This window comes from Sphingobacterium sp. GQ94, assembly GCF_059758715.1.
Genome location: NZ_JCAXEC010000003.1, coordinates 288357 through 346027, shown reverse-complemented (window position 1 = coordinate 346027; position 57671 = coordinate 288357). Strand labels below are relative to the sequence as shown.

56 protein-coding genes and 1 tRNA gene (2 of these 57 cut by a window edge) are annotated in these 57671 nt (G+C 36.5%); 30 read left to right on the top strand and 27 right to left on the bottom strand.

Translation table 11 applies throughout. From position 1 onward, the window contains the following. The 7 genes in view from AC6CHH_RS04955 to AC6CHH_RS04925 are tightly spaced (at most 58 nt apart) and all read left to right on the top strand, a layout consistent with a single transcriptional unit that may run on beyond the window. Positions 1-329, top strand: partial view of a transketolase gene (locus tag AC6CHH_RS04955; RefSeq protein ID WP_498280341.1) — the final stretch only. The gene continues 520 nt to the left of window position 1, outside the view; the window shows 329 of its 849 coding nt (coding positions 521-849); the start codon falls outside the window, past its left edge; it ends in the stop codon at positions 327-329. Positions 330-339: 10 nt separating this feature from the next. After that, the gene (locus AC6CHH_RS04950) at positions 340-1293 is read left to right on the top strand and encodes a transketolase family protein (RefSeq protein ID WP_498280339.1); all 954 of its coding nucleotides are present in this window, start codon (positions 340-342) and stop codon (positions 1291-1293) included. Positions 1294-1299: 6 nt separating this feature from the next. Continuing rightward, positions 1300-1845: an RNA polymerase sigma factor gene (locus AC6CHH_RS04945; RefSeq protein WP_498280337.1), complete on the top strand. Its 546-nt coding sequence runs from the start codon at positions 1300-1302 to the stop codon at positions 1843-1845. Between the two features lie 34 nt (positions 1846-1879). Continuing rightward, positions 1880-2791 (top strand): hypothetical protein, encoded by a 912-nt coding sequence (locus AC6CHH_RS04940; protein WP_498280335.1) that lies wholly within the window; start codon positions 1880-1882, stop codon positions 2789-2791. After that, positions 2791-3222: a hypothetical protein gene (locus tag AC6CHH_RS04935; protein WP_498280333.1), complete on the top strand. Its 432-nt coding sequence runs from the start codon at positions 2791-2793 to the stop codon at positions 3220-3222. Before AC6CHH_RS04940 ends, AC6CHH_RS04935 begins: the two co-directional genes overlap by 1 nt. Before the next feature lie 58 nt (positions 3223-3280). Beyond that, complete coding sequence (locus AC6CHH_RS04930) at positions 3281-4468, top strand: aspartate aminotransferase family protein (RefSeq protein ID WP_498280331.1); 1188 nt, start codon at positions 3281-3283, stop codon at positions 4466-4468. 45 nt (positions 4469-4513) lie between these two features. Beyond that, complete coding sequence (locus AC6CHH_RS04925) at positions 4514-5266, top strand: SGNH/GDSL hydrolase family protein (protein WP_498280329.1); 753 nt, start codon at positions 4514-4516, stop codon at positions 5264-5266. A 63-nt stretch (positions 5267-5329) separates the two neighbouring features. Here AC6CHH_RS04925 and AC6CHH_RS04920 read toward each other — a convergent pair whose 3' ends face one another. The 4 genes from AC6CHH_RS04920 to thrA all read right to left on the bottom strand — a co-directional run bounded on the left by AC6CHH_RS04920 (position 5330) and on the right by thrA (position 11434). Continuing rightward, positions 5330-6514: a class I SAM-dependent rRNA methyltransferase gene (locus tag AC6CHH_RS04920; RefSeq protein WP_498280327.1), complete on the bottom strand. Its 1185-nt coding sequence runs from the start codon at positions 6512-6514 to the stop codon at positions 5330-5332. Between the two features lie 128 nt (positions 6515-6642). Continuing rightward, positions 6643-7950 (bottom strand): threonine synthase, encoded by a 1308-nt coding sequence (thrC, locus tag AC6CHH_RS04915; protein ID WP_498280325.1) that lies wholly within the window; start codon positions 7948-7950, stop codon positions 6643-6645. A 14-nt stretch (positions 7951-7964) separates the two neighbouring features. Next, the gene (locus tag AC6CHH_RS04910) at positions 7965-8918 is read right to left on the bottom strand and encodes a homoserine kinase (protein WP_498280400.1); all 954 of its coding nucleotides are present in this window, start codon (positions 8916-8918) and stop codon (positions 7965-7967) included. Positions 8919-8983: 65 nt separating this feature from the next. After that, complete coding sequence (gene thrA / locus AC6CHH_RS04905; protein ID WP_498280322.1) at positions 8984-11434, bottom strand: bifunctional aspartate kinase/homoserine dehydrogenase I; 2451 nt, start codon at positions 11432-11434, stop codon at positions 8984-8986. A gap of 462 nt (positions 11435-11896) precedes the next feature. Here thrA and AC6CHH_RS04900 point away from each other — a divergent pair, with 462 nt between their 5' ends. Then, the gene (locus AC6CHH_RS04900) at positions 11897-12475 is read left to right on the top strand and encodes a C40 family peptidase (protein ID WP_498280319.1); all 579 of its coding nucleotides are present in this window, start codon (positions 11897-11899) and stop codon (positions 12473-12475) included. A 107-nt stretch (positions 12476-12582) separates the two neighbouring features. Further along, positions 12583-13098, top strand: coding sequence for a phosphoribosyltransferase family protein (locus tag AC6CHH_RS04895; RefSeq protein WP_498280316.1), 516 nt, complete (start codon positions 12583-12585; stop codon positions 13096-13098). Between the two features lie 43 nt (positions 13099-13141). Here the strand turns inward: AC6CHH_RS04895 and AC6CHH_RS04890 are convergent, their stop codons facing one another. The 5 genes from AC6CHH_RS04890 to AC6CHH_RS04870 form a co-directional block, all read right to left on the bottom strand. Then, on the bottom strand, positions 13142-14437 hold the full coding sequence (locus AC6CHH_RS04890) for a lytic transglycosylase domain-containing protein (RefSeq protein WP_498280314.1): 1296 nt from the start codon (positions 14435-14437) through the stop codon (positions 13142-13144). Between the two features lie 146 nt (positions 14438-14583). Then, positions 14584-14802: a Sec-independent protein translocase subunit TatA/TatB gene (locus AC6CHH_RS04885; RefSeq protein ID WP_498280312.1), complete on the bottom strand. Its 219-nt coding sequence runs from the start codon at positions 14800-14802 to the stop codon at positions 14584-14586. 86 nt (positions 14803-14888) lie between these two features. Beyond that, positions 14889-16166, bottom strand: a complete 1278-nt coding sequence (locus AC6CHH_RS04880; RefSeq protein ID WP_498280310.1) for a murein hydrolase activator EnvC family protein — start codon at positions 16164-16166, stop codon at positions 14889-14891. A gap of 109 nt (positions 16167-16275) precedes the next feature. Beyond that, positions 16276-17058: a lipoprotein insertase outer membrane protein LolB1 gene (gene lolB1, locus AC6CHH_RS04875; protein WP_498280308.1), complete on the bottom strand. Its 783-nt coding sequence runs from the start codon at positions 17056-17058 to the stop codon at positions 16276-16278. Continuing rightward, complete coding sequence (locus tag AC6CHH_RS04870; RefSeq protein ID WP_498280306.1) at positions 17036-18730, bottom strand: tetratricopeptide repeat protein; 1695 nt, start codon at positions 18728-18730, stop codon at positions 17036-17038. The genes lolB1 and AC6CHH_RS04870 overlap by 23 nt, the downstream gene beginning before the upstream one ends. Before the next feature lie 501 nt (positions 18731-19231). On the opposite strand from AC6CHH_RS04870, the gene rplM reads away from it, so the two are divergent. The 11 genes from rplM (at position 19232) to AC6CHH_RS04815 (ending at position 28443) form a co-directional block, all read left to right on the top strand. Further along, positions 19232-19675 (top strand): 50S ribosomal protein L13, encoded by a 444-nt coding sequence (rplM, locus tag AC6CHH_RS04865; RefSeq protein ID WP_498280304.1) that lies wholly within the window; start codon positions 19232-19234, stop codon positions 19673-19675. Positions 19676-19686: 11 nt separating this feature from the next. Then, complete coding sequence (rpsI, locus tag AC6CHH_RS04860) at positions 19687-20073, top strand: 30S ribosomal protein S9 (protein WP_498280302.1); 387 nt, start codon at positions 19687-19689, stop codon at positions 20071-20073. A gap of 20 nt (positions 20074-20093) precedes the next feature. Beyond that, positions 20094-20900, top strand: coding sequence for a 30S ribosomal protein S2 (gene rpsB, locus AC6CHH_RS04855; protein ID WP_498280300.1), 807 nt, complete (start codon positions 20094-20096; stop codon positions 20898-20900). A 170-nt stretch (positions 20901-21070) separates the two neighbouring features. Beyond that, on the top strand, positions 21071-21907 hold the full coding sequence (gene tsf / locus AC6CHH_RS04850; RefSeq protein WP_498280298.1) for a translation elongation factor Ts: 837 nt from the start codon (positions 21071-21073) through the stop codon (positions 21905-21907). A gap of 213 nt (positions 21908-22120) precedes the next feature. Continuing rightward, on the top strand, positions 22121-23134 hold the full coding sequence (locus tag AC6CHH_RS04845; protein ID WP_498280296.1) for an AI-2E family transporter: 1014 nt from the start codon (positions 22121-22123) through the stop codon (positions 23132-23134). A gap of 149 nt (positions 23135-23283) precedes the next feature. Beyond that, on the top strand, positions 23284-24027 hold the full coding sequence (locus AC6CHH_RS04840) for an SDR family NAD(P)-dependent oxidoreductase (RefSeq protein ID WP_498280294.1): 744 nt from the start codon (positions 23284-23286) through the stop codon (positions 24025-24027). A gap of 83 nt (positions 24028-24110) precedes the next feature. Beyond that, entirely contained in the window at positions 24111-24986 is an 876-nt protein-coding gene (locus AC6CHH_RS04835) for a methylated-DNA--[protein]-cysteine S-methyltransferase (protein WP_498280292.1), read from the top strand. 31 nt (positions 24987-25017) lie between these two features. Beyond that, a complete protein-coding gene (locus tag AC6CHH_RS04830) occupies positions 25018-25626 on the top strand; it encodes an alpha-ketoglutarate-dependent dioxygenase AlkB family protein (protein ID WP_498280290.1) in 609 nt (202 codons plus the stop codon). 141 nt (positions 25627-25767) lie between these two features. Next, on the top strand, positions 25768-27378 hold the full coding sequence (locus AC6CHH_RS04825) for an ABC-F family ATP-binding cassette domain-containing protein (RefSeq protein ID WP_498280288.1): 1611 nt from the start codon (positions 25768-25770) through the stop codon (positions 27376-27378). 118 nt (positions 27379-27496) lie between these two features. After that, positions 27497-27718 carry a hypothetical protein gene (locus AC6CHH_RS04820; RefSeq protein ID WP_498280286.1) on the top strand — a complete coding sequence of 74 codons (222 nt, stop codon included), beginning with the start codon at positions 27497-27499 and terminating at the stop codon, positions 27716-27718. A 191-nt stretch (positions 27719-27909) separates the two neighbouring features. Beyond that, complete coding sequence (locus AC6CHH_RS04815; protein WP_498280284.1) at positions 27910-28443, top strand: hypothetical protein; 534 nt, start codon at positions 27910-27912, stop codon at positions 28441-28443. Positions 28444-28510: 67 nt separating this feature from the next. Here AC6CHH_RS04815 and AC6CHH_RS04810 read toward each other — a convergent pair whose 3' ends face one another. From AC6CHH_RS04810 to AC6CHH_RS04795, 4 genes are read right to left on the bottom strand one after another with little or no spacing between them, the layout of a single operon-like run. Next, entirely contained in the window at positions 28511-29593 is a 1083-nt protein-coding gene (locus AC6CHH_RS04810) for a dipeptidase (RefSeq protein ID WP_498280282.1), read from the bottom strand. A gap of 4 nt (positions 29594-29597) precedes the next feature. Beyond that, positions 29598-30704: a D-TA family PLP-dependent enzyme gene (locus tag AC6CHH_RS04805; RefSeq protein WP_498280280.1), complete on the bottom strand. Its 1107-nt coding sequence runs from the start codon at positions 30702-30704 to the stop codon at positions 29598-29600. Positions 30705-30707: 3 nt separating this feature from the next. After that, positions 30708-31181, bottom strand: a complete 474-nt coding sequence (locus AC6CHH_RS04800; RefSeq protein ID WP_498280278.1) for a RidA family protein — start codon at positions 31179-31181, stop codon at positions 30708-30710. Between the two features lie 26 nt (positions 31182-31207). After that, on the bottom strand, positions 31208-32536 hold the full coding sequence (locus tag AC6CHH_RS04795; protein ID WP_498280276.1) for a gluconate:H+ symporter: 1329 nt from the start codon (positions 32534-32536) through the stop codon (positions 31208-31210). Positions 32537-32900: 364 nt separating this feature from the next. Between AC6CHH_RS04795 and AC6CHH_RS04790 the strand changes: the two genes are divergently transcribed. The 4 genes from AC6CHH_RS04790 (at position 32901) to AC6CHH_RS04775 (ending at position 37061) form a co-directional block, all read left to right on the top strand. Continuing rightward, on the top strand, positions 32901-33743 hold the full coding sequence (locus tag AC6CHH_RS04790) for a helix-turn-helix domain-containing protein (RefSeq protein WP_498280274.1): 843 nt from the start codon (positions 32901-32903) through the stop codon (positions 33741-33743). 152 nt (positions 33744-33895) lie between these two features. Next, on the top strand, positions 33896-35140 hold the full coding sequence (locus tag AC6CHH_RS04785; RefSeq protein WP_498280272.1) for an OmpA family protein: 1245 nt from the start codon (positions 33896-33898) through the stop codon (positions 35138-35140). 23 nt (positions 35141-35163) lie between these two features. Continuing rightward, on the top strand, positions 35164-35955 hold the full coding sequence (locus AC6CHH_RS04780) for a hypothetical protein (RefSeq protein WP_498280270.1): 792 nt from the start codon (positions 35164-35166) through the stop codon (positions 35953-35955). 944 nt (positions 35956-36899) lie between these two features. Continuing rightward, a complete protein-coding gene (locus tag AC6CHH_RS04775; RefSeq protein WP_498280268.1) occupies positions 36900-37061 on the top strand; it encodes a hypothetical protein in 162 nt (53 codons plus the stop codon). A 371-nt stretch (positions 37062-37432) separates the two neighbouring features. On the opposite strand, the gene AC6CHH_RS04770 is transcribed toward AC6CHH_RS04775, so the two are convergent. After that, positions 37433-37506: transfer RNA gene (locus AC6CHH_RS04770), tRNA-Met, on the bottom strand. A 321-nt stretch (positions 37507-37827) separates the two neighbouring features. Between AC6CHH_RS04770 and AC6CHH_RS04765 the strand changes: the two genes are divergently transcribed. From AC6CHH_RS04765 to AC6CHH_RS04750, 4 genes are all read left to right on the top strand, one after another. Then, positions 37828-38205, top strand: a complete 378-nt coding sequence (locus AC6CHH_RS04765; protein WP_498280266.1) for an START-like domain-containing protein — start codon at positions 37828-37830, stop codon at positions 38203-38205. 201 nt (positions 38206-38406) lie between these two features. Then, positions 38407-39867 (top strand): LptF/LptG family permease, encoded by a 1461-nt coding sequence (locus tag AC6CHH_RS04760; protein ID WP_498280264.1) that lies wholly within the window; start codon positions 38407-38409, stop codon positions 39865-39867. 249 nt (positions 39868-40116) lie between these two features. Then, positions 40117-41328: a bifunctional 3,4-dihydroxy-2-butanone-4-phosphate synthase/GTP cyclohydrolase II gene (locus AC6CHH_RS04755; RefSeq protein ID WP_498280262.1), complete on the top strand. Its 1212-nt coding sequence runs from the start codon at positions 40117-40119 to the stop codon at positions 41326-41328. 110 nt (positions 41329-41438) lie between these two features. Next, a complete protein-coding gene (locus tag AC6CHH_RS04750) occupies positions 41439-42869 on the top strand; it encodes an NAD-dependent succinate-semialdehyde dehydrogenase (RefSeq protein WP_498280260.1) in 1431 nt (476 codons plus the stop codon). A gap of 39 nt (positions 42870-42908) precedes the next feature. Here AC6CHH_RS04750 and AC6CHH_RS04745 read toward each other — a convergent pair whose 3' ends face one another. From AC6CHH_RS04745 to AC6CHH_RS04720, 6 genes are all read right to left on the bottom strand, one after another. Then, a complete protein-coding gene (locus AC6CHH_RS04745; RefSeq protein ID WP_498280258.1) occupies positions 42909-43415 on the bottom strand; it encodes a hypothetical protein in 507 nt (168 codons plus the stop codon). A 10-nt stretch (positions 43416-43425) separates the two neighbouring features. Beyond that, entirely contained in the window at positions 43426-43977 is a 552-nt protein-coding gene (hemJ, locus tag AC6CHH_RS04740) for a protoporphyrinogen oxidase HemJ (protein WP_498280256.1), read from the bottom strand. A 138-nt stretch (positions 43978-44115) separates the two neighbouring features. Then, positions 44116-45141, bottom strand: a complete 1026-nt coding sequence (gene hemE / locus AC6CHH_RS04735) for a uroporphyrinogen decarboxylase (protein WP_498280398.1) — start codon at positions 45139-45141, stop codon at positions 44116-44118. An 11-nt stretch (positions 45142-45152) separates the two neighbouring features. Then, positions 45153-45668: a hypothetical protein gene (locus AC6CHH_RS04730; protein ID WP_498280254.1), complete on the bottom strand. Its 516-nt coding sequence runs from the start codon at positions 45666-45668 to the stop codon at positions 45153-45155. Between the two features lie 6 nt (positions 45669-45674). Next, complete coding sequence (locus tag AC6CHH_RS04725) at positions 45675-46382, bottom strand: response regulator transcription factor (protein WP_498280252.1); 708 nt, start codon at positions 46380-46382, stop codon at positions 45675-45677. Beyond that, on the bottom strand, positions 46372-47247 hold the full coding sequence (locus AC6CHH_RS04720; RefSeq protein ID WP_498280396.1) for a sensor histidine kinase: 876 nt from the start codon (positions 47245-47247) through the stop codon (positions 46372-46374). Before AC6CHH_RS04720 ends, AC6CHH_RS04725 begins: the two co-directional genes overlap by 11 nt. A 120-nt stretch (positions 47248-47367) precedes the next feature. On the opposite strand from AC6CHH_RS04720, the gene AC6CHH_RS04715 reads away from it, so the two are divergent. Beyond that, entirely contained in the window at positions 47368-48069 is a 702-nt protein-coding gene (locus tag AC6CHH_RS04715) for a YjjG family noncanonical pyrimidine nucleotidase (RefSeq protein ID WP_498280250.1), read from the top strand. Positions 48070-48074: 5 nt separating this feature from the next. Here AC6CHH_RS04715 and AC6CHH_RS04710 read toward each other — a convergent pair whose 3' ends face one another. From AC6CHH_RS04710 to AC6CHH_RS04695, 4 genes are all read right to left on the bottom strand, one after another. Further along, the gene (locus tag AC6CHH_RS04710) at positions 48075-49187 is read right to left on the bottom strand and encodes an SGNH/GDSL hydrolase family protein (RefSeq protein WP_498280248.1); all 1113 of its coding nucleotides are present in this window, start codon (positions 49185-49187) and stop codon (positions 48075-48077) included. Beyond that, positions 49187-50002: a 3-keto-disaccharide hydrolase gene (locus AC6CHH_RS04705; protein ID WP_498280246.1), complete on the bottom strand. Its 816-nt coding sequence runs from the start codon at positions 50000-50002 to the stop codon at positions 49187-49189. The genes AC6CHH_RS04710 and AC6CHH_RS04705 overlap by 1 nt, the downstream gene beginning before the upstream one ends. A 59-nt stretch (positions 50003-50061) precedes the next feature. Further along, positions 50062-52545: a TonB-dependent receptor gene (locus tag AC6CHH_RS04700; RefSeq protein ID WP_498280244.1), complete on the bottom strand. Its 2484-nt coding sequence runs from the start codon at positions 52543-52545 to the stop codon at positions 50062-50064. An 88-nt stretch (positions 52546-52633) separates the two neighbouring features. Then, positions 52634-52915, bottom strand: a complete 282-nt coding sequence (locus AC6CHH_RS04695; RefSeq protein ID WP_498280242.1) for an ATP-dependent Clp protease adaptor ClpS — start codon at positions 52913-52915, stop codon at positions 52634-52636. 68 nt (positions 52916-52983) lie between these two features. Here AC6CHH_RS04695 and AC6CHH_RS04690 point away from each other — a divergent pair, with 68 nt between their 5' ends. Next, positions 52984-54030, top strand: a complete 1047-nt coding sequence (locus AC6CHH_RS04690; protein WP_498280240.1) for a 3-oxoacyl-ACP synthase III family protein — start codon at positions 52984-52986, stop codon at positions 54028-54030. 18 nt (positions 54031-54048) lie between these two features. Here the strand turns inward: AC6CHH_RS04690 and AC6CHH_RS04685 are convergent, their stop codons facing one another. The 3 genes from AC6CHH_RS04685 to atpA all read right to left on the bottom strand — a co-directional run. Next, the gene (locus tag AC6CHH_RS04685; RefSeq protein WP_498280238.1) at positions 54049-54708 is read right to left on the bottom strand and encodes a sterol desaturase family protein; all 660 of its coding nucleotides are present in this window, start codon (positions 54706-54708) and stop codon (positions 54049-54051) included. Between the two features lie 586 nt (positions 54709-55294). Next, entirely contained in the window at positions 55295-56176 is an 882-nt protein-coding gene (gene atpG, locus AC6CHH_RS04680; RefSeq protein ID WP_498280236.1) for an ATP synthase F1 subunit gamma, read from the bottom strand. An 85-nt stretch (positions 56177-56261) separates the two neighbouring features. Beyond that, positions 56262-57671, bottom strand: the 3' portion of a protein-coding gene (gene atpA, locus AC6CHH_RS04675) for a F0F1 ATP synthase subunit alpha (protein ID WP_498280234.1). It continues 165 nt past the right edge of the window; only the last 1410 of its 1575 coding nucleotides appear in the window; its start codon lies beyond the right edge, outside the window; its stop codon occupies positions 56262-56264.

The following is a 57671-nucleotide window of genomic DNA, read 5'->3' as shown; positions in this document are numbered from 1 at the left end:
TTGCTGCAGTTGATTATAATAAAGCACAAATTGACGGTTCCACGGACCAAGTTCTTTCTTTAGGTAATCTACGTGCTAAATGGGAAGCATTCGGATGGGACGTTTTGGAAGTTGAAAAAGGAAACGATATGGCTTCAGTAGTTGCAGGATTAGATCATGCAAAAACGCGTACTGGAAAAGGAAAACCTGTCATTATATTATTGCATACAGAAATGGGAAATGGAGTTGATTTCATGATGGGTTCTCATAAATGGCACGGGGTTGCGCCAAACGACGAGCAATTGACATCAGCATTGAACCAGCTTTCTCAAACCTTTGGTGACTATTAACAGTGAATAAATGAAAAAATATACTTATACAGAATCTAAAGATACTCGTTCAGGATTTGGCGCTGGTTTACTAGAAGCTGGTCAACTCAACGAAAACGTCGTAGCTCTTTGTGCAGACTTAATAGGTTCATTAAAAATGAACGACTTTATAAAAGCTTTCCCAGAGCGTTTTTTTCAAATCGGTATTGCGGAAGCCAATATGATGGGTATTGCTGCAGGACTAACTATTGGCGGAAAAATACCTTTCACTGGTACATTTGCGAATTTTTCTACAGGTCGTGTTTATGATCAGATTCGCCAATCTATTGCTTATTCAGATAAAAATGTTAAAATATGCGCTTCACATGCTGGTTTAACCTTAGGAGAAGACGGCGCAACGCACCAAATCTTAGAAGACATAGGTTTGATGAAAATGTTGCCTGGGATGACCGTGATTAACACCTGTGATTACAACCAGACAAAGGCGGCAACGCTAGCGTTAGTGAATCATCAGGGTCCTGCATATCTCCGTTTTGGCCGGCCTGTTGTTCCAAATTTCACTCCTTCAGATCAAGTGTTCGAAATTGGAAAAGCAGTTTTATTAAACGAAGGAGCCGATGTGACGATTATAGCGACAGGACATTTGGTTTGGGAAGCAATTCAAGCAGGAGAAGAGTTAGAAAAATTAGGAATTAATGCGGAAATCATTAACATTCACACCATAAAACCAATAGACGCTGATGCTATTTTAAAATCAGTTGCTAAAACGGGATGTGTTGTTACAGCAGAAGAACATAATCGTTTAGGAGGATTAGGTGATAGTGTAGCACAAATATTAGCGCAAAAATTACCAACTCCTCAAGAATATGTCGCAGTAGATGACAGTTTCGGAGAGTCAGGAACTCCTGCACAATTAATGGAGAAATATGGCTTAAACGCGGCAAATATTGTAAGCGCTGTACGGAAAGTAATAGCTAGAAAATAATTTAATATGGAAGATTCCCTGATAATAGCAAAATTTGCAGAGGAAAGCACCCGCGAGGAGGCCTTCCGATTATTGCTAAATAAATATCAGCAAAAAATCTATTGGCATGTCAGACGCATGGTTATCAATCATGATGATGCGGATGATGTTGTTCAAGATATTTTCATCAAAGTATGGCGCAATCTTGAGAAATTCAGGGAAGATTCACAATTGTACACTTGGCTATACAGAATAGCAACTAATGAATGTATTACATTCTTAAATAAGAAGAAACAAAAGCAGAATGTCTCATTAGATGATGAGAATTCTGCTTACCTTTCTGAATCATTGGCCGATGGAGCATATTTCAATGGAGATAAAGCGCAAATGAAATTGCAACAGGCACTACTCACTCTTCCCGACAAACAGAGACTCGTATTCAATATGAAATATTTTGAAGACATGAAATACGATGAAATATCAAATGTTTTAGGAACAAGCGTAGGTGCATTAAAGGCTTCATATCACTTAGCGGTTAAAAAAATAGAGAACTTTTTTGCGACACACGATTAAACCTTTTGTTAAAAAATCCATCTATTAGGGTACTATGAAAGACAACTACACATATTACGGAGACTCAGGAAGCGAAAAACTACCTAACTCACTACGTGTCAACCCTTTCACTGTGCCTAACAATTACTTTAATGATCTAAACAAATATTCCTTATTTCAAATAAAACTTGAAAAATTAAAAGGGAAAGACCAAGCAGGCTTTTTAATACCTTCGGGATATTTCGATGCGTTGAAATCACAAGTTATATTGAACGCTAAGGTTGATCAAACTAAAGCAAAAGACAACTTTTCAATTCCTAGCAACTACTTTGAAAACCTGTCCAATACTATCCTAGCACAGGTGAAGATTGATCACATGCAAAGTAAGGATTTTGAGGTCCCGCAAGGGTATTTCGAAAACTTAAGTTCGTCTATTTTGGACCGAATTGATCAGGAATCCCTCACTGTTAAAATTAATGATCCTGGATTCGAAATACCTACCGGTTACTTTGAATCAGCCCAGGAAAACATTATGTCGTCTATCGCTTCGGATGCGCTAAAATCAAAGGTAAAAGAAGACGGATTTGAGGTTCCTCAGGGATACTTTAATACACTATCTTCTGAGATTGTTGAAAAGTTGGATGATAATAAAGTCATACAACTACCTGAAAGAAGCAGTAAGAAATACCGTAAAATTGCCTGGTTAAGTGGAGCTGCGGCTGCGAGTATAGCAGTTTTCATAGGTATTTCGACAATTTATTCTGAAAATGACACAACTCTTGACAAGGAAATCTTATCTTTAAATGAAATTCCTGAGGATGAAATAATTAATTACTTGTCAAATTATAGTGATGCCTCAGATTTATCATATATTGCAGAATACTTCTATCAACCGGAGGATTCCAAAGGGATCGGAAATGAGGTATCGAATCAAGAATTAGAAGATTACTTAAATTACACATTATAATGGTTCGTTTTAAACATATTATTACAACAATTTGTTTGATATGGTTAGCTTGTTTAGTTGCAAATGGACAATCTCATCAAGAAAGATTTGAAGCAATCGAGAACCAAAAGGCTGCGTATATTACTAAACAATTACAATTAACTCCTACTGAGGCACAACGTTTTTTTCCATTGTATAATCAATATGTAAAAGAAGTAAGAGATATTAAATCTAAAAAAAATAGATTAAGTAGCAACGCACCTATTAAAGGCAAATCGTTTAGAGCTGAAAATGATGTCATCACTTACGATGCACAAGAAGTCAATACCAAAAAGAAATATCGAACCAAGTTCGCAGAGGTCATTGGTAAAGCGAGAGCGTCTCAATTCTTCTCCGTTGAGCAAGAATTTATTGAATTGTTATACAAGGAGCTCAGAGGCCGAAAACATTAAAAATTTAAAGAAGCTCATAATTTGAGCTTCTTTTTTTTCACATCCACTATTGAAAAAAATGATAAGCAATAGAGAACTATTCCTAAAAAATACTGCACAAACTTCCGAATCACCTAGATTAATTGAAATCGATCGAGCCGAAGGCATTTATTTATTTGGCCCAAATGGTGAAAAATATATGGATTTAGTTTCAGGCTTTAATGTAAGTAACATTGGCCATCGACATCCTAAAGTAATCCAGGCGATCAAAGACCAATTGGACAAATTCATGCATGTTACGGTGTATGGAGAATTTGTTCAATCTCCCCAAGTACACTTAGCAACGGAATTATTAAATGTCCTTCCCAATAGTTTTCAATCCGTTTTTTTTACCAATTCAGGAGCTGAAGCTGTTGAAGGAGCAATGAAAGTCGCGAAAAAATACACCGGTAGAAGAGAAATTATTGCCGCTAAAAATGCCTATCATGGAAGTACCCAAGGCGCCTTAAGTTTGATAGGAAATGAAGCGTATAGAACTGCGTATGCCCCCTTACTCCCTGAAATTTCTTTTATTCAATATAATGATTTAAAAGATATTGACTACATCACGAATAAAACCGCAGCGGTGATCCTAGAGGCAATCCAAGGAGAAGCCGGCGTAAGAGTTCCCAGCAAAGAATACTTACAAGCTATACGCAAGAAATGTGATCAGACCGGAGCCTTACTAATTTTCGATGAAATACAAACTGGTTTTGGTAGGACAGGAAAATTATTTGGATTTGAACATTTTGAAATTGTACCGGACATTTTAATGTTAGCCAAAGGAATTGGTGGCGGAATGCCTTTAGGAGCTTTTATTGCTCCTAAACAAGTGATGGATGTTATTAAGGCAAATCCCATGTTAGGTCATATAACAACATTTGGTGGTCACCCAGTCAGTTGCGCTGCAGCAAGAGCATCTTTACAAGTGATTCAAGAGGAAAATCTTATAGAACAAGTTTCAGCAAAAGCTAAATTATTCCGATCGGAATTGGATATCCCACAGATTAAAGAAATAAGAGGTTTAGGCTTAATGATGTGCCTGCAACTTGAAAACTTTGATCAGGTTTATTCGGTGAGCAACTATTGTGCGAACAAAGGAATCATTATTGATTGGTATCTTCACTGTGAAACAGCCTTAAGGATAGCCCCACCACTTACGATTACTGAGCAGGAGATACGCCTGTCGTGTAAAATTATACGTGAAGCCATTGTCAAATTCTGTTAGTTTCATTATATTGGTTATTCGAAATCAACCATTTAAAAATAAATCATGAACAACAGAAGAGATTTTTTAAAGAAAAGCGCACTTTGCTTGGGAGCAATGGGTTTAGGCACCAGTATTGTCCATGCAGAAGACCTAATATCTTCCCGACTTGCGAAGATAAATGTTTCAACGAACGATATAATCCTATTCCAAGGCGATTCTATTACGGATGCTGGGAGAAAAAAAGACAATCAAAACCCAAATGATACCGCTGCATTAGGGGCCGGTTATGCCATGCTTGCAGCAAGTACATTATTGAATAAACACGCAGACAAAAACATTCAAGTTTACAATCGCGGAATTAGTGGAAACCGAGTACCAGATCTTCTAAGTCGTTGGGACAAGGATACATTAGCTTTAAAGCCTAACATATTAAGCATTATGATTGGGGTAAACGATTTCTGGAGAACCAAAGATAGTGGCGCAAGCAATACGCCAGAAAAATACAAATCACAATACAAGGAATTAATAGATAAAACCTTCCTCGCATTACCGGATGTTAAATTGATTATATGCGAGCCTTTTGCCGTTAACGGTGTAAAACATGTTAATGATAGCTGGTTTCCCGAGTTTACCAAATATCAACTCGTATCTAAAGAAATAGCGAAAGAATACAATGCTGTTTTTTTACCTTATCAACAGATATTTGATCAGGCACTAAAAAAGAACGATGGGGCGTACTGGACAAGCGACGGTGTACACACCAGCATCGCTGGAGCCAACTTAATGGCCGAATCTTGGTTAAACCTCGTCAAATAAAATAATAAAAGGAAGCCGGGCTTCCTTTTATTATTTTATCTTAAAACATTTTAGAAATGTCTATTAAATTACACGAACTAACAAGCCTTTTAAATATTCACCTTCTGGAAAAGAGGCTCTTACTGGATGATCCTCAGGTTGACAATACTGATAAATAAATTGAATTTCTTTGCCTGCATCTAATGCGGCCCAAGCAATAACCTGTTTAAAGGTATCAATATCCATTGCACCCGAACAAGAAAATGTAGCGAGAAGTCCACCGCTATTTAATAGCATCAATCCCCTCCTATTTAAATCCTTATACGCTCTGGATGCTTTTTCTAAACTCGATCGAGACGGCGCATATTTGGGTGGATCTAAAACAATCAGATCAAACTTTTCCCCAGTATCAGCTACTTCTCTAAGGTATTTATTTACGTCCGACTGCACGACAACATGCCTCCCCTTATCAAAACCGTTAATTCGGACATTATTTTTCAAGGTTTCAATAGCCAAAGCAGAACTATCTACGGAGGTTACTTTTGAGGCATTTGCTCTAAAAGCATTTAACGTAAAACCGCCTGAATAACAGAAACAATCTAATACAGACTTGCCCTTCACATAATTCGCGGTAATCAAACGATTTTCTCTCTGATCGCAATAGAATCCAGATTTCTGACCCTCGAGTATATTAACTTGATAATGAATTCCATTTTCTATAATATCAACAAACTCTCCAGGTAGTTCACCGTAGCGAAGTCCATTCTGATCATCTAAACCTTCATGTTCACGCGCTTTGGGATCACTTCTTTCATAGATACCTCTTGGAGATAGCAACTTAACTAATTCATCAACAATAACATCTTTAATCCTCTCCATTCCTGAAGAATGGATCTGAATCGAAATAAAGTCAGCATACTTATCTGCTATTAATCCTGGCAGGAAATCAGCTTCTGCGAAAACAAGTCGAACGGTATTATTTTGTTCGTTCAGCAAATGTGATCGATGTTCCACGGACTTGCGTATCCTATTTCTCCACCATTGTTCGTTTATTTCATTTTTAGGATCCCATTCCAATAACCTAACGGCAACTCTAGAATTCCTATTGTAAACTCCATAGGCAATAAACTCGTCTACAGCATTGTACACGCTTACTAGTTCCCCATTTTCAGGATCACCTGTCTTGTTTGCTATGGCACCTGAGAACAACCAAGGGTGCAACTGCCATGCCGCTTTATCTTTTCCTTTATGGAGGATTATTTTTTTCATCTCTGCAAAAGTAATCAGAATTGAAAATAAAAATCCCCATTCAAGAGTTTTTCTTAAAGAAAGATCAAAAAAAACAGATTTAATCTTACTTTAAGAAAAGTTAAACTGCTCTTCAGCAGAAAAACACATTAGTTATTTGCTATTAAATAAGCTTTGAAAGCATCGAAAGAAACATCCATGTGTATGGCAAGTTTTGGTTTATTAGCTAAAGCTTCAGTATTAAAAGGCAATTTAACTTTGCGCATCGTTTGTTCATCTATGGCCTCAGGAAACTTACAAGGATGTGCTGTTGAAAGAAAGACCGAAGCATATTCTCCGGGATTATCTTTTTTATAAGCGACAGAAGCTAAATAGGCAATGGCCGTATGTGGACAGGCAACATAATGAAATTGATCCTCTAATTCTTTCATACCCAACTTAGTTTGATCATCATCATAACTGTAAGTAGAAACCATGGAACGTAATTTTTCCAGATCTTGCTGCAGCATATCTTGAATTCTAACCCAATTGCTGGGGTTTCCAACGTCCATGGCATTGGCTAAGGTTTGAATTGAGGGCTTAGGATCAAAAATTCCCGATTCCAAAAAACGAGGAACCGTGTCATTCACATTGGTAGCTGCCACAAAATGTTTTACTGGCAACCCCATATTGAAGGCCAATATACCAGCTGCAATGTTACCGAAATTACCACTGGGCACCGTAAAAACAACGTCCTTCAGGCCTTGTGATTTTAATTGAGCATATGCCCAAAAATAATAAAATGTTTGTGGAATCAGTCGGGCAATATTGATCGAATTTGCCGAAGTTAAACGCAATTGCTCATTTAATTCATAGTCATTAAAAGCTTGTTTAACAAGGCTTTGACAGTCATCAAACGTCCCATCAACCTCAAGCGCACGGATATTTAACCCATTGCTTGTTAATTGCTGTTCTTGAACTTTAGAAACCTTGCCTTTAGGGTACAATATAGTCACCCTAGTCCCTTCCACTCCCAAAAAACCCAAAGCCACAGCCCCTCCGGTATCCCCTGATGTTGCAACTAGAACGTCCAACAATTGGTCCCCTTTTTTTGAGAAATAGCCCATGATCCTACTCATAAATCGGGCACCAAAATCTTTGAAGGCAAACGAGGGACCATGAAAAAGCTCCAAAACAGCCGTATCGGAACTTAAGAACTTAACAGGAGCATCAAAATCAATCGCATCATTGATAATTTTTTTTAAATCATCTTCAGGAATATCCTGGCCAATAAAAGCATTGGCTATAGTGAATGCAATCTCAGAAAATGAATATTGTTGGATATTCTTAATAAAAAAAGGATCCAATACAGGGATCTCCTCAGGCATATACAGCCCTTTATCGGCAGGTAAGGAATTAAAAACAGCTTCTGGAAAGGAAACTTTAATATTTTTATTGTTGGTACTGTAGAATTTCATGTAAAATATTTTTATTAAGACAAACTAAGTATTTTTGGTCCCTGGGCATTTACCGAAGATACAAACTGCAAGCTTTCGATTCCATTGAGCGACAAATGTTCTTGAATTTTATCCACAGCAAGTTGTGCTTGGTCTCTACCACGACTTATTGCCACAACAGATGGACCAGAACCTGAAATCCCGAAGCTCAAAACGCCAGATTCTAAAGCAATTTTCTTCATTTGATTGAATTCAGGAATTAAAATAGCTCTGGTGGGTTCAATCAAAACATCGTTCATACTCCTACTAATTAAATCATAATCGTTTTGATAGAGTCCGGAAATCAGGCCTGCTATATTTCCCCATTGGACAACAGCCTGTTTCAAAAGGACTTTCTCTTTAATTAACTGTCTGGCATCGCGCGTCGGTACATCCACAACAGGAAATACAATTCCTGCAACCAAATCTTCGGGTACAGGGAGTGAGATAATATCCAATGGATCGTATCCGCGAATTAATGTAATTCCTCCCATCAAAGCTGGTGCAACATTATCAGCATGACCGTGGCCACAGGCTAATCGCTCTCCTTCAACACAAAAAGGCATCAATTCCGCTTTACTAAGCGGATTCCCTAACAATGCATTGATGGCAAACAATCCGGCAACAGTGCTTGCGGAACTCGATCCTAATCCACTTCCAATTGGCATGTGCTTGATCAAATCTATTTCCACACCAATATCGTCTGCAATTCCTAAATGCGTCAACAAAGACTGAACACAGGCGCTCACTGTATTCTTCTGTGGATCCATAGGCAGCCTTCCTTGATCACCCTGTATCGACCGAATTCGTACTCCCGGTTTATCAACACGAGCCATATAGACTTCATCTCCAGGAGAATCTACAGCAAATCCAAGAATATCAAAACCACAGATCATATTTGCAACGGTCGCCGGAGCAAATACGCGCACTTCTTTCATTATCTTTGACATGTCCAATTTAGTTGGCACTTGAACATCAAAGAGGGCTGTATTTTTCATATCCATTTCTTTTTTCACTAATTATGACCAACATTCACTAAGTCAGCAAATACACCTGCAGCGGTTACCTCTGCCCCAGCGCCTGGTCCTTTGACCACCAATGGCCTTTCCTTATACCTTTCTGTCGTAAAGGAAATGATATTATCGCTACCCGATAAAGCGTAAAATGGATGGTGTTCATCAACCATTTGCAAACTAATCTGAACTTTGCCATTTTCCATGGAACCTATGTAGCGAATAACCTTATTTTCCTTCTGAGCTTGTTGTTTTAGCGAATTAAAATAATCTTCTGACTTTAATAATTCTGCATAGAACTCGTCCACAGAAGAAGCATTTAAGCAACTCTCCGGAAGAATAGCGCCAAGCGATACATCCGAGGATTCAATCTTGTTTCCAGCATCTCTAGCTAAAATCAACATTTTACGCATAAAATCAACGCCACTCAAATCATCCCGTGGATCAGGTTCGGTATAACCCAACTCCTGGGCACTCTTAACGATCTCGTAAAAAGAGACATCATTTTTAAAGTTATTAAAGATATAAGAGATTGTCCCTGATAAAATAGCCTCAATTTTCACCAAGCGGTCTCCACTCAACATCAAGTCTTTCAGAACCCTCACGATTGGTAATCCAGCACCAACATTAGTCTCATAAAAGAAGTCTACACCATGTTTACGCGCGGTTTCATGCAACAACTCATATTGAGAATAATCTCCAGAATTGGCAATTTTATTACACGTAACAATTGATATATTGGACTTAAATATATCTTCATAATATTTCGAGGTAATTTTACTAGCTGTATTATCAATAAAAACACAGTTTGGTAAATTTAATTCTTGCATTTTAGAAATAAAGGTATTCAGATCAGCGGTCTCTTCACTCTGTTCTAAGACTTCTTTCCAATTGGCCAAGTCTACTCCATCTGTGTTAAAATGCATCTTCCTAGAATTAGATACACCAACCACCTTAATTTCTATATCGTTATGATCGCGTAAAAAATTATGCTGGTCATGCAATTGTTTGAATAAGGTAGAGCCAATATTCCCTGTTCCAATATTAAAAACATGTAATGTTTTCTTTAGCTCGGCAAAAAATGCATCATGAACAGAATTTAATGCTTTTGATAAATCTGCTTTACCAATAATCACGGATATATTAAACTCTGAGGATCCCTGAGCAATTGCTCTAACATTAATCCCATTACGGCCCAAAGCATGAAATAACTTTCCTGACATACCAGGGGTGTGTTTCATGTTCTCGCCAACAATCGCTAAGATTGAAAGGTCATCTTCAAGGACTGGGAAACCCAACTTATTAGCCAGCAATTCCAATTCAAATTCATTTTGGATTAATGAGATTGCCTTTTGTGCATCGCAAGGATCTACTGCAAATGTAATGCTATGTTCAGACGAGGATTGGGTAATAAGGATGACATTGATTTGCTCTCTTGCCAACAACGTAAACAATCGTCCACTGAATCCAGATTTACCGACCATTCCACTTCCAGTAAGGTTGATTACCGAGACATCAGAGATAGATGAAATGCCCTTAATTGGATATATTGATTTCCCACTCTCAAACTGAATGACAGTACCTGAAAATTCCGGATTGAAAGTATTGCGGATCACAATAGGAATTTTTTTCATGAAAGCCGGTATCATTGTCGGGGGATAGATAACTTTGGCTCCAAAATAAGAAAGCTCCATTGCCTCTGTATAGGATAATATAGGAAGTGAAAACGCTTTCTTAACAATTCTAGGATCGGCGGTTAACATTCCATTAACGTCCGTCCAAATTTCAATAGCTGATGCATGAAGCACAGACCCAAAAATAGCTGCTGTGTAGTCGGATCCCCCTCTCCCTAGGGTAGTGATTCGCCCATTTTCATTTGAACCGATAAATCCAGTTACAAATAGGAGTTTATCTACATGAGTTTGTGCAAGGGCTTGGATCAACTGATTGGTTAATTCCTGATTGACGTGTGCATGACCAAAATTTGAATCTGTTTTAATATAATAAGAGGCGTTAATATAGGTTGAAACAGCAATTTCTTGTTCTAATATTTTCGATACTAAAAAATTACTGCAGCGCTCTCCATAGGATAGAATTAAATCCTTGCTTTGAAGACTCAATTCTTTTAAGGCAGAAATACCTTGCAATAAATCCTCGAGTTCATTAACCATTAGTTTCAACTTGGTTAGCACCGGGTTTTGATATTTAACCGCTATAAGTTGCTTCACAATTAGAAAGTGAGCTTCTTCCAGATACTTAAGGTCTGCTTCGAAGGATTCACCCAAAGAAGCGTCCTGTGCCATTTTCGTCAACAAATTTGTCATTCCTGCCATGGCAGATAAAACAACGATCGGCTTCTCTCCTGCTTCATATGAAGCCTTCACGATACGTAATACTGCTTGAATACTTTCTGCCGAACCTACGGATGTCCCGCCAAATTTTAGAATTTTCATGATATAATTTGCTTAGTCTATGATTATTAAACATAAAAAAAGCCCTCCTCTAATGAGGAAGGCTTCTATATTTTGTACTAATTACTATACAATAGAATCATTCCTCCTGAGACAAGGCCCGGTGGTAATAATAATTGTAATAATAATTGTGCTATTTGACATTAATTATTTATTTGTTTTTCCAAATATATTACAAATAATTTTAAAATATCAAACATTTATTAAAAAAAATTAAAAAAAGGAATAAAAACACTTTCTTCCTCATTATAACAAATAATCACTTTTTTGTCCTCCACTTAATGAATAGCGAAATATGTTAAAATTGTTAAAACTATGTTAAAATCCCTCAATATTGTTTTGATTTCTATACAGTATGTATTACATTTGCTTCAGCTCGTTGAAAAAATTACAATCCTGTGAAGGAAATCGACTTGCAAATGGTTGTATTATAATAGCGATTTAATGAAAACAAAGAAACTAGTGGCAGTGATGCTTCTCATAGGCTTATGTCTATTCTCGCAGGCACAAACAAATCAGCAAAAACCTTCTGACCCCGACAATCTAGCTAAAGAATACTTTTCACAAATCATGGGAGTAGCGCAAAATGCTACGACAAATACAAAACTTTATCAATTTGTTTACGAATGGTTAGGAACTCCTTATCGTTTAGGTGGTGACTCCAAAAGAGGGATTGATTGTTCGAAATTTTCATTAGCTGTCTATGAAAATGTATTCAACACAACCATTGGTTACAATAGTCGTAACCAATACGCAAATGTAACTCCAGTTCGCAAGGGCGAATTACAAGCTGGCGATTTAGTGTTCTTCAAAATTAGAAGTAGAAGCATAACACATGTAGGTATCTACTTAGGAGATGATAAATTTGCTCACGCATCTTCCAGTAGAGGAGTTATGGTAAGCAATTTAAATGAGGCTTATTGGAAAAGATACTATTATAATGGTGGCCGTCCCAAAGTTGAACAAGATAGCCGTATTATGACCGCTGATGCAAGCAATCATCAAAAAGATAATCTCAATTAGACCAAACACAAAACATATATATAAATTAAAGTCCGAAGGTATTCACTTTCGGACTTTAATTTTTAAAAGATTTGCTAAATTTACCTTCAACAAATCATCATCGATCCATGTCATCAAAAAAAACATTAATTTTAAACAAGGAACAGATTCACCAAAAATCCAAAAGGATTGCCTTTCAAATTATTGAAGACAACTTTGAGGAACCGGCGATCGTATTAGTGGGTATTGCCGACAGAGGTTATGTTTTCGCTCAACGCCTCCAGAAACTACTTTTAGAGATCGACCCGAGTAAATCTGTTGAGTTACTTAAGGTAACCCTACAAAAGACAAAAAGGAGCTTAGAGGCGAGCACTGACCTACCTGTCGAATCCGTAAAGAATAAGGTGGTTATTTTGATCGATGATGTGTTAAACAGCGGCAGGACCTTAGCGTATGGATTAGGTGTGTTTTTAAATGTCCCACTTAAACGTATGCGAACTGCTGTATTGATCGACAGAAGCCATCATCAATTCCCTGTTTTTAGTGATTATTATGGCCTTAAACTCTCTACAATTTTAAAAGAACATGTTGAAGTTCTATTGGAAGAATATGATCAAACAGAAGATGCGGCTTATTTATCATAAACCGCATCGTCAAGTTTTTTGTTGTTAAAAAAGAAAAATTCGTCTATCCTTTTCCTTTGAAAACCTTTAGTTTTTGGCCTATTTTTAATTTTGAGCTTCTAAGGTTATTATCACTTTTGAGTTTACTGACTGAGGCGCCCTTATGTTTGCTTGCAATTTCAGAAAGGGTATCCCCTTTCCGAACAACGTAGCTCACATAACTGGGAGTCACTTTCTTGGTTTCTCTTTTAGTCAATTTAGAAACCAAAACTTCAGTTTCAGTGTTTGCCTTTTCAACGATCGAATTTCGATTTTGAGTTTCAGGTGTTTGATTATTTAAGGCAGCATAAATGAGTGAATCACTCAATTCTTCATGATAAGGAATAACCAATCTTTGAGGATTATCGGCTGAGGCAGGTACAATTGTATTTTTATAAGCAGGATTGAGATTTTTCAATAATTCAGGCGAAAACGACAATACATCAGCAAAATGATCTAAGTTTATTGACTTATTGATCATCAGGACCTTATGATCAGTATATAACCCGCTTTGTGAGGGTGTCAAGGCATACAAATCTGCATGATTAAGTACATACGTCATTGCGATATATTTTGGGATATAGTTTTGGGTTTCTTTGGGTAGAAATGGGGCAAGTTCCCAGTAACTAGGTTGATTTAAGCCAGATCGTTTGATTGCACGTCTAACACAGCCACGTCCACAATTATATGACGCCAGAGCTAATAACCAATCACCAAACTCAGCATGCGCTTCCTTGAGGTATTTAGAGACTGCATAAGTGGTAGAATATGCATCTTTGCGTTCATCTATATTAGCATTTATGGTGAGGTCGTATCCTTTAGCTGTGGCGTACATAAATTGCCAGAGCCCGACAGCACCAGATGTGGATACGGTATTGGGATTTAAAGAGGATTCAACTACCGACATGTATTTGACTTCTTGAGGAATTCCCTGTTCATCAAATATTCGATCATAAATGGGAAAATAATATTGGCTTAAACCCAATAACTTTTCCATGTAAGGTTTATAATTATTGGACAAATACTTATCCAAGTATGCTTTTACACGAGCGTTATACTCCAATGGAATTACCTGCTGAAGTCTTTGAATTCTTTGGGTGATATGTATATCCTCCTGATCAAAAACGATTGAATTTCCAACCAAATTTTCCACGGAATCCAAATGCAGAACAGCCAATTCCTTTTCCTTTTCAAATTGATTAATCACTGAGCTTTGAAACGATTCAGAGAATAAACTGGACTCTTCATGGATCTGTTGAGCTTGTCCTAACTTAAAGCTTATTAAGCCTAATGCAACAAGAAAACTAATTTTTTTGTTCATGCGAATTAATGAGCTACTAAATAAATGAGGTTTAAATGTTCACTTATTTCTAAGCAATTGTATAACAATCGCCACAATAAGCAAAAAAAAAGTTTCATTAAACAGGAGTCTGTTTAATGAAACTTTTTAAGAATCAACAATCAAAATTAATTTTGATTCTTCGCTGTATCATTTTTTGTTGTAGCATCTGCATTATTGTCCGCATTAGAATCATCAACTTTTTGGCCTTCTTTAAATTCTTTCACGCCACGTCCTAATCCGCGCATTAACTCAGGAATTTTTTTACCCCCAAATAACAATAACGCCAAAACCACAATAATGATAATTTCGTTGGTACCAATAAATAATAATCCTGATGTATACATATTCTATTAATTTATTTATTCTTTTTTCAGTGTGTATATCTAACAAATATAGTTATAAATTTGATAAAAAATCTAAAATGCTGTAACTATCTTGCTATCCATATTGCTGGATTCATATGCGTTTGTCCTCGGAAAACACTTAAGTCGATATAGGAATAACCAACCTCTGAGTCGCTGTCTGCTGTTCCCACCGCTGTTCCTGTTGAGATTTTTTGTCCCTTACTCACTGATACTGTTTTCAAGTTTGAATAAACGGTAAGATATTCACCATGTTGAACAATTACCGCATAGCTCCCTATATTGATTACCTGTAGTACAGTTCCACCAAAAATTGTTTTCACAGAAGCTCCATCAGATGTGCGTATACGGATATAATCGTAAAAATCATGAACGCCTCGCTCTACTGTTACATTTCCATAATTTCGAACAATATTTCCCTGGGAAACAGGCCAAGGTAACCGCCCACGATTGGATTGGAAACCAGCAGAAAGTTTAGCAGCCTCCGGAGTATTGTTTAACACCGAAGAGCCCGTTTTCTTTTCAATCTTTTTTTCGGCCTCAGCAACCGTAGTTCCTGATTTTTTTGCCTCAGCCTCAGCTTGTCTCCTTCTGCGTTCTTCTTCCAATTTACGGGCGGCAGCTATTTCTCTCGCAATCGCTGCTTTAATGGCAGAATCCAAACGTTTCTTTTCTTGCTGTTTCTTAGAAAGCTGGCCCCTGAAATTACGTTCCTCACGTGAAATTTGACTTAACTCGCTTGCATGAGCGGCCTTATCTTTAGCGATGGTATTTCGCTCGGCTTGTTGCTCTTTCAGTAAGGCTTGTTGGGTTTGTTTATCTCGTTGGAGTTGTGCTAGTTTAAGTTCAATTTGCTTTTTTGTACCTTCAATCTCCGCAACTTTAATTTTCCGAGCGTCGGTAAACTGCTGCAAATACTTCACACGCTTGAAGGCTTGATTAAAATCTTTAGAGGCAAAAATGAACATCATTTTATTATAGCCATTTTTATTTCTAAATGCAAATAGGATCATTTTTTCATAATCCTGTTTCATCTTTTCAAGTTCAGCCTTTAGTTTATCAACAATTTTATTATTAGCTGAAATATTATTGTTAATGATTCGGAGTTCACTATTGATCGTCCCAATTTTATCTTCACGTAAATCAAGTTGTTTACTAAGTGCCCTCACTTCGCTTTGAGACAATAACTTCTCCTTTGTCTTCGCACTTAACACCTTCTGAAGTTCAGCAATTTCTCTGTCGATTCTTTCTCTTTGTTTTTTAAGCTCTAAACTACTTTGCCCAAAACTTAGACCTACAAACAAAAAAACAGAAAATATACTTAATACAACTTTTTTAAAATCCATGAACCACTATCTTTCTTAATATCGTTTTACAAAACTTCCAAAAATAAGGATATCCTTGGTATCAAAACAATAAAAAACAATATTTTCTTTTAGAATAATCACAATCTAATTAATTGATAACCTTATACCTTGATGAAACCGTAAAGGGAAAGGTTAAGTTTTTATTAAATTCAGTTTTAATATATTGCAAATCAGAAAACACTTTAATATAATCTCCTTCAATATTTAACGTGAATCTTTGCGGAAAATTATAGCCGTCAATCAGCGCATAATCGGTATAATTAGCTTCGAGTTTTTTACTTTTACCCAACTCCATCAAATTGAAAGTAAAGGGACGATTGGTTTTATCTACCCCATAATGAAAAGTCAATCCATCTTTCACACCTATTAATTGCGTTTCATCAGTACTACTTGCGATTTGAAGTTGATCTGTTCGAAGCATTTCTGTGTTTATATTGCCAACAATTATATCTTGTAACATTCTAAAACTGATCCCAGGATTGGTATATTGATAAATATATGAAAATGGTTTTGCAATGTACTCTCCCTGAAGTCTATTCATGATTTTGACACTATCAGGAGTAATTAAAATCCTCGCTCCCTCAATCCCCAGCATTGCAGTTACCGAAATCCAAATCACCTTATCCTTGTCCATACGAACATTTAACGTAACATCATTGGACTCTTCTCCCATCTTGATCTTCGCCTTTGCCTTCCCTGAAAAAGTAATAAAGTTAAGATTACTCATTTCAAAGGTATTCGTTATATCATTATCTATAGGTCGCGATATGCTCGTATCAGACTTAACTGTTTTTTTCTTACTCGCACAAGAATAAAAAAACAGAGAACATGCCAAAACGAAACTTAGTTTAATCAATATATTTTTTCTCACTGATTTTTCTTTTAATTTTTTCGGTATCTATTGAACTGTCCGTACTCAACGTTAATGCTTTTTGCCACTGCTTTACAGCCTCCTTTCCATGACCATTTTGGATTAAGATATCTCCATAATGGTCGTATAAAACACCCGAGGGTTCAGAATTTTTAATCGCCTTTTCAATCCACATTTTAGCTTGAGGGTATTTTTGCTGTTGAAATAAAACCCAAGCATACGTATCTTGAAAGGTGCCAGAATTTGGCTCTAACTCAACGGCTCGTTTAGCATATTCAGCGGCCCTATCTAGATCTTTCTTTTGTAAGGACAAGTAATATGCAGCATTGTTCAAGGCAGAAATATTGTTACTATCTAAAGTAATTGCCTCCTGATAGGCCACCTCAGAAGCCGATTCTAATTTTATCTCATGATATAAATCACCTAAACCAGCATACAGCATGGATTTAACGTAATCATTCTCGTTTACACTATGATCCAAGGCCCGCTCTAAATACAATCTAGCGTTATCTGTATCTTTTTTCATTGAGTAAGCAATACCAACAAAATAAGTCAAAATAACGTGATCAGGATTATGTTTTAACGCTTCATTACCATCAACTATTGCCTGATCAACTTCATTCATTGCAAGCTCTACATTGATTAACTTCCTCCACGCCTCGACATGATTAGGGTTCATGCTCACGGTCGTCAAATAAATTGACTTAGCTTGTGAGAGTTCTCCTTTCTGCCAAAGCACATCTCCTTTAAACATATGACTATCAGGTATTCTAGGATGTTTAAGAACCAGAATATTAGCCAAATCTTGTTTCTGGTCATTAGAAATTGCGACAGAATTACTCAAAAGATGAAGCATTACTCTATGCTTATCAGCAAAATTTACCGTGCTCGATTCGAAGGCCTTTTGAATGTACTCATAAGAAAGTTTATCTTTATTTAACATTTTGTAGGCATCTGACAAATCAAAAAACAATATATCAGCTTTTGAATTTTGCCATCCTTGCTCAAGCACAGATGCTGCTTGTTTTGCATTACGTTGGTTCATTAGAATATAGCCAATCTTGCTATATATCTGCCAAAGTGGAGATTTTTTTTCTCTCCAATATTCCAACAAGCTATACGCTTCTTCTGGGGTTTTCAAATCAATTAAAATTTCCGCCTTTAGCAAATCTAGAGTGTCCGACTCTCCAAATATTTTTTTGGTCAAATCATATGTTCTTAAAGCTTGATCTGATTTTTTAGCAGCATGCTGGAGCATAATTTTTTCTCTATATGCCCGAACATCTTGGTTATTACTTTTTATTAGTTTATCAAGTAATGCAACTCCGGAATCGAAATCACCCTTTCTTTTATAAAGGTCTAGTAAGTGATTATTGAACGTTAAATTATCAGGAGTAATCTTAACAGCCTGTTCAGCAGCAGGTAAGGCAACTTCAATATTACCAGCTTGTGCATAAAGAAGCGATTTGGCATAATAAACGTCAGACCCATTTGGGTATTTTTCTAATGTTTCTTCAATAATTTGCAAAGCGGTCGCAAGATCACCACTTTTTAATTTCGACTCTATTGAAACTAAATGCTCTTTATACCCTTTATCTTCTTTTAAATCTTGAGCAAATCCGACCTGAACCATCATTATAGCCCCTAAAATCCATAATTTGCCTAAAAACATTCTCCTCATTTAGTTCTATTTAAATATAACCTTAACCGCATCGACTAAAATATCGATAAGCATAATTCAAGGTAATGAATAATTATATAAAGAGTACAAAAATGCAGAAAAGTTTAAACTAAATATAAAAAACACAACAACAACCTAGTTACAAAACAGATTACTAACCATGGAAATTAATCAAGGAATTAAACGAAATCTCCCAAAAAAATAGGCGTTTTGATCACGGCTAACATTTCTCTTAGCAGAGAATTTCTTACGCAAGAAGAAAAGCGGATACCAGCTAACACAACGGTTATCTTGCAAATGAGTAAACCAAGAATACCAGGTATTATTTGAGGATGATCCCGGGAAGCCCTTATTCGGTTCGAATATTTAATCCATTAAAATCAAAAAACAAAAATACCTTGAAAAATTAAACTTATTATTATACCTTTGCAAACCTAATTGTAGGGTTTACATTTAGGATTATACTATTATTAATTAATTAAATAAAAGCAAGTGAATACGTTAAGTTACAAAACTGTCTCTGCTAATAAGAACACTGTCAACAAAGAATGGATTGTTGTTGACGCTGAAGGCGAGATTTTGGGGCGCTTGGCAAGCGAAATTGCGAAAGTAATTCGTGGAAAGCACAAGCCTACGTTCACCCCACACGTAGACTGTGGAGATAACGTGATCGTTATTAATGCAGACAAGATTAAATTGACTGGAAACAAAATGGGCGACAAAGTTTATGTTCGCTACACAGGCTACCCAGGTGGTCAACGTTTCGTTTCTCCGAAAGAGTTAATGGCTAAACATCCAGAGCGCATCATCGAGAAAGCTGTTCGTGGTATGTTACCTAAAAATCGTTTAGGACGTCAATTGTTTAGAAATCTGTTTGTTTATGCTGGATCAGAACACAAACAACAGGCACAGAATCCAAAACCAGTTAAATTTTAAGGAGATCAATTATGACAACAACTAACACTTCGGGAAGAAGAAAAACTGCTGTTGCCCGCATCTACTTAGCTGCTGGTAGCGGAAACATTACCGTAAATGGTAAGGATTACAAGGTATATTTTCCAACATTACCTTTGCAATACATTGTTACTCAATCTTTATTGGTAGCAGAGTCTCTTGCAAATTTTGACATTAAAGTTAACGTTCAGGGTGGTGGTGTAAAAGGTCAAGCTGAAGCAGTTCGTTTAGCAATCGCTAAAGCTTTAGTAGAGCTTAACCCAGAAGCAAAACCTGCTTTGCGTGCTAAAGGTTTAGTAACACGTGATGACCGTATGGTTGAACGTAAGAAACCAGGACGTCGTAAAGCACGTAGAAGATTCCAATTCAGTAAACGTTAATATTTAAGGAGGGTCAAAAAATGGCAAGAACAACATATCAAGAATTATTGGATGCAGGTGTTCACTTTGGTCACCTTACTCGTAAGTGGGATCCGAAAATGTCTAAGTACATTTTCATGGAACGCAACGGTATCCACATTATCGATTTGAACAAAACTCTTACGAAATTAGAAGAGGCAGCATCAGCTATCAAACAAATCGTAAAATCGGGTCGTAAAGTTTTATTCGTAGCTACGAAAAAACAGGCTAAAGAGATTATTGCAGAACAAGCAAAAGGTGTTAACATGCCTTTCGTTACCGAGCGTTGGTTAGGTGGTATGCTTACAAACTTTACAACAGTTCGTAAGTCTATCAAAAAAATGTCCAACATCGACAAAATGCAAAAAGATGGTACTTTCGAGATCTTATCAAAGAAAGAAAAATTAATGATTCAGCGTGAACGTATCAAACTAGAAAACCTTTTAGGAGGAATCGCAGATTTGAACCGCTTACCTGCAGCATTGTTTATTATTGATGTTAAAAAAGAGCATATCGCAGTAGCGGAAGCTATTAAATTAAACATCCCTACTTTTGCAATGGTAGATACAAACTCTGATCCAACAAATATTGATTTCCCAATCCCAGCGAATGACGATGCGACTAAATCCATCAGCTTAATCGCTAGTGTAATTGGCAAAGCAATCCAAGAAGGATTAGAAGAACGCAAACGAGACAAAGAAGAAGATGCGGAAAAAGAAGCTGCTGCTGCTAAAGCTGCAGTAGATAATGGTGAAGCTGTTGAAGCTACTCCAGGAAAACGCACTCGTAAAGCAAAAGACGTAGAATAAACATATTCTACTATACTTAGCCGGATAGACAAGTGTTGGTTTCTGGAAGATTAACTTCCTTACACCTGCCCTGTCTTTCCGGTTTTTATTTTGATAAATAACTTAACAATTGCTTCATCTTAGTATGAGTGGATGTTAATACTTCAATCGTAATTTTAATAAAAAATATTATGTCAGTACAAATTTCTGCATCCGATGTAAACAAATTGCGTCAACAAACCGGCGCAGGTATGATGGATTGTAAAAAAGCTTTAATTGAAGCTAATGGTGACTTCGAGGCAGCTGTAGATTATCTACGCAAAAAAGGTGCAAAAGTTGCTGCTAGTCGTCAAGATCGCGACTCTAACGAAGGTGTAATTATTGCAAAAGCATCTGCGGATGGCAAATCAGGCATCGTGGTTAAAGTAAACTGCGAAACTGACTTCGTTGCTAAAAATGCTGATTTTATCGCATTTGCAGATACTATTGCGGAAGCTGCGTTAAATAATCAACCTGCTTCTTTAGAAGATTTGAAAGCTATCGAAATTGCTGGTGGTAAAATCGCGGATCAATTGATCGAGCAAACTGGCAAAATTGGTGAGAAAATCGAAGTTTCTACTTACGAAAAAATTTCAGCTGAGAAAGTTGTCGCTTACATCCACGGTAACTACCGTTTAGGTGTATTGGTAGGACTTACTGCTGACGCTGAAGGTGTTGATGAAGCAGGTAAAGACGTTGCAATGCAAATCGCTGCAATGAATCCGGTTGCTATCGATAAAGAAGGTGTAGATACAAAAACCATCGAACGCGAAATGGAAATTGCTAAAGAGCAAATTCGCGCTGAAGGTAAACCAGAAGAAATGGTTGAAAAAATCGCTGCAGGTAAATTGAATAAATTTTATAAAGATAATACTTTATTGAACCAAGAGTTTGTTAAAGATTCATCAAAAAATATCGCTCAATTCTTAGATTCAGTTTCAAAAGGATTGACAGTTACATCTTTCAAACGTATTCAACTAGGCGCATAATAAGCGTACCTCACATTTTAAAGTCCGTCTCACTTTGCAGTTAGACGGACTTTTTTTTACTCCATCTCATTTCATAAAGAGATCTTTTTTGCAAAAATTACCTTTTGCAGATCAAGGCCGAAATAAAATTTCTTTAAATTTTCCTTAACTTGGTCTTAGAAATAATTCACTATGAGCGGCAGGCAAATTAACAACAATTCTATTAATCAGATTATGTTAATCATTATAATAATCTTGATTGGCATTCTTATTTTTAAGAATTTGTTTTATTATCTTCCGGGATTCCTTGGTGCCATTACACTCTATGTCTTGTTTAGGTTTTCATATTTCAAACTGACAGAAATAAGAAAATGGAATAAAACACTAACTAGTTTATTGTTTATTCTAATATCAATCGTATTTATCGTTTTACCACTTTGGGGTATCATTGATTATCTAACCCCTCAAATAACTGGATTGCTTAGTAATACAGAAAACATTGTAGCTCAATTCAATCTTTTAAAACAGTATTTAAGTGATAAGCCGTTTTTAAAAGATATAGATCTATCAGACGAAGCTTTATTAAGCGGATTACAAAGATTAACCAAATACGTTCCTAGCATATTAAATTCAGTGGCTGAGGTAGGTGTAAACTTACTGGTCACATTTTTTGTGTTGTATTTCATGCAAGTTCATGGCCGAAGAATGGAAAACTACATCATAACTGCCATTCCTTTTTCTGAGAAGAGCAAATTAGAAATTTGGGCAGAGGTCCATCTGATGGTTCGTTCAAACGCACTCGGGATTCCAATTCTTGGGGTGTGTCAAGGTATTGTAGCGATGCTGGGGTATTGGATTTTTGGCGTAGATAATTTCATCTTGATGGGCATATTAACCGGCGTAGCCTCTATTATTCCTATATTAGGCACGATGACAATTTATATACCATTGTCTTTAATCACTATTGCCTCAGGGGAACTTGGAAATGGGATTGCTATTGGATTATTTGGTTTGATATTAATTGGGAGTATTGACAATATACTTCGTTTCACAATTTTAAAAACTTTAGGAAATGTACCTCCTTTAATTACCGTATTTGGAGTGCTTCTAGGTTTAAAACTCTTTGGAATGCTGGGGTTAATTTTTGGTCCATTAATTTTATCCTCGGTTGGCGTTTTGATAAAAGTATACACAAATGAATTCGGCAAATCTAAAGATTCATCTGCCAAAGAGCATCCTTTCAATTAAATATTCTCCATACTGCTTTACCAGCGCATTGTAAGCTTTCTAAGTATATCTCAAATTAAAGTCATAAACCAGTTACTACCTCAGGCTTTACCATCATTCCAAGCTTAAGATTGGTTAAATTAGAACATAATATACAAAAGGGAGAATTTATGAAACTTTTAGAAAACAAAGTGGCAATCGTAACCGGAGGAGCTTCAGGAATTGGCAAAGCTATTGTGGAACTCTTTGTCAGAAAAGGAGCTAAAGTAGTCATCGCAGATTTAAATGATCAATTAGGAAATGAATTAATTGACAATATTGGAGATGGGAATGTTATTTTTGTAAAGGCTGATACTTCCTCCCCCCTAGAAAACAAAAAAATCGTAGAGGCTGCGATTGAAAATTTCGGAGGACTTCATATCGCCGTAAACAATGCAGGTATAAGTGGTAAATCGGCAACCGTTGGTGATTTGGATATTGAGGAGTGGAAAAAAGTGATTGATATCAACCTTAATGGTGTATTTTATGGCATGCATTATCAACTTCCTGAGATTGAAAAAGTGGGTGGAAGTATTATAAATATGGCATCCATTTTGGGTAGTGTTGGCTTCGCAAAATCCGCCGCCTACACCGCTGCAAAACATGGCGTAGTTGGATTAACAAAAGCAGCAGGTTGGGAATACGCAACCAAAGGAGTTCGCGTAAACGCAATTGGTCCAGGATTTATAGCAACACCTTTAGTTGACAAGGCCATGGACCCGCAAGCAGTACAATATCTGGAAACCCAACACGCATTTCAACGATTAGGTAAACCCGAAGAGGTTGCAGAACTTGCCTTGTGGTTGGCCTCCGAGAAGTCTTCATTTGTAACCGCGTCTTATTACCCAGTTGATGGGGGTTACCTCGCCAGATAGCATGAGTTAAAAATCAAATGAATATAAAATTATCTTAGCAAGAATCGGATTTTAATTAATTAAAAAAATCTGGAAATTTGATTATGGAAAATACGCAAAAAGAAATCAATTTCTCAAGAATTGCTTCGGCTATTCAATATATTCAGGATCATTTTCAGCAACACCCAAGCTTAGAGGAAATTGCTGCACATGTTCACTTGAGTCCATTTCATTTTCAAAGAATATTTTCAGAGTGGGCCGGTACAAGTCCCAAAAAATTTCTGCAATATACCCAAATAGGTTATGCCAAACGTTTATTAAAACAGGAGCAAAAAACCTTATTCGACACACATCTTTTAACAGGAGTAAGCAGTACGAGTAGACTTCACGATCTGTTCATCCAGATTGAAGGAATGACTCCGGCAGAATATAAAAACTCAGCAGAAGGTTTGACCATACATTATAGTTTTCAACAGACTCCTTTTGGTGAATGTATTATTGCCTCTACCCAGAAAGGAATCTGTTTTATGGCATTTTCAGATCGCAAAGAAATGAGTATTATTGAAATGAAATCACATTTTCAATTAGCAAATTTCATTCAACTAGAGACTGAATTCCATCGACAAGCTTTACAGTTATTTACTGTGGGGAATAATTCATTAGACACCATCAAATTACACCTCAAAGGAACTGCATTTCAATTAAAAGTATGGCAGGCATTGCTCCAAATCGAATCAGGGAGACTATCTAGCTACAAGGATATCGCCTGTCGTATTGATCACCCCAAAGCATCGAGAGCTGTTGGAACTGCAATTGGACAAAATCCCATCGCATTTTTAATTCCATGTCACCGCGTTATTCAATCGACTGGTCATTTTGGAGGATATCGATGGAATCCTGTTCGTAAAACCGCGATGATCGCTTGGGAGCTCTCAAAAAACGATAAACAAGCCTATAGCCCGAGCAGAGATGTATTATGAAGCTTAGGATAATAGGAACAGACAAACACAAATGAAATTATTCAATACAGCGGAACCAACAAAGAATTTATTGCCATACGATGGGATTGTAAACTACTTTGGACCAATTATCCATGAAAAAAGAAGTATTTACGAGAATCTCATGAATCAAATCGAATGGAAACACGATCAAGCCATATTGTTTGGAAAACGAATCCAAACAAAAAGAAAAGTAGCCTGGTATGGCGATCATAATTACGATTACAGTTATTCAGGGATTCTCAAAACAGCACTCCCCTGGACAGATGAACTACTCGTATTAAAAAATCTTGTTGAAGATGTTACCTGCGAAACTTTTAATTCTTGTTTGCTTAATCTATACCATAACGGTTCTGAAGGCATGGCTTGGCATAGTGATGGAGAGACGGACTTAAAGAAAAATGGGGCTATAGCGTCCTTAACTTTCGGAGCAGAACGTAAATTTTCATTTAAACACAAAAAAACCAAGCAAAAGGTGGATCTTATTTTAGAAAATGGAAGCTTATTAATCATGAAAGATCAGACCCAAACGCATTGGTTACATCGTTTACCTCCTACCAAAATAAATCATGGACCAAGGATCAACCTGACTTTCAGAACTATAGAAAATTTTAGCAAATAATTGTATGCCATTTATATTTTTTTTACTTTTGTAAAACATAAACCCCTAAAATACAGCATGTAATAGCAAGTTTCTTTCCACAATAAAACAGCCGCCATAATTGGTGTAAGCTTTTCGTTTGAACCCAAAGTGAAAGAAATTATGATTAATTTACAAAATGCGACCTATCTGCACCCTAATAAAGAGGTGTTGTTTCAAGATTTAAATCTGATTGTTAATAAACAACAAAAAATTGCCTTAATTGGCAATAACGGAACTGGAAAGTCCACGCTGTTAAAAATTATAGCCGGACAATCACGGCTATCCTCCGGTAATCTTTCCTGCACTGATATCCCTTATTATATTCCCCAGCTATTCGATAAGTACAACGACTTTAGTGTTGCCCAAGCACTTGGTATTTCAGAAAAACTAGAGGCTTTGCAAGAAATATTAATTGGTAACATTTCCATTCAGAACATGGACATCCTGAATGAGGATTGGTCTATTGAAGAACGATGTGAGCAAGCCCTAAACGCTTATCAACTTCACAATATGGATCTCAGTAAAAAATTAGCTCATTTAAGCGGCGGAGAAAAAACCAAGGTTTTCTTAGCAGGAATAAACATTCATAATCCTGAGTTGATACTGATGGATGAACCGACTAACCATTTGGATGAACCGGCTAGAAGTTTACTCTATGAGTTTATTGAGAAAACAAATAAAACGTTGATCATCGTTAGTCATGACCGAAGACTATTGAATTTAATTCCTGTTATGGCTGAATTAACTCATAAAGGAATAGCCATGTTCGGTGGTAATTATGATTTCTATTTTGAACAAAAATCAATTGCCAACAATGCTTTAAGTCTAGAAATACACCATAAACAAAAGGAATTAAATCAAGCCAGGCAGAAAGAAAGAGACTCCATCGAAAGGCAACAAAAATTAAATGCCACAGCAAAAAAGAAAAAACAAAAGGCGGGTCTTCCAAAAATCCTATTAAATAGTTTAAAGAGCAAAGCTGAGGTTAGCACTTCGAAATTAAAGTCCATTCACCAGGACAAGATCAATGGTATTCATCAGGATATTTCTGAAGTTAGAAAAAACATTCAAAATTTAGAGCAAATGAAATTTGGTTTTTCATCATCAAATTTACACCAAGGCAAAGCTCTCCTGGAGGCGAAGGATTTGAACATAGAATTAAATGGAAAGAATCTTTGGGGAGAGCACCTGAATTTTAGGATTAGCCACGGAGATAGGATTGTCTTAAAGGGCGTTAATGGGGCCGGTAAGACGACCCTTATTAAGATACTTTTAGAAGTCATACCATTCACTCATGGTCAAATTTTCAAAGCCAATATGAACAGTATTTACCTCGATCAGGAATATTCTTTACTTCAGACTCCTTTATCGATTTACGAAATGGGGCAATCTTTTAACAATTCCGGATTGCTTGAACATGAAATTAAAATAAGGTTAGATAGATTCCTTTTCAAAAAAGAAGATTGGGATAAACCGTGTTATCTTTTGAGTGGTGGTGAAAAAATGAGATTAATCATTTGCCTATTAAATATTTCAAGTCAAGCACCTGATTTAATTATATTGGATGAACCTACAAATAATATTGATATTCAAAACATCACCATTCTCGCTACAGCTTTAAACGAATTTTACGGGACTTTACTTGTTGTCTCACATGACGAACAATTTATCAAAGAGATCAAAGCTGATAAAATAATACAACTATACCCTCAACGAGATATTCAAATTTAAAATCGAAATCATGAAAAAAATTATTTATAAAATAGAGCGTAAAACCCAGAGGTCTTTAGCCTGCGGGATGTAAGCGACTACGCCTGATTGAGTATGTACCCACGAATGGTCTCAGGAGATGCAGAATAGTTTCACGATCCCGCAATTTGCTAAACTTGAAAATGGGATGTTTTACGCACCAAAGTTTAAAAAAGCTATTAAAGTAAATAGTCACCGTGAAGTAAAGGGTACGCTTGGAAAATGTACTGTAAGTAAAACGCCAACAGGGAAATATTTTGTATCCATACAATACAATGACGGACTAATTATTTTGACCTACGATATTCTGTATGCAAGTTAATAGCTCATCTGTAAGCTTCTATCTCATTAAAAAAATAAGTCGACCGGACTATTTTAGAAAAATTTTCATTTGTTCAAAACAAAATAATGAAATTAACTGTTTGATTATTAAATAATTCACCTTAAATTAGCGTTAATTACCGAAATACTTGACCACATTAACAACAGTATTCATTAACCAAAATCCGAATCATGAAATGGAATTTATTACTATATCTTTCCCTTGTCTTCATCATTGGATGTAAGGATGATGAATTGATTCCTGAAAAACAGCTCATTAATAGAACGCTCTTAGAAAAATTCATATGGACAAATCAAATCGAGGTTGAAGAACAATATACTGATCAAATAGAACCGATAAAGTATCTAAAAACCTCAAGTTTTAGCTTCACTCCCAATCAATACAGCCATAAAGTAGAAAGTTCATTACAAAATAGATCGAATATGGATTTATTGAAATTCGCACCAGAGCTAGAAAATATGGAAATTTGGGGAGATTATCAGATCTCCGATACGGATTCCACCTTAACCATTCAATACAAAACGAACTTGACTCTTGGAGAGAAAAAGAATAACCAAAACCAGGATAATTTATATATGCAATTAAGATATAAAATTTTAAAATTGACGATCAATGAATTAGCATTAAAGCAGTTATTAGACTCCACATTTTCGACCAATCAACCTATTATCACTTTTAAACCCATTAAAAGCTCAATGTATTAATGCAGCTTTAATTTTCGTTTAGTTTTAAAATGAATGGAAAGTATTTTCAATGCTATGCAGAAACATTTCACAACGCATTCCTAATAAATCGAAGCCAATTTTCATGTGCAATCTGGGTAATTTCTTTCTCTTTGTAGCCTCTTTTCCTTAGAATAGGAAACAACTTCTGTATATCAGCGATTGTCTCCAAATCATAGGGACATTGCTCACGTCCGAAAGCACCGTCTAAATCACTACCTACAGCAACATGAGATGCGTTCCCAGCAATTTGGCAAATATGATCTATATTATTGGCCATAATTTCCATATTGCATTTTGTACCTAAGGGAGTAGACTTTCCTCTGACCCAGTTGGGCACCATCATCCAAGCATCCAGCGCTACACCTATCACAGCATTTCGTTTAACTAACGCTCGAATCATATCATCGCTAAATTGTCTGTTATGATCTACAAAAACTCGGCAATTATTATGGCTCGCCCAAACCGGACCCTGATAACGTTCTAAAGCATCCCAAAAAGCATCATCATTCAGATGAGTCGCATCCAATATCATATTTAAACGATCCATTTCTGCCAACAAAGCGATACCATCCGCATTCAATTTACCGTTGGAATCTGTTCCATTAGCATATCGACCTGGACCATAATGAGCAGGTCCAATAGCGCGAAGGCCATAGTTGTAAGCCCTTTCAACATACCCTAGATCAACGATAGAATCTGCACCTTCAAGGCTTAGTAAATAACCAATGGGTTTCGTGTCATTTACGGTACCACTGGTCCATTCAGCAATATGGACATCCAGTTGATCTTTTGTGCAAATCATCCGCATAAACCCGGCTGCTTCCATTTCTTTGTACCAAGCTAACTGCCCTTGTGTTTGTGCCCAAGCCTGTTCTGGCGAAAACCAACCAGGAAGTGAACTTTCAGGTTTGACATACCGTGCAATTTGTGTCGCTACGACTAAACCTATATTCCCTTTACGCAATTCCTCGAATGTCACAGTAGCAAGAGAGCGGTCGGGTTTATCGTGCATTCCTTGCTCTCTTTTGTTCAATTCTGAAATGGATATCCGCAAGTCTCGATTCCACTCCAATGCATTCATGCTAAGGTCAAGATGGCCGTCTATCAAAAAGGGCTGTTGATTACTCATTTGTTTAAATATTTAACATTCTATTTCGGCCGATCACTTGCCAAGTGGTTGTTTTTTGATAATCTTGGATTACTGAAACTCTATCGTAGAGGGCTACAGTTGGACAAATATGTGTTGGAACAGCGTACAAAACTTTTCCTATTGGGTATGTGCCACTATCCTGTACAGACAACACTAAATGTTCCTCACTTTGAAAAACGATTAGTGCATCATCCGCGTTTAAAAATGTTACCCTCGGTATTGGAGGGTCTGAGGCGACCGCTTTGTACCCCAAATCAACACAGATATGGGTTTGATCGATTACAGAAATAACACGGGTTAATAAGACTGCAGCGTATTTGAATTCCTGTTCAGGTATCTGAGTGCGATATCCCCAATCCCAGAAAACAAATGTGCCTGGACTACAAATTACCTCCTTTCTGTTGGCATGACTGCTGAAACTAGGGCTTCCTCCTATGACCATCTTTAAGGCATAAGAGTATTTAGATTGAATAGAAATAAAAGCTTCAAACAGTAATGCATAAGAAACATCACTTTGTTTTTCACGAACCATTGGATCGTTGTGATGAATATGACCATCGTAACCATGCAGTCCTTCCAGGAACAACGACTTCTGTTCTTCAAGAGCGGCCCACAAACTTTCTATTTGAGTCACAGAAGTTCCGGTACGCCCCATGCCTATATCAATATCAAAGTATATATTTAAATGAATCCTTTTATTGCTCGAAATAGCCCCCAACTCTCCTATTGAATCCGCATTGTCCACAAGACATGAAAAATGTGTATTTGGGTATGACTCTACAAGTTTCATCCATCGATTTAGTTTAGGGCCAACAGGTTGATAAGCCATCAGTACATCCTTGGCATCACACAATGCAAGCATCTCAGCCTCAGCGATTGTTGCGCATTTGAATTGTTCAATCCCCTGCTCCATCATCATCTTACACACTTCAATCATTTTATTGGTCTTGACATGGGGTCGTAATCGGCCGACATCCCCACCAACCATTTTTTTTAATAGGCGGATATTATAATCAATTCGATCAGGATATACCAAAAGGGCAGGCGAATCGATAGTATCCGCATTTTCCGTTTCATACCAATGTTTCATTACCTAATCCTCATACAATTCAAACAATGCTTCTATTTCTACTGGAATATTATCTGGTAGTGAACCAAAGCCCACAGCACTCCGCGTGCCAATGCCGTTTTCTTCTCCCCATACCGCAGCAAAGAGCTCACTACATCCGTTTATGATGTAAGGATGTTGTTCAAAATCAGGGGTACAATTAACCATCCCAAGTACTTTAATAACCCTTTTTATTTTATTTAACGAACCAAGGTTTGATTGGATCGTAGAGAGCATAGTTAAACCCACCTGTTTAGCAGATAATTTACCAGCTTCTATATTTAAATCGAGTCCAATACGACCTATCATTAGGCTAGCATCATCCTGCACAGGTCCATGGCCCGAAAGGTATAAGTACTTACCATCTATTACATAAGGCTTATATACCCCTTTTGGAGAAGGCGCAGGAGGAAGTGACAACCCTAATTTTTTAAACTGTTCATCTGCATTAAACATCATTTTTTATTTTTTAGTGACAAATTCGATTATATAAACAAAGATAATAATAGCACTGCTAACAGACCAACGATGGCAACTAAAGCTTCCATTACCGACCAGGATCGCAGAGTATCTTTGATTGACAATCCAAAATACTCTTTAAACATCCAAAAACCAGAATCATTAACATGCGAAAACATTAAACTTCCCGCGCCTATAGCCAAAACCATAAGGTTAGGATTTATACCTGAGTTTTGCAATAGGGGCAACAAGACACCAGCTGCCGTCAGCGCAGCTACAGTCGCCGATCCAACACATCCCCGAATAATCGCTGTGATGCACCAAGCTAGAACTAAAGGATGTACAGGCAAGTTTTGTAAGCTTTTAGCCAATTGAATACTTACTCCGCTTTCCTCCATGACTTGCTTAAAAACACCTGAGCCCGCGATAATTAATAAAATCATTGCAATATCTTTCACTGCCTCTCCATAGATTATCATCACATCTTTCATCGAGCGCCCTTGATAGATACCTAAAGAAAAGGAAGCGAAAATGATGGATATTAACATCACAATGGATGGCGAGCCAATAAAACTCATAAATTCATGAACAAATGCGTTAGAGGCTGGAATCACATAAGGGAGTATGGTCAATAGAATCAACAGCAATACGGGCAGTAGCGTTGTCACAAAGCTATTCCATTTTCCGGGTTGCGTGAAACCGCTGTCAGTTGTATTATTTTCCTGCGGATCAAAAATCTCAGATTTTCCTGCCTTTATTTTTCCCAATGTCCGACCAAAAAGAGGACCACCGATGACAATAGCTGGAATTGCTATAAGCAATCCGTATATTAAGGTAAGGCCCATATCCGCTTCAAACAATATAACTAATGCGACCGGGGAAGGGTGAGGTGGCACGAAACCATGCGTCACAGAGAGCGCTGCGAGCATGGGCAAACCGATATAAACTGCAGATAACTTAAATTTATAAACTATTGAAAATATTAAAGGCACAAGTAGTACAAACCCCACTCCATAAAACAAGGGTATACCCACTATAAATCCCGTAAAAGCCATCCCCCATTGGAGATATTTTACGCCAAACAGTCGCACCATAACCGTAGCAATATTTTCTGCAGCACCGCTTTGGGCGATAATCTTTCCAAGCATTGCCCCCAGAACAATGATGAGTGTAAGTCCTCCCATAATAGAAGATATCCCTTTTTCCACGGTACTTGGGATAGTCACAAGTGGGATACCTAACGCAACTGCCGCCAGTATTGAAACAACAAGAAACGCCAAAAATGCATTGATTTTAAAATACGTTATGCAAACGATTAGCAGCAGTAGACTAAGGAATACAATTGTAAATACCATTTAGTTTTATAAATCAGTAACGATGATTTAATAAGATTTTCTTTTTAGAAAACTTTGGTTGATTATTTATCTAATATAGTAATATCTAAGTAAATACGGCAAAAATGAGCCGGGATTACTCATTTTTTTCAAAAAAGGTTAAAATTATAAACTAGAAAAGGGATCCTATTTTAAGACTTGGTTCTCACACCATGTGATTTCTGTTTCCATGAGAAACTTTTCATTCGAGGCATTGATCTTTAATAGCAATATACTAGAAAACAAAAGCGTACAATAAAACACAAAAAAACAAAGTTTAACGAATTGTGTTTTTAACTCCTAAAGGCAAAGACAAGCAATCAATTATTATACGTAAATTTATTCCATGAACACCAAGGTTTATATTCCTCACCCTTCATTACAACCATATATACAGGTGTATATGCATTCCAAAGTTGGAAGTCAGCCAGAACAAGTGGAACTGGACTTATTTCCTGTTGGTCATGGCGTTCTTACCTTTATTCTTGACGAAGAACATTTTTTATATAATGCCAAGCGGGATAAATATTATCATGTGCGCTTTAATTTTACAGGACAATTAGACCATCACCATCACCTAACCACATCATCCTCGTCAATGATTTATGTGATGTTCAAGCCTTTCGGTGCCTTTAAACTCCTTGGGATTCCTCAACAACTTCTGCTTAATGAATGTACGTTGGTTTCCGATATGTTAGGTACGCAAATCGCGACTTTATGTAGAAAGATGGAAGATTATGCAGCAGATCCCCCCTATGTCTTAAAACTACTAGAAGACTGGTTGATGGAGCAGTTGGCAAAAAATGAAAACCTTAAAACAGACAGGATTGCCTGTGCATGCAATCAAATCATGATGCATAATGGAAATCTGTCCATTAAGGAATTATACAACCTTTGCAATATGTCAAAGAGTTCACTAGAACATCATTTTAAAGAACAGGTAGGATTATCCCCGAAAACATTCAGCAGAATTATCCGTTTTAATCAAGCGAATAAATTTTTAAAAGACACCGCAACCTCTGACTGGCAGGAAATTATCTATTTATACGGTTATTTTGATCAGTCCCACTTTATTCATGAATTCAAGCATTTCTTTGGATATACTCCATCTCAAATACATTTGAGTCTTCAGAATCTTTCAAGCCATATTTCCGCTCTGGAAGTAACTGGCAGCAAAAAATCCCGCTAACTATTCCTTTACGTTTTCCTGGTACGCTATAAATTTGGGTTTTTTTACAATCTAGCCCGTTCCCGTCATTCTAATTTTACGTGTAGCTCACATTAGTCCTTCATCCCAATACGATAAAGGGTTAAAAGCTGTTAAAATTTAGAAGAAAAAAAATGAAAAATTACATCGTCACAGCACTTATATCCATCTGCTTTTTTGTTCTCCCACAAAAAAGTAACGCGCAGATATTTAAGAAGCTTGAAAAAAAGATTGAGCGTAAAATCAATCAACGAATAGATCGCAAGACAGATAAAGCGATTGACAAAGGACTGGATAAAGTCGAAGAAAGTATCGATAAAAAAAAGGATAAGGGTCGAGCAGAACAGACAGAAAAATCTCCAGAAGATAAAAAAACAACTAATTATGCGTCTTCAAAATTTGATTTTATTTCTGGAGAGAAAATTCTATTTTTTGACAATTTTCTTCAACAGGCAAAAGGAGATTTTCCTACGCGATGGAACACAAACGGATCGGGCGAAATTGTCGACCTACATAACCTAGAGGGAAAATGGTTGAAGATTCCTGACAATACCCTAAGTTTTCCGGAATTGAAAAATGTCCTGCCTGAAAATTTCACAATAGAATTTGACCTATTTTACCCAACCGGGGTAACCCGGCCACCGATAACTTTTGGTTTTACCGAAGTGAGCAATCCTGCCAAATCAACTATTCAACATAAAAAACTATTCTATTTTCAAATCCCAGCAACGATAAAAGACAATGTTGGTTATTCAACCAGCCTTTACTCAGGCAGGGAAACTACCCAATCCTGGCCTGCAAACCAGATGGCCGCAAAAGTTATTCATGTGAGTATTGCTGTGAATAGCACGCGCATACGGTTATATATGAATGATCGCAAGATGTTTGATTTACCAAAAGCCTTCGAGCCCGATAACCTGCGCAACAACTTTCATTTTCGTGCGGCCCCTCTGCTGCCCAAACCCAATGATGGATTTTATATTACCAATCTACGCATTGGTGAGTCAGGAATGGATTCTCGAAATCAATTACTCACTACAGGCAAATATAGCACCACAGGAATCCATTTTGAAACGGGATCGGCGACTATAAAACCTCAGTCCTATGGAATATTGAAGGAAATGGCAAATGTATTAAACGAGCAGATGGATATAAAAATAAAAATCGTCGGACACACGGATAGCGACGGGAATGCTGAGCTGAACATGAAATTGTCACATCAGCGGGCAGAAGCTGTAAAAAAGATCTTAGAAAGAGAATTTGGAATAAGTGGTAGTCGTTTGTCTACAGATGGAAAAGGCGCCTCAGATCCGGTATCAAGCAATTCGACATCTGAAGGTAAGGCCACAAACCGAAGGGTTGAATTTATTAAAATATAACACACATTCAAAAGCTCAAACAGATGAAAAAAATATTATTTATTCTAGCTATTTTTTTGATTACCCTATTTTCTTGTAGTAAAAAAAATAATTCAGAACCAGAACCAGAGCCAATCGATCAAAGCTATTTTGTTAAGACCATACGGCTCACTTTTCCGGTTGGCGGAGCCATTAGAGAATCAACATTCGAGTATGATGAAAAGAACCGGATAAAAAACTTTGATTTTAAAATAGGTCTACGGATTTATAAAACAGCATTTATCTATAATGAGCTAGATTTGATTACGCGGGCCAATATGGACGTAGTATCCTCAACTGGCCTCAATTTTGGGTATATCTTTGAATTTAAGTACGAAAATGACATACTTATTGAGTATAAACGAAATGGTACAGTCGTACCCGTCACCCATAATTCAATCAATAACACGTATGATATTTCATTTAAACGCTACTTTTGGGATGCAAATAATAATTTGCAAAAAATAGCACATTACATGGGAGGAACTACATATTTGGAAATGAACTACTTAAGCGGAAAAGGAGTATTCAACGAGGATAAAGTACAAATGGCTCTTGCAGTTTTTTCCGATTTTCTAGCCGGCGGAACGGACCCCAGACCCTTTCATCATGCAATGGAACATTTTGCTTTTAGTAAAAATGAAATCGGCAATGTTAAACTTTATGAGCCCATTAGGTATTATTATACCAGCACACGAGATGATCAAGGAAACATTATCACATACGAAGTGAAAAAAGAGGATGGAGATTTAGTCCGGAGATATACTATTACTTATGAAAAAAGGAACGTGGAATAATATCTTATTTATCCATTTATTTGGTAGTGCTATTCTTATAAATGTTTTTCATTTGTTTTTTCAAAAATTGAGATCAAGTCAAATGCACGTGAACGAGCAATCAAATACAAAAATTGACGAAGAACTCGCGTTAAAGATAAAAAACTTTCTCACCCTACGGAATGCACTTCTGAAAGCTTTCAATTTCGCATTGAAGGACTCTGCTTAGGTATCGGTACTTTTGTTATTAAAGTAATGTAGGATGGAGTGCAGCTATAGATTTGGTCACGCTAATCAAAAACTATAACTGTAGTTATATGCTAATGTTATATTAATCCAATTGTTAAATCGAGGACATTTTGATCCCATTGTTTCTCTAGAAACGTTTCTGCAAAATCAGAATCATTGTTCTCTAAAAGAAATAAAAAAAGGGACAAGCCCCTTATAAAATTGATTATCTGAAAGAATAGCCTCTTGGCAAGGATATTATTTTTCTACCCGAACAATATTATATCCTGGTCCAAAAGGATATAATAAACGCCAATAAGATGTTCAAAGAAAATAAAGTGACAAATGTAGATTCAATCCTTAAAGCATCGGCAAAATCAGGTATTGGAGTAACATAAGTAATCCCTGTTAAAGGAATCCATTGCAATCTCCTTTAACAGAATAAAAATCGAGGGCTTAAAGAAAGTGCTAGATTCTTTAGCCTTCGATTTTTACCTCAATTTTTATTCTAATAGTTCATAACTATGAAACTATTGAGGTATAACGCCATCGAATTTATTTTTAGCTTTCTTTCTTTTTTAATACGTCTAAGGTATACCTACGATTGTAATATTGAACATGGTTTAATAAAACTAACACATCATATTTAATAAAAATATAACAACAAGATTTACTGAATTTACCACATCAACGTTTGATAACAAAAGCACATCAGTGTTTGATAAACGAATAACGATATGGCAACACCGCGAGAAAGATTTGTAGAAGCCCTAGAGTTTCTACAGCAATTGCAAGAAAAAGGGACAATAGGCATCCATACCGATAACATTCCTAATCGTAAATACCGTGAAATTCTGACCAAGAATGGATTTATCAGGGAAGTCGCCAAGGGTTGGTAAACACCAACTAAGGAAACGGGTTTTATAGATAAAAAGGTTTCGGATAAACGAGCAATTGCGACATTAGCAAAAAACGGTATCCAAGTGAATGAGGATGAAGTAAGTATTATATTGGATTTTCTGTATCTTGTCGAAAAGAACTACAACAAACCTGATACGGCTCAAGAGGCCGAATCCTTGATGAGAAATCGAACTTTAAAAAAAAGACCTCAATGCTATAGTAGAGTGTGTTTTTAATATACCCTTCAACAAAAGCTCAAATATTATGTCCATAGATATCGAACTATAAACAATAGAACGGTAAAAATTTGGATCACAAATTTTTATTGGCATAAAAAAAGGAGACAACTGATAAGTAGTGTCTCCTTAAGTAGCGGGGAGCAGGATCGAACTGCCGACCTCAGGGTTATGAATCCTGCGCTCTAACCATCTGAGCTACCCCGCCGTTTTCGGTATGCAAAGATAGTAATTAGGACCAATTAACAAAGAATATTTTACTAAAAAAAAGGTCAAAATATAAGTTATTTACCTGTTCTCTTCCAATCGATTTAAAATCAAAAAGATAGCCTATTCTATCTATAGCAGTCTTTAGAACCTAAACAGCAGAAAAACTCGCAATGAAAACACATCAACTGTTAAAAAAAAGATATCATCATTTTTTTGAATCACGGATTTATTCATTATAATTACAAAACCTAGTACGTACTTACAGGCTAGCTATTGAGAACTAAAAACATTTTTAAAACGCATAAACTAAAAGTTAAATATGGCCGAAAAGATTAAATTACACCTTGAGTATGTGTTGAACTCATCTCCTCGAATTCTCTTCCCTTATTTGCAAGAACCGAATGAACTTACTCAATGGTTCGCAGACGATGTAAATTATCATGATGGAATTTATGAATTTATTTGGGATAACGAATCACATAAAGCTAGGCTAGTTGCAGTGAAAGAAAACAAGAGCGTCAAGTTTAAATGGTTGGATGATGAACCATATTACTTCGAGATTGAAATTATTCAAGATGAACTAACAAATGATGTTGCCTTGAGCGTTACAGATTATGTAAAGGAAGATAACTTAGAAGACAGAAAACTAATCTGGGACAACTCCATTGGTTACCTTCAAAGAGTAATCGGTGCATAAAAGAAAGATAAACAGCCTTTGGTCTAAAAGATGACCAAGGTTGTTTAAACGTTCGAAATTGAATATTCCATCCCCATGGTCTAAAGAAAAAACCTGTTCACATTAACTATTTTCTAACATTTAAGAGTTCACAAAAATTGTATCTTTGCATATTGGCTAAGTTGTATTTTTGTCTCCTTGGTGCATTTGTGATTGGAATCCATGAAAAAAATTAATTTATTAATATTACAAGCATTCATCAAACCATTTATGGTCACATTTTTTATTGTGATGTTTGTCTTATTAATGCTGTTTTTATTTAAATACATTGACGACTTAATTGGGAAGGGGTTTCAGTGGTACGTAATCCTCGAGTTATTGAGCTACCAGTGCGCTGTGCAATTAACCATGGCTTTACCATTATCCATGCTTTTATCTTCGATCATGACTTTTGGTAATTTAGGAGAAAGTTATGAATTAGTGGCCATTAAAGCAGCTGGCGTTTCGTTGCGAAAAGCAATGACACCATTGTTTGTTCTTGTGGCTTTATTTAGCGCAGGATCTTTTTTCTTTTCTGATTATATATTACCCGTTGTTAATTTAAAAATGGGATCCCTATTGTATGATGTTCGAAAGAAAAAAGCTGACTTTTTTATTAAACCCGGAGTGTTCAATAACACGATCCCTGGTTACTCGATTCGTACAAAAGGTAAAAGTGAGGACGGAACCACCTTATATGATATGATGATTTATGAACATCCCTCAGGAGGAACGGCGACAAATGTTACTTTTGCAAAAGAAGGGTATATCCAGAATTCAGCTGATAACGAATACATGATTTTAGAACTGAAAGACGGGGTACGTTATGAAGAATCAAGAACACAAAATGCCAAACGTTATGATCCAAGGCAACAGTTTACTAGATTTCGATTTAGAGAAACAACCACCAAATTTGATATGGGTAGTTTCCAGATGAATAGAACGGACCAAGACTTATTTAAGTCTCACCATCAAATGTTGAATCTAAAACAGCTAAAACAGTATTCTGACTCAAATCGAATTATTTTAGACAGTTTAAGAAACCTTAACGTTGTGGAATCAAAACGTTATGTAAATTACTATTCCAACTATTATCGCCAGAACAATACTTTTAAACCAGCAACAAATGTTTCCTTATCACAGATGCAAATAAATGGCCAGGAACGTATGGCGATAAACAATGGATTAAACCAAGCAAGACAAGTTAGGGAAATGGCTCAAAACAGAACCGCTGAGTATCAACCCTATTCAGAAAAAGACATTCGGTATGATGTTGAGTGGCATAGAAAATTCACATTAGCAGTTTCTTGTTTACTCTTATTTGGTATTGGGGCGCCTTTAGGGGCTATCATACGCAAGGGAGGTCTAGGGTTACCCGTAGTTATGGCAATATGTTTTTTCTTAATATATCACGTTATAGCAACCCTAGCAGAAAAGGCTGCAAAGGATGCAAGTCTCACTCCGCTTTGGGGTATGTGGATGGCCATCATAGTGTTAACGCCATTAGCTATATTTTTAACGTATAAATCAACGGCAGACTCCGCTATCTTTGACGTTGATCAGTACAAACAAAAGTTGATCAAATTTTTCACTAAGATTCTCGGGTTTTTCAATAAAAAGAAAACAAAACAAGAACTAACCTAATATTTAATGGGTTAAAAAGAATAAAAATTAGAGGCTTCTGGATTAATATGGAAGCCTTTTTTTATGCGATTAGCTATGGCAACAAAACTTTATCCTCTGATTACCTGACAATTAAATAAGGTTCGGCCTATGCGATTTGATGCTTAAAACAGCGATTATGATTAGCCAAAATCGGTTAATGATTTATGACAACTTCCTTATAAATAAATCGCAATTAACATTTACCTTTGTACAACTATTTACTATCAAATGAAGATCAAATTAAACACGATTCAAGAGGCAATCGAAGATATAAGAGCAGGTAAGGTTATTATTGTGGTTGATGATGAAGACCGTGAAAATGAAGGAGATTTTGTAACTGCAGCTCGTAATGCAACACCAGAAATTATAAACTTCATGGCAACCCATGGAAGAGGTTTAGTTTGTGCTCCTTTAACCGAAGAGAGATGTCGAGAGTTAAACTTGGGGTTAATGGTTAATAATAACACAGCTGTATACGAAACAAATTTCACTGTATCGGTTGACCTTCAAGGTTATGGATGTACAACAGGCATCTCAGCCTCAGACAGATCCAAAACGATCAAAGCTTTAATTGATCCTAACATTAACCCTGAAGAATTAGGTCGCCCAGGACATATATTCCCGTTAATTGCAAAAGACGGTGGAGTATTGCGTAGAACTGGCCACACAGAAGCATCTGTTGACCTAGCAAGACTTGCCGGATTTGAACCTGCCGGTGTGTTGGTAGAAATATTGAAAGATGATGGAGAAATGGCACGCCTTCCAGATTTGATTAAAGTCGCACAGCGTTTCGATCTAAAAATTGTTAGTATTGAGGACTTAATTGAATACCGATTAAAACATGACACTTTAATAAAAGAAGAGGTAAATGTTGAAATGCCAACCGAATGGGGAGATTTCAAAATGAAAGCATTTACGCAAAAAAATACGGGAGAACAACATTTAGCATTATATAAAGGAGAGTGGACAGAAGAAGAACCTATTTTAGTACGTGTCCATAGTTCTTGTATGACCGGTGATATATTTGGATCATGCCGTTGCGACTGTGGTCCACAGCTCCGTAAATCTATGGAAATGATTCAAAATGAAGGTAAAGGTGTTATCGTTTACATGAATCAAGAAGGAAGAGGAATCGGACTAATTAATAAACTTCACGCTTATAAATTACAAGAGTCTGGCGCAGATACTGTGGATGCTAACATTCAACTTGGTTTCAAAGCAGACTTAAGAGATTACGGTGTAGGAGCCCAGATATTGCGTCATATGGGAGTAACCAAAATGCGCTTATTATCAAATAATCCAACAAAACGGGCCGGATTAATTGGTTACGGATTGGAAATAGTTGAAAATATCCCCATTGAAATTATACCAAATAAATACAATGAAGGGTATCTGAAAACAAAAAGAGACCGCATGGGTCACACTTTAAACAACTTATAAAACAGAAAAATGGAGGCCTTAAAACCTCCATTTTTTGTTAGAACTTTTTAGAAAGAATATTAAATTCCAAACATAGCCTCACTCAAATTGTTGCAGTAAAAAAATATAAAATGAAAAATTCTTTGTTTCTAGAAAAATCCTATCATAATGGTTTATTTATAGGCGCAGACAAGACATTTGATGTTATCAATCCATCCACCCAACTATCCATAGGAAAGATGCCTGATTTAACGGTTAAGGATTGTCAAGAATTTATTTTTACGGCCCATCAAGCCTGGACGAGCTGGAAAGAAGTGTCTGTTGGAGAACGGTCTAATTTGCTTAAGAGGTTATCTGTCTTGATTTCGACTCACCAAGAAGAACTTGCCCAGATCATGACTATTGAAAGTGGCAAACCCATTACAGAATCGCTTACAGAGGTAGAATATGCGAACTCATTTATAGAATGGTTTGCAGAAGAAGCAAAAAGGGCATATGGGGAAACGATACCTTCAATTACAGGAAATGCTAGGCTTCAAACCATCAAACAAGGAATAGGCGTAGTTGCAGCAATTACACCCTGGAATTTTCCATTAGCGATGATTACTCGAAAACTCGCCCCAGCTTTGGCTTCTGGTTGCACATTGGTCATTAAGCCAGCATCTCAAACACCTTTTTCGGCAATAGCATTAGCCAAACTAGCAGATCAGGCAGGTTTCCCAAAAGGTGTCATCAACATCATAACCTCAAGGGATAGCAAAGCTCTTGGAAAAGAGTTAGCGAGTAATGAACTGGTTCGAAAAATTTCCTTTACCGGTTCTACATCAGTAGGTCAGACGCTCATGGAGCAAGCATCCTCTACCATCAAAAGAATTTCTTTGGAATTAGGCGGGAATGCTCCATTTATTGTTTTTGATGATGCAGATATTGATAAAGCGGTTAGCGGTGCTATTTCAGGTAAATTTAGAAACACCGGACAAACCTGCGTTTCCGTCAATAGATTTTATGTTCAGGAGCAAGTCTATGATAGGTTTACCCAAAAGCTAAGTTTGGCTGTTAAATCTCTAATTGTTGGAGATGGTCTAGACAAGAAAAGTCAAGTAGGACCACTTATTAACGAAAAAGGACTTAATAAAGTCGAAGAACACCTCAGGGATGCCCTAGCAAAAGGAGCAAAATTGGAAACTGGAGGGAAAAGAATTACGGGATTATTTTTCGAACCGACTGTTTTATCGCAGGTAGATTCTAAAAGTATAATTTCTAAAGAGGAAACCTTCGGACCAATTTGTGCTTTGTTTAAGTTTAAAACTGAAGATGAGGTTATAAAACTAGCAAATGATACACCATTTGGATTAGCCTCTTATTTCTACAGTGAAAATATTCATCGATGTATTCGGGTCGCAGAAAAGTTAGAAGCGGGAATGGTTGGCGTTAACACGGGATTAATATCAAACTCTTCGGCACCATTCGGCGGTGTTAAACAATCAGGTTTAGGAAGGGAAGGATCAAAATACGGATTAGAGGAATATCAAGAAATAAAATACATTTGCTATGGACAATGATAAAAAAAGCATGATGATTACTATGGAAAAACAGCCTATTTACCAAAGATGGTAGCGAACACCAAAAATCATGTAGTTTGGTTCTAGCAACTCATTTTTAAATTGATATTTAAGCTTATATCCTGTGTAAATGGATAGATCAACTTCATTGAAATAGTAACTGATGCCTAATTGTCCAATTGCTTTAGAAAAATTCTCTTTTCCTTGGAAGGGCTCCTCCCCTTGGGCATCTACAGCAAAGTCATAAGTAAAGAATTCCTGACTTAATCCTGCTCCAGCAAAAATATTGAAATTGGACTTTTCTTTATCAAGAAAATTCAAAATGTAATCTGCTCCAATACCAACAAAGTCGCCACGACCATGCACCTGCGCCTGTATACCTTGGAAATTAGTAAACTCATATTTCCCCTGCACGCCAAAACTGGCATCATAATCTGTATTCTCTAATTGTATATCACCGTAGAATCCAAAAGCAAAGTTGTGTTCTTGTCCTTTAGTCAAACTGAAGAGGAACGTCATACAAAGGATTAAAAATAATTTTTTCATATTCATATGTCTAATTTGTAGGTTCGCCCCTACGTTGTCTATATTTTTTATACAGTTTTACCACAATCATTAATACAATACTCAAGGATAATAAGCCAATTACACCAAAGACCCAACCTGTCGTTGATTTTAAGATTACCAAAAAAACGATAGCAAACAAAATCACCGTGGAGACCTCATTCCATAAACGCAATTGTGTGGAAGTCCAGGAAGACCGGCCGTTTTTCAACTTATTCATGATGTCCTGAGATACGAAATGGTAAACAATCAGTCCTGCCACAAAACAAAGTTTAATTTGCATCCATGAGGCACTCAACAGGGAAGGATTAATATACAGCATAACAAGGGCAGATGCAATCACCAGATACATTGAAGGAGTGGCAATAATCATCCATAGCCTCTTTTCCATAAGTATAAATTGTGTATGTAGAATTTGATACTCCAGCTCGGACTTTAATTTTGCCTCAGTATGGTATACAAATAATCTAGGCATATAAAAAAGGCAAGCCATCCAACAAATAACAAAAATGACATGAATTGCTTTTGCGTACAAATAGAGCATAAGAAGTGATTAAATTTCAAAAATATAAATTAAATCAACAAAAAGCGACATCAGTAGGTCAGCTTTACTTAAAAAAACAAATGGAAAGCTTATTTAACTTTCCATTTGTTTTTAGTTTTATTCTATTTAAGTAGAATATCAATACCTAAATTCTTTAATTGTTTCAATAGCATATTTTACGTTATCGAACGGGATATCAGGCATAATTCCGTGTCCAAGATTAAATATAAACCCTTCCTCGCCACGCATTCGCTCAAAAAGATCAAGAATTTTTTTTCTGATGACACGCTTTTCTGCATATAGCACAAATGGATCTAGGTTACCTTGAACGGCAATTCCACCGGGTAAAGATTTTTTGACATTCAATAAATCGGCATTCCAATCCACTGAAATTACATCTGGTTTTGCCTGTGCCATCACCGGAGCAAACACAGAACTACCTTTACAAAAGGAAATAACGGGAATATCTTTTCTATTTAAATTTGACAGGATATACACATTATATTTATGAGCGAATTCTAAGTAATCATTCCAAGATAACGCCTGAGCCCAACTATCAAATAACTGAATAGCGTTCACACCTGACTCAATTTGAAGGTTCAAATAAGCGATAGTTACATCGGCTATTTTTTGTAAAATAAGATGAGCAAGTTCAGGTTCATTATTCAGTAAAGTCTTTGTTAATTTAAAATCTTTTGAAGAGGCTCCTTCGACCAAATAACTCAAGATTGTGAAGGGTGCACCAGCAAAGCCAATCAATGGAACCTTACTATTCAAGCGCTGCTGAATCACTTTGATAGCTTCTGCTACATATTGTAGTTTATCCAAGCAATCTACAGATAGGCGCTCAGCATCTTTCAGTGTCCTAACTGGATTTGAAAATCGAGGTCCTATCCCCTGTTCAAAGGATAGATCACCACCCATCGCCTCGGCTGTAACCAAGATATCCGAAAACAATATTGCCGCATCCACACCCAAAAGATCAATTGGCAGCATAGTTACATCTGCAGCAATTTCTGGGGTTTTACACATCTCCAAAAAAGAATATTTATTTTTAATTTCCCAATATTCTTTCATAAACCGTCCTGCTTGACGCATCATCCAGACAGGAGGTCTTTCCGTAGGCTGCGACCATGCAGCACGAATAAATAAATCGTTTTCCAATTCTTTGTACACTATTTGTATTTTTTTTCTTCGTTTTTTATTTTATCAATAATTGCTTGTTGCCTGGCAGTGAGTTTCAACTTTTCAGCGGACTCTATATAACCAGCAACCCTTTGGTAATCTTTTTTTTTGAGGTTTATGTTCGCCAGGTTGATCAATACCATACCTTTTTCGTTGTCCTTTCGCCAAGGCAATCGGGATGCCAATTGAAAGTGGTATTCAGCATCATCAATCCGATCTTCTTTCAGAGCAATGTTACCCATCATAAATTCATAAAAATTTCGTCTACCTTTCCTGAGTTGATCAGGATTTTTTATCTCTGCCAGTAAAGCTTTCGTTTTTTCATAATCTTTCTTGTGGAAAGCTTGGGTGGCCAGATAAACAGTCCCCTCCCTAAGGTAGCTCCAAACCAAATAGGTTATACCACCAAATATATAAACTATAAAATTATAATGTTTTGCATAGACAGCATACAAGAGAAATGCAACCGCAATTGCGATTACAATTATACGTGCTTTCCTATTCATCGTATACTAATTCTGATTATCGGTAAATTTATAACCGACCCCTCGAATAGAGTGAAAATAGATTGGGTGTTTTTGATCAGGCTCAAAATATTTTCTAAACGTTAAAATAAAATTATCAATGGTACGGGTTGACGGGTATACATCATAGTTCCAAACTGTTTCCAAAATTTGCTCCCGTGAAACAGCCTCATTTCTACGTTCAATTAGTAACTTCAATAACATCGTTTCTTTTTTAGTCAGAGAAGTAATACTTCCATCCGTATGATGCAACTCAAAAGAATTGAAATAAATTGTCTTATCACCTATGGTATAGGAATTTAATTCTTTTAAATCATCTCCTTTCATTCCTCTGCGGATCAAATTACTAACGCGAAGGATTAGTTCTTCCAAATTAAAAGGCTTAACCAAGTAATCGTCAGCTCCCTTTTTTAAACCAGTAATTCGATCTTCAGAACTGTTCTTGGCTGTTAAAAACATAATTGGGACTTCTGAATTCTGCAAGCGAATCGTTTCTGCGACTTGGAAACCATCAATTTCTGGAATCATTACATCCAAAATAATCAGGTTGAACCTCTCCTCTTTAAAGATTTTTAGAGCCTTTTTACCGTCGGTCGCTGTTGTTACGCGATAACCCTCAAGCTCTAAATTTAATTTGATTGCTTCCAAAAGATGTTCTTCATCTTCTACTAATAGTATACGTTGCTTAGTTTGCATAATTTTCAAAAATTACTTCAAAAATACTACCTGAGGGTGTATTATCTTTCACCTTGATGGTAGCATAATGTTTCTGTAAAACAGTTTTTACGATATATAACCCTAAACCAGTTCCTTTGGTTTTTCTGGTTGCCTCACTTCCAACTCTATAAAACTTATTAAATATAAGCTTTTTTTCGTCCTCTGGAATGCCTTCACCAAAATCAGCAACTGAAAATAACAAGTTTCCTTCCTGTTGTTTCAGATTCACAAAAACGCTGGCACATGGAGGTGAATATTTGACTGCATTCTCTACCAGATTTGTAATCACATTACTTATAGCAAATTTATCTGCTTTCAATTCGATGTTTTCTTCAATATCAGAATGGATTACTTGAGATTTACAAGAGTTTTTTTGTAGTCGATCGACAATTTGTTTAACAAGCTCGGACATATTAAACAACTCTTTGGGAAGATTATATGCTCTATTTTCCAATTTAGTAGTTAACAGTACATTTTCCACCAAATCATCCAGACGCTCAATGTCTTTTAAAGAGTTTGATAAAAACATTTTTTGCTGTTCTCCATCTAATTTGCGTTTCAAAATAGTTTGAATGTATAGTTTTACCGAGGCTAAAGGCGATTTTAATTCATGAGTAATTGCTAATAAAAAATTTTGCTGTTGCTGATTATGCTCATGTTCCCGTTTCATCTGTCTTTTGAGACGAAGTGCCCCCCAGACAAAAATCAACAAGAAAATTAAGCCTTCACCTACAATCATGCCTTTTCTGTCTGGCTCAAACTTAATTAAAATATACCCCCACCAAAACAATTGCGTAATGGCATATAATATTAAGAAGTAAAATAGAAATAAAGATTTTTTCATATATGCTGATTCCATCACAAATGTACTTAAATACGCTTTGATTAGAAAACATGGTACATATTATGACAGAAAAGTTAGAATAGAAATTTGAGCCAAGGCTAATTGACAGTATATTTGTGAATGTTTCAACATAAAAAACACTTATTCTTCGACCTAGATCATACTATTTGGGACTTTGATAAAAATGCAGAAGAAACTTTGCATGATCTTTACTTTAAACACAAATTTGATCTACTATTTCAGGCTTCAACGTCTGATCTTTTTATCGAGACCTATACCCAGAACAATCACCGATTATGGCACCTTTACCACCATGGCAAAATAGACAAACAGGCTTTAAGAAGATATCGTTTTGAAGACACCTTTACTCAGCTAGGTGTAGACCCCTTGCTATTTCCACAACAATTTGAAGAGGAATATTTAGCAATATGCCCCACCAAAACAAATCTGTTTCCAAATGCCCATGAAACCTTAAGATACCTTAAAGAGAAATATACGCTTCATTTAATTTCGAATGGATTTAAAGAAGCATGCGAAATGAAATTAGAGCATAGTAAACTCAGTCCTTATTTCAAAACTATCGTCATCTCAGAAATTGTTGGAATAAACAAACCAGATTCCCGTATTTTTCAACATGCATTACATTATGGAAATGCCCAAAAAGAAGATGCAGTGATGATAGGTGATAATTTAGATGCAGATGTTCGAGGAGCCATGAGTGCAGGGATTGAAGCAATTTTTTTCAATCCAATAGCCGCACAAAGACCAGAGGATATTCCACATATGATTGTCGATTTAAAAGAATTACAGGAAATATTTTAGGAAAATTAATTTCCTAAAATATTCTGAATTAACAAGGTATAAGCATCAGCAATTTTTTGCATTCCGATGTCATTTGGATGAGCATAATCAACCGTTGAATTGATATCCATGTTCAATTCCTCGCTATCCAACCAATATAGATTCTTATCGCCCTGAGCAATTAAGGACTTAATGAGTGTTTTTCCTACAGAAGTACTTAGATTATATTCTTCATTACTTGTTTTGTTTAAAACCTCACTCAAATTGCTAGCACTATGGGCAGTAAAAATTATTGGTGTCTTAGGGTGTTTTTTTCTTAAAGTCGTAACCGCATTTTTTAAGATCTGAACAAATTTCTCCTCACTTGTTTGACCTTTTATGGAGAGATTTGGAATACAGTCCAATATGAAAACTGAGGCATCCTGTTGATTTATTAAATCTAAAATTGGTTGTTCCAAACGACCATTACCTGAGAAACCAAGGTTGATCACGGGATTTGTGAAATTTCTACCCAAAAAACCAGTCCAGGCCAATCCCGGTCTGCTCGCACAAGCACCTTGAGCAATGGAAGTACCATAAACTACAATTGGCTTTTCACTGTTACTAGTGTAAGTAATTTTATCCCCTTGCTTTACGCCTATCTCCAACCAATCTACTGAATTGTACAAGGGTAAGTAGAGACGAAAAACAGACCCCGTATTTTGGCCAATATTTTCAAAACTATAGTGAATGGTGTCTGTAAAATGATAACGACCATGTGCCCATTTCCAATTCTTCGCATTTTCGCCCTTTACGTACAAATCTAACCCACTTACACCCGTAGTAGGCATATGGGGCATATTTAGATTGCCATTTACCTTATAGCGGATAAAAATGCTATCTGCCTGAGTTTTAAAATCAACATACACGCCAGCGGATTGCGTTCCTAAGTTCCATACAGATTTGCGGACCTTATCTTCAAGAGATATAGGCAACCGATGATAGCCATCCTGCGTGTTAAGCGAATTTACTCTGCCTTGTAGAGCTTTTTTTTGAGCAGGATTCTCCCAATTAATTTTTTGAGCCTGCGCAAAAAATACACAAACGCAAAGGAGAGCACAAATTGCACTCTCCTTTGTTATCATAAATATCTTTTTCATTAAAGAACTTTGACTGTTACATTTTTCAACCAAATATCATTTCCATGATCTTGAAAACCAATTACTCCTGATTTAGATTTTCCACCGACATTGGTTAATAATTCATAAGCTAAAGGCCATTTTTCCTTGCTAAATTTACTCGATTCAATTAATTGAGTCCACTCAGGGGTCCACAGTTCATATTCCACTACTTTTTCATCGTTTTGATAATGAGTAACCTTGCCCTTGTTTACCACAATTTTTGCGCGATTCCACTGACCTGCTGGAAAAGAGTTTTGAGGTTTAGCAGGGATCATATCGTATAATGAACCAGATTTACGATTACCATCTACTCCCATTTTAGCATCAGGATGCTTTTCATTATCTAATAATTGGTACTCAGGCGATGAAACGTAGATCGGTTGACCTTTAACTTCTTTAGCTAGGAAAAATACACCTGAATTTCCCGCCTCTGAAATTTTCCATTCAAACTCCAATTCGAAATTTTTAAAATCATGCGCAAATATAAGATCGCCACCTTCTGGAGCGCTCACACCCGCAGGAGCACTTGAAAATTTCAATGTTCCATTGTCAATTGCCCATTTGTTAGGCACATTTTCTTTATTATAACCTCTCCAGCCATTCAATGAAGACCCGTCAAATAAGACATAGGCACCGGAAGAATTTTTACGAAATTCCTTTATATTTACTTTCGGCAGATTAAGTATTTCATAAGCAGGACTTGTTTCTGATGAAGCCGTAGAGCTCTTACTCGCACACGAGGCAACCGTAAGCCCGATTACGCCAATCAATACAAACACAAAATTTCTTTTCATAGTAAAAGTTGATTTATTTTAAGGTTTAAATTTAATGAAACAAATTGTAAATGCAAGGATTAAAATTGCTGTCCTCCCATGTCCTCCATCTCTTCTGGTTCAGATCTCTTTTTCTTTCCAAGATCCTGAATGCCGAAGCGGTAGGTAAAAGAAAGGTTAAAAGTACGTTTCATCCATCGATGGGAAAAATGGATCTTCTGATTAGGGAGATAATTTTCCATCTCGAATCTACGTGTATCAAAAACGTCTCGAATATTTAGCATGATATTCGCACGATTTTTGAATAAATCTTTCTTAACTGCAATATCTACACCCTTCATTGCTTTCATTTCACCTTGAAGAGTTTTCATTCCACTCCTAAAATCCCCTCGAATTTGAGTTGACCATGTTGGTGCAAATTTAATATTGGTAGTTAGATTTCCATTCCAATTAAAATTAGAGGTAGAGTGTACATCAAATCCTTCCTTAGGAGTCATGTTCATATAAAAGGCATTTGCATTTGCAGTAACATCCCACCAATTGAAGATGTTCACCTTACTGATTAATTCCAAACCCATAGAATTATTATCAGCCACATTCTCCCATCTCATAAAGGTCACGTTACTCCGATCGCCAACAACTTCAGAAATTAAAGAATCAGGATACATAAAAGGCATAAACATATCATTAACTCTACGGTAATATGCAGAACTGATGAAATTCCAATTATCATAAAACTTCGAAAAACTCAACTCCATGGAATGAATATCCTGAGGTAATAAGTTAGGATTTCCTTGACGGTAATTTTGCTCGTCCGAAATGTCCAAGAATGGATTTACTTGCCATCCCCTTGGTCGTTCTACACGTCGAGTATAACTTAATTGCACTTTATCGCCTTGACCTTGACCAACGGCATAGCTTAAAAATACGGAAGGATATATTCTGAAATAATCCAATTTTCCTTGGGTGTACCTTTCTTCCTCAGAAAGGTTTGGATCAAGCCTAGAGTAATTGGTATTCAAGTTTGCTTGTTCAGCACGTAAACCAACTTGCATTCCAAATTTCGAACTAAGTTTACGTTGATAATTTGCATACAATGCGTGAACTAAACTCTGCATCTCAAAATCATTACTCACATTGTAATCTGGGTTAAAAATATTCGTCAGCGTATCTCTTAACTCTGAATACTGTCTATCGTTAGAATTCCTGATCATCGATCGGTAGCCGGCCTCAAATTTATGATCTTCGGAAAAGGGTAATGTATAATCCAACTGCAAGTTCCAATTAGATCCATCTTCAGATGTAGTATTTTCACGTTCCAAGGCTTTTCTGCCGCTGGCATAGTTTTGAAAGAAGCTATTCGTACCTTCCTCCGTGTCATTGCCAAATGAAATATTAGCCATTAATTCCTCACCCTCGCGCTTAAATTCTTGCTTAAGATCTAATTGCAAGTCAAATCCAAGATCATCCTCAAATTGCGTTGTTTTTCGGAAGGCCGAGGAGCCGTATTCCGGAATATTCCAATAAGTATACTTGATATCATTGCCTCGTTCATTATCACGAACACTGAAATTGGTCCCCAAACTAATAACCGTTTTTTCACCGGCATAGTAATCCGCTCCTAAGCGGAAAGTATGATTATACCCCAAACGAGAACTTTCCTCATTTGTATAGGTCCTTGCACTCGTATCTTGAACGATTCCATTGATTAATTCAGTATTGTCATTAAAGCCACCTCCGACATTTTTACGACGACTAAAGTTATAGCTACCGAAGTAATTTAGCTTGCCTGGACGGTAATTCAAGGTAACGCCAGCATTCGCATTTCCATAGGAACCACCTGAGGCATTTACGGAACCATTCAAACCGGTTCTAATATTTTTCTTGAGGATTATATTAACAATTCCTGACTGTCCCTGTGCGTCATGTTTTGCTGATGGATTAGTCATGATTTCTACTTTTGAGATAGCATCAGCGGGCAATGATTGTAAGAATGAATTAATGTCTGAGCCAGCCATCGCTGATTCCTTCCCATCAACCAAAATCCGCACATTACTTGATCCTCTCAGGCTAATCGCTCCGTCAGATTCCACTTGCAGTGTTGGAACATTCCCCAATAAGTCTTGAGCAGATCCACCCGCACTAACCATACTTTGAGAAACATCAAAAACTTTTTTATCAATTCCTATTTGAAGATCTGGTATTTTTCCTTGAACAACTATTTCAGAAAGAGTTTCTCCTTTTTCTATTAGAATAATTTTACCGAAATCAACATCTTTATTTGCAATGACCTCAACCTTATCTTTTGTATAGGTTTCAAATCCTAAATAAGATATTTGTAACACATAAATACCAGGTTCTACATCTTGAATTAAAAAATCACCTTTTGAATTTGATTTTTGTGCACGAATTTGTACAGAGTTTGACAATAGGTTAATAGTTGCTCCAGGAGCAGTTGTGATAGCATCTTGTTCTAAAACAGTTCCTTTTAAGTCAACTTTTTGGGCAAAAATGAAAAGTGGGAATAAAATTAGAAGAGAAATAAAAACTTTCTTACGTAGCATCTTGAGTTTGAGTTTGTGAATTAACCCTCCAAAGTTGCGTAATAATTAGGTAAGAATAGGGATAGTAACTGCAATTTTACGCGGTTTATTACTCGATGGAAACGGTCAATCCTTCCGTCTTAAGGATTTTACGGTAAATTTCCATTTCAGTTTTCGATCCTTCGAGTACACAACATTTACCTTTTGTGTGGACTGTCCAGGCTATTTTTTCAGCCTCTGATTCCGAATATTGAAGATAATGCTTCAGACAATGAATAACATGATCAAACGTGTTAATTTCATCATTCCAAAGGATCAGCCTGTTAGAGGATTTTGTACTAGCTAATATTTCCTCAAGTGTAAATGTTTCCTGTTCTACCTCAACGCTCATACTGCAAAAATAAGTTATTTTTCAAATAAATACGTAATTTTGGAGAATTATACACTTAGGTTAATCTTATGTTTCAATCAAAAATAGCTGGGCTAGGATATTACGTCCCAAAAAATATATATACGAATAATGATCTAACACGTTTCATGGAAACAAGCGATGAGTGGATTCAAGAACGCACAGGAATCCAAGAACGAAGATATGCGGATCGTTTTGGTGAAACCACAACCAGTATGGCTGTCGAGGCATCAAAAATCGCAATGACACGCGCCAATACCACCGCTGAGGAAATTGATTTTGTAATATTTGCAACATTATCACCGGATTACTATTTTCCGGGATGTGGTGTACTACTGCAGCGTGAATTAAAAATGAAAGAAGTTGGGGCATTAGATGTTAGAAATCAATGTTCAGGATTTATATATGCCTTATCCATTGCTGATCAATTTATTAAAACAGGAATGTATAAGAACATATTGGTTGTTGGTTCGGAAAAACATTCCTTTGCCTTGGATTTTTCTACCCGAGGACGAGGGGTCTCTGTTATTTTCGGGGACGGTGCAGGCGCTGTGATTTTACAACCTAGCTCAGATCAAAACAAAGGAATTTTGAGTACTCACCTACATTCCGATGGAACAGAAGCAGAAAAGCTCGCCATGTATTATCCAGGTGCCTCCGCTGGTTGCTACTTGGAAAATAAGCCTGACTGGCCAGATCAAGAATTAGGGGGAATGTTGATGACTAAAGAAATGTTAGAGGATGGGTCTGCCTTTCCCTATATGGATGGGCAAGCTGTTTTCAAAAAAGCGGTCGTTAAATTTCCTGAGGTAATTGTAGAAGCATTGGCTAAAAACAAACTTGGGTCAACTGACATAGACATGTTGATTCCACACCAGGCCAATCTTCGAATTTCTCAGTATGTGCAAAAAACCTTAAGATTAAGAGATGACCAAGTGTTTAATAATATTCAAAAATATGGAAATACGACGGCGGCTTCTGTTCCGATCGCATTATGTGAGGCTTGGGAAGAAGGAAAAATTAAAGACGGGGATCTGGTCTGTTTAGCGGCTTTTGGTGCTGGGTTTACATGGGGATCAGCCTTGATTCGATGGTAAACTAAGGCTGAGTATATTTTAATCTATTTTATTGTTTTTCCTAGTATTCTTCGAATTATCCTTATTAAATCCGGAGTTAAAAATTACGTCCCAAATGTACGAACTTACTCCAAAACCTTTTTCTGGGTCTGAATAATGATGAAGCATATGGTGGTCTTTAATTTTCTTAAACCATCCCGCTTTAAAATTAGCATGATGCATGGCATAGTGGCATTCATCATAGATTAAATAACCTGTTAAAAAACCGCCAAAAAAAGAACCCAATGGATATTCTGGAATAAAAATATAAAACAATAAATAAATAATGCTTGCCATAGGGATACTTGCTGACAAAGGCATAACCAAGCGTAATCTATCTTTAGGAAAATCATGATGGACACCATGAAAAATAAAGTGAATCCTACGCCCCAACTTACCCTTGGGTTCAAAATGGAATACCCACCTATGCAAAATATACTCTGCAAAAGTCCAGAATGCTAAGCCAAATAAATAATAGGTCATCACCCAGGTGCCAGAAAGATTACCTGGAACAGCTGCTTTCCAAACAAAATAGACAATGACTGGTATATAGAATATTAAGGGTACTGAATAATGAACCTTCGTTAACGACTCAAGGAAATTATTCTTGAACATTCTAGAGGAAGAGGAGGAATTCGAAACAAATAACTTCTTAGACATATCAATATGATTTTTAACAATCTCTTTCGCGTATACAAGACATTTTATTTGATATACTAGAAAGAGTAAACAAAAATAATATTTAAGTGAAGGCTTAAATAGAATTCCTTATTTTCTGACAATTTTCAGATAAAAGTCAGGAAAAACGAGCTTCTTTTTTTAAAAAGTCAAAAGAACGAGAACTAAATCTATCATACCAACGAGATCATAAACTTAAAAAGCTGGCGATTTAGACTATTTTTTGCTCCACATTGTTCCAACAAAAGAATCTGTATTAATTTACTTTGACCAATTGTTGGATACGATAACCTATCTGCGAAAGCCCTTTTTATTCATTATAGTATTGTTTAGGAAAAGTATTATTTGAGCTTTTATACCAATGAAGGGAACATCAGAATAAAACTCATTTAAGTCCACTGATAAGAATAAATAAATAGCTCATAACATGATAATTTTTATCGATAATCAATTTAAATGATGTACAATTTACAAAAAAATTAAATAAAACTAAAATAAAGAGCTAAGAACATAAAAAAAACCATCTAGCTGAAGCTAAATGGTTTCTTTAAACCTTATATACTATTTTTTATCCGTTTGACAATGCGGCAGCTCCAGAAACGATTTCTGTTAATTCCGTCGTAATTGCAGCTTGACGGGCCTGATTGTATGATAATTTTAATTGACGTAGCAAATCACCGGCATTCTCTGTTGCTTTGTCCATTGCGGTCATTCGCGCACCATGTTCAGAAGCATTAGAATCTAACACAGCTTTATACAATTGAATTTTTATTGCTTTTGGAATCAGCTCTTCAATAATTTTCTCTTTAGAAGGCTCGATAATGTAATCTAATTCTACAGTTTCTTTATCACTCTCAACCTCAGCCGATAAAGGCAGAAGCTGTTCAGAGGTCAGAACTTGAACGGCAGCATTGCGGAATTGATTATAAACCACCTCAACACGATCAATGCTTCCTTCTTTAAATTGTTCCATCACATAATCCGTAATCTTAGAAACATTTTCAAAATTTAGATTATTAAAAAGTTCATTATTATTACCGATCACATTGAAATTGCGTCTACTAAAGAAATCATGACCACGTTTACCTATGGCAATAATACCAACATCTCCCCTAGCAAATTGATCTGCATATTTACTTGCAATCAAATTATTTGCAGTTTTAATCGCATTCGCATTAAATGCACCTGCTAATCCTCTATTTGAGGTTACTACAATAATCAAAACCTTCGTAGGAATTCGGTCTTCTGTATAAGGCGAATTATTACCCTCCACAGAGGAAGAAACCTGTGCCAATATATCTCTCAATTTATTCGCGTAAGGGCGTAATTGAATGATCGCATTGGTCGCACGTTTCAACTTCGCTGCAGATACCATCTTCATCGCTTTGGTAATCTGTTGCGTCGAGGAAACGGAGGTAATTCGATTTCTAACTTCTTTTAAGTTTGCCATATATGTTCTCTAGATTTGAAAATGAGATCAAAGCAACAGAAACAAAAGAATCATTTGCTGTTACTTTGAAAAATTTCAGATCTTATTAATATTTAGAAGCTAATTCCTTAGCTACCTTTTCTAAAACATTCGTTAATTCATCCGTAAATTTACCAGCTTTAAGGGCAGATAGTACTTCTGGATGACGTTGCTCCAATTGCGTTAAATATTCATCTTCAAATTGTCTGACTTTATCAACAGGAACGCTACGCAATAAACCTTTTGTTCCAGCATAAATAATAGCAACTTGTTTTTCTACTGAAACTGGAGAATATTGTCCTTGTTTAAGAATTTGAACATTACGGGCACCTTTATCTAACACAGATTTAGTCGCAGCGTCTAAATCAGAACCAAACTTAGCAAATGCTTCCAATTCACGGAATTGTGCCTGATCTAGTTTCAATGTACCTGCTACCTTCTTCATCGATTTAATTTGTGCATTACCGCCTACACGAGATACTGAGATACCCACATTGATTGCAGGACGTATACCCGCATTAAACAAGTTCGATTCTAAGAAAATCTGACCATCTGTAATTGAAATTACATTGGTAGGAATATAAGCAGACACATCACCAGCTTGCGTTTCAATAATTGGAAGAGCAGTTAGTGACCCACCACCTTTAACTTTGTCTTTTAAAGATGCAGGTAAATCGTTCATATTGCTTGCAATTTCATCTGATGAATTAATTTTAGCAGCACGCTCTAATAAACGAGAGTGAAGGTAAAATACATCCCCAGGATATGCCTCACGACCAGGAGGACGTCTTAACAATAAAGACACTTCACGGTAAGCAACAGCTTGCTTAGACAAATCGTCATACACGATTAATGCAGCACGGCCTGTATCACGGAAATACTCACCGATAGCAGCACCTGCCATTGGCGCATAAAATTGTAACGGGGCAGGATCTGCAGCTGAAGCCGCAACAACAACCGTATAAGGCATTGCTCCTTTTTCTTCCAAAACTCGTACAATATTCGCTACGGTCGAGTTCTTCTGTCCAATAGCTACATATATACAAAAAACTGGTTCACCAGCATCATAAAATTCTTTTTGATTGATAATGGTATCAATACAAACAGCTGTCTTACCTGTCTGACGGTCACCGATGACAAGTTCACGTTGCCCGCGTCCAACCGGGATCATCGCATCGATGGCTTTAATACCAGTTTGCAAAGGCTCGGTTACTGGCTGACGGAAAATAACCCCAGGAGCTTTACGCTCGATAGGCATTTCGTATGTTTCGCCTAAGATTGGACCTTTACCATCAATAGGCTGTCCCAAAGTATTCACCACACGACCTAACATACCCTCACCAACATTAATTGATGCGATACGATTGGTACGCTTAATGGTATCTCCTTCTTTAATTTCGTCTGAAGAACCCAAAAGTACAACACCTACGTTGTCTTCTTCCAAGTTCAATACAATACCTTGTAGTCCATTCTCAAA

What these genes read in the sequence shown, in the direction of transcription:
- AC6CHH_RS04745 (WP_498280258.1), bottom strand. Translation starts at nt 43,415, where the DNA reads ATGAAAAAATTATTTTTAATCCTTTGTATGACGTTCCTCTTCAGTTTG.
- AC6CHH_RS04920 (WP_498280327.1), bottom strand. Translation starts at nt 6,514, where the DNA reads ATGAAAAAAATAATCCTCCATAAAGGAAAAGATAAAGCGGCATGGCAG.
- AC6CHH_RS04910 (WP_498280400.1), bottom strand. Translation starts at nt 8,918, where the DNA reads ATGTCAAAGATAATGAAAGAAGTGCGCGTATTTGCTCCGGCGACCGTT.
- AC6CHH_RS04885 (WP_498280312.1), bottom strand. Translation starts at nt 14,802, where the DNA reads ATGTATACATCAGGATTATTATTTATTGGTACCAACGAAATTATCATT.
- thrC (WP_498280325.1), bottom strand. Translation starts at nt 7,950, where the DNA reads ATGAAATTCTACAGTACCAACAATAAAAATATTAAAGTTTCCTTTCCA.
- AC6CHH_RS04930 (WP_498280331.1), top strand. Translation starts at nt 3,281, where the DNA reads ATGATAAGCAATAGAGAACTATTCCTAAAAAATACTGCACAAACTTCC.
- AC6CHH_RS04685 (WP_498280238.1), bottom strand. Translation starts at nt 54,708, where the DNA reads ATGTCTAAGAAGTTATTTGTTTCGAATTCCTCCTCTTCCTCTAGAATG.
- AC6CHH_RS04935 (WP_498280333.1), top strand. Translation starts at nt 2,791, where the DNA reads ATGGTTCGTTTTAAACATATTATTACAACAATTTGTTTGATATGGTTA.
- AC6CHH_RS04925 (WP_498280329.1), top strand. Translation starts at nt 4,514, where the DNA reads ATGAACAACAGAAGAGATTTTTTAAAGAAAAGCGCACTTTGCTTGGGA.
- AC6CHH_RS04815 (WP_498280284.1), top strand. Translation starts at nt 27,910, where the DNA reads ATGAAATGGAATTTATTACTATATCTTTCCCTTGTCTTCATCATTGGA.
- AC6CHH_RS04755 (WP_498280262.1), top strand. Translation starts at nt 40,117, where the DNA reads ATGAAGATCAAATTAAACACGATTCAAGAGGCAATCGAAGATATAAGA.
- thrA (WP_498280322.1), bottom strand. Translation starts at nt 11,434, where the DNA reads ATGAAAATTCTAAAATTTGGCGGGACATCCGTAGGTTCGGCAGAAAGT.
- AC6CHH_RS04775 (WP_498280268.1), top strand. Translation starts at nt 36,900, where the DNA reads ATGGCAACACCGCGAGAAAGATTTGTAGAAGCCCTAGAGTTTCTACAG.
- AC6CHH_RS04795 (WP_498280276.1), bottom strand. Translation starts at nt 32,536, where the DNA reads ATGGTATTTACAATTGTATTCCTTAGTCTACTGCTGCTAATCGTTTGC.
- atpG (WP_498280236.1), bottom strand. Translation starts at nt 56,176, where the DNA reads ATGGCAAACTTAAAAGAAGTTAGAAATCGAATTACCTCCGTTTCCTCG.
- AC6CHH_RS04830 (WP_498280290.1), top strand. Translation starts at nt 25,018, where the DNA reads ATGAAATTATTCAATACAGCGGAACCAACAAAGAATTTATTGCCATAC.
- AC6CHH_RS04710 (WP_498280248.1), bottom strand. Translation starts at nt 49,187, where the DNA reads ATGAAAAAGATATTTATGATAACAAAGGAGAGTGCAATTTGTGCTCTC.
- AC6CHH_RS04750 (WP_498280260.1), top strand. Translation starts at nt 41,439, where the DNA reads ATGAAAAATTCTTTGTTTCTAGAAAAATCCTATCATAATGGTTTATTT.
- AC6CHH_RS04730 (WP_498280254.1), bottom strand. Translation starts at nt 45,668, where the DNA reads ATGAATAGGAAAGCACGTATAATTGTAATCGCAATTGCGGTTGCATTT.
- AC6CHH_RS04825 (WP_498280288.1), top strand. Translation starts at nt 25,768, where the DNA reads ATGATTAATTTACAAAATGCGACCTATCTGCACCCTAATAAAGAGGTG.
- AC6CHH_RS04690 (WP_498280240.1), top strand. Translation starts at nt 52,984, where the DNA reads ATGTTTCAATCAAAAATAGCTGGGCTAGGATATTACGTCCCAAAAAAT.
- AC6CHH_RS04845 (WP_498280296.1), top strand. Translation starts at nt 22,121, where the DNA reads ATGTTAATCATTATAATAATCTTGATTGGCATTCTTATTTTTAAGAAT.
- AC6CHH_RS04880 (WP_498280310.1), bottom strand. Translation starts at nt 16,166, where the DNA reads ATGGATTTTAAAAAAGTTGTATTAAGTATATTTTCTGTTTTTTTGTTT.
- AC6CHH_RS04895 (WP_498280316.1), top strand. Translation starts at nt 12,583, where the DNA reads ATGTCATCAAAAAAAACATTAATTTTAAACAAGGAACAGATTCACCAA.
- AC6CHH_RS04800 (WP_498280278.1), bottom strand. Translation starts at nt 31,181, where the DNA reads ATGATGTTTAATGCAGATGAACAGTTTAAAAAATTAGGGTTGTCACTT.
- AC6CHH_RS04790 (WP_498280274.1), top strand. Translation starts at nt 32,901, where the DNA reads ATGAACACCAAGGTTTATATTCCTCACCCTTCATTACAACCATATATA.
- AC6CHH_RS04720 (WP_498280396.1), bottom strand. Translation starts at nt 47,247, where the DNA reads ATGAAAAAATCTTTATTTCTATTTTACTTCTTAATATTATATGCCATT.
- AC6CHH_RS04700 (WP_498280244.1), bottom strand. Translation starts at nt 52,545, where the DNA reads ATGCTACGTAAGAAAGTTTTTATTTCTCTTCTAATTTTATTCCCACTT.
- AC6CHH_RS04835 (WP_498280292.1), top strand. Translation starts at nt 24,111, where the DNA reads ATGGAAAATACGCAAAAAGAAATCAATTTCTCAAGAATTGCTTCGGCT.
- AC6CHH_RS04870 (WP_498280306.1), bottom strand. Translation starts at nt 18,730, where the DNA reads ATGTTTTTAGGCAAATTATGGATTTTAGGGGCTATAATGATGGTTCAG.
- AC6CHH_RS04705 (WP_498280246.1), bottom strand. Translation starts at nt 50,002, where the DNA reads ATGAAAAGAAATTTTGTGTTTGTATTGATTGGCGTAATCGGGCTTACG.
- hemJ (WP_498280256.1), bottom strand. Translation starts at nt 43,977, where the DNA reads ATGCTCTATTTGTACGCAAAAGCAATTCATGTCATTTTTGTTATTTGT.
- AC6CHH_RS04785 (WP_498280272.1), top strand. Translation starts at nt 33,896, where the DNA reads ATGAAAAATTACATCGTCACAGCACTTATATCCATCTGCTTTTTTGTT.
- AC6CHH_RS04890 (WP_498280314.1), bottom strand. Translation starts at nt 14,437, where the DNA reads ATGAACAAAAAAATTAGTTTTCTTGTTGCATTAGGCTTAATAAGCTTT.
- rpsI (WP_498280302.1), top strand. Translation starts at nt 19,687, where the DNA reads ATGACAACAACTAACACTTCGGGAAGAAGAAAAACTGCTGTTGCCCGC.
- AC6CHH_RS04760 (WP_498280264.1), top strand. Translation starts at nt 38,407, where the DNA reads ATGAAAAAAATTAATTTATTAATATTACAAGCATTCATCAAACCATTT.
- AC6CHH_RS04715 (WP_498280250.1), top strand. Translation starts at nt 47,368, where the DNA reads ATGTTTCAACATAAAAAACACTTATTCTTCGACCTAGATCATACTATT.
- rpsB (WP_498280300.1), top strand. Translation starts at nt 20,094, where the DNA reads ATGGCAAGAACAACATATCAAGAATTATTGGATGCAGGTGTTCACTTT.
- AC6CHH_RS04840 (WP_498280294.1), top strand. Translation starts at nt 23,284, where the DNA reads ATGAAACTTTTAGAAAACAAAGTGGCAATCGTAACCGGAGGAGCTTCA.
- AC6CHH_RS04945 (WP_498280337.1), top strand. Translation starts at nt 1,300, where the DNA reads ATGGAAGATTCCCTGATAATAGCAAAATTTGCAGAGGAAAGCACCCGC.
- AC6CHH_RS04765 (WP_498280266.1), top strand. Translation starts at nt 37,828, where the DNA reads ATGGCCGAAAAGATTAAATTACACCTTGAGTATGTGTTGAACTCATCT.
- tsf (WP_498280298.1), top strand. Translation starts at nt 21,071, where the DNA reads ATGTCAGTACAAATTTCTGCATCCGATGTAAACAAATTGCGTCAACAA.
- AC6CHH_RS04820 (WP_498280286.1), top strand. Translation starts at nt 27,497, where the DNA reads ATGCAGAATAGTTTCACGATCCCGCAATTTGCTAAACTTGAAAATGGG.
- AC6CHH_RS04900 (WP_498280319.1), top strand. Translation starts at nt 11,897, where the DNA reads ATGAAAACAAAGAAACTAGTGGCAGTGATGCTTCTCATAGGCTTATGT.
- AC6CHH_RS04695 (WP_498280242.1), bottom strand. Translation starts at nt 52,915, where the DNA reads ATGAGCGTTGAGGTAGAACAGGAAACATTTACACTTGAGGAAATATTA.
- AC6CHH_RS04725 (WP_498280252.1), bottom strand. Translation starts at nt 46,382, where the DNA reads ATGCAAACTAAGCAACGTATACTATTAGTAGAAGATGAAGAACATCTT.
- AC6CHH_RS04950 (WP_498280339.1), top strand. Translation starts at nt 340, where the DNA reads ATGAAAAAATATACTTATACAGAATCTAAAGATACTCGTTCAGGATTT.
- AC6CHH_RS04940 (WP_498280335.1), top strand. Translation starts at nt 1,880, where the DNA reads ATGAAAGACAACTACACATATTACGGAGACTCAGGAAGCGAAAAACTA.
- AC6CHH_RS04780 (WP_498280270.1), top strand. Translation starts at nt 35,164, where the DNA reads ATGAAAAAAATATTATTTATTCTAGCTATTTTTTTGATTACCCTATTT.
- AC6CHH_RS04805 (WP_498280280.1), bottom strand. Translation starts at nt 30,704, where the DNA reads ATGAAACATTGGTATGAAACGGAAAATGCGGATACTATCGATTCGCCT.
- AC6CHH_RS04810 (WP_498280282.1), bottom strand. Translation starts at nt 29,593, where the DNA reads ATGAGTAATCAACAGCCCTTTTTGATAGACGGCCATCTTGACCTTAGC.